Origin of the sequence: Shimia sp. NS0008-38b, from assembly GCF_040370365.1 — a bacterium.
Taxonomy (GTDB): domain Bacteria; phylum Pseudomonadota; class Alphaproteobacteria; order Rhodobacterales; family Rhodobacteraceae; genus Shimia.
The window spans coordinates 511,375-566,923 of the sequence record NZ_BAABWQ010000002.1 but is presented as its reverse complement, the minus strand read 5'-3'; the positions used below and the strand labels follow the sequence as shown (position 1 = coordinate 566,923).

The 55,549-nt window shown below is 55.8% G+C and carries 58 protein-coding genes (1 of these 58 cut by a window edge); 24 read left to right on the top strand and 34 right to left on the bottom strand.

Features of this window, described 5'->3' with window-relative positions; translation table 11 throughout:
* Positions 1-6 precede the first annotated feature (6 nt).
* Entirely contained in the window at positions 7-990 is a 984-nt protein-coding gene (locus ABWV47_RS08870; RefSeq protein WP_353310862.1) for an NAD(P)H-quinone oxidoreductase, read from the bottom strand.
* A 177-nt stretch (positions 991-1,167) separates the two neighbouring features.
* Positions 1,168-1,863: a COQ9 family protein gene (locus ABWV47_RS08865; RefSeq protein WP_353310858.1), complete on the bottom strand. Its 696-nt coding sequence runs from the start codon at positions 1,861-1,863 to the stop codon at positions 1,168-1,170.
* Positions 1,864-1,985: 122 nt separating this feature from the next.
* Between ABWV47_RS08865 and rpsU the strand changes: the two genes are divergently transcribed.
* Both rpsU and ABWV47_RS08855 read left to right on the top strand, forming a co-directional pair.
* Positions 1,986-2,192: a 30S ribosomal protein S21 gene (gene rpsU, locus ABWV47_RS08860; RefSeq protein WP_008207378.1), complete on the top strand. Its 207-nt coding sequence runs from the start codon at positions 1,986-1,988 to the stop codon at positions 2,190-2,192.
* A 153-nt stretch (positions 2,193-2,345) separates the two neighbouring features.
* Positions 2,346-3,413, top strand: a complete 1,068-nt coding sequence (locus tag ABWV47_RS08855) for an adenylate/guanylate cyclase domain-containing protein (RefSeq protein ID WP_353310856.1) — start codon at positions 2,346-2,348, stop codon at positions 3,411-3,413.
* Positions 3,414-3,472: 59 nt separating this feature from the next.
* On the opposite strand, the gene ABWV47_RS08850 is transcribed toward ABWV47_RS08855, so the two are convergent.
* Positions 3,473-5,566, bottom strand: coding sequence for a DEAD/DEAH box helicase (locus ABWV47_RS08850; RefSeq protein ID WP_353310854.1), 2,094 nt, complete (start codon positions 5,564-5,566; stop codon positions 3,473-3,475).
* 260 nt (positions 5,567-5,826) lie between these two features.
* Here ABWV47_RS08850 and yghU point away from each other — a divergent pair, with 260 nt between their 5' ends.
* Positions 5,827-6,696 (top strand): glutathione-dependent disulfide-bond oxidoreductase, encoded by an 870-nt coding sequence (gene yghU / locus ABWV47_RS08845; RefSeq protein ID WP_353310852.1) that lies wholly within the window; start codon positions 5,827-5,829, stop codon positions 6,694-6,696.
* 64 nt (positions 6,697-6,760) lie between these two features.
* Here yghU and ABWV47_RS08840 read toward each other — a convergent pair whose 3' ends face one another.
* Positions 6,761-7,960, bottom strand: a complete 1,200-nt coding sequence (locus tag ABWV47_RS08840) for an MFS transporter (protein ID WP_353310850.1) — start codon at positions 7,958-7,960, stop codon at positions 6,761-6,763.
* Between the two features lie 369 nt (positions 7,961-8,329).
* Between ABWV47_RS08840 and ABWV47_RS08835 the strand changes: the two genes are divergently transcribed.
* Complete coding sequence (locus tag ABWV47_RS08835; RefSeq protein ID WP_353310848.1) at positions 8,330-9,337, top strand: IS1595 family transposase; 1,008 nt, start codon at positions 8,330-8,332, stop codon at positions 9,335-9,337.
* A gap of 145 nt (positions 9,338-9,482) precedes the next feature.
* Here ABWV47_RS08835 and ABWV47_RS08830 read toward each other — a convergent pair whose 3' ends face one another.
* From ABWV47_RS08830 to ABWV47_RS08810, 5 genes are all read right to left on the bottom strand, one after another.
* Positions 9,483-10,112: a hypothetical protein gene (locus tag ABWV47_RS08830; RefSeq protein WP_353310846.1), complete on the bottom strand. Its 630-nt coding sequence runs from the start codon at positions 10,110-10,112 to the stop codon at positions 9,483-9,485.
* Positions 10,113-10,277: 165 nt separating this feature from the next.
* Positions 10,278-11,150, bottom strand: a complete 873-nt coding sequence (gene sigJ / locus ABWV47_RS08825; RefSeq protein ID WP_353310844.1) for an RNA polymerase sigma factor SigJ — start codon at positions 11,148-11,150, stop codon at positions 10,278-10,280.
* Position 11,151: 1 nt separating this feature from the next.
* Positions 11,152-11,688, bottom strand: a complete 537-nt coding sequence (locus tag ABWV47_RS08820) for a hypothetical protein (RefSeq protein ID WP_353310842.1) — start codon at positions 11,686-11,688, stop codon at positions 11,152-11,154.
* The gene (locus ABWV47_RS08815; RefSeq protein ID WP_353310840.1) at positions 11,685-12,074 is read right to left on the bottom strand and encodes a hypothetical protein; all 390 of its coding nucleotides are present in this window, start codon (positions 12,072-12,074) and stop codon (positions 11,685-11,687) included. Before ABWV47_RS08815 ends, ABWV47_RS08820 begins: the two co-directional genes overlap by 4 nt.
* 67 nt (positions 12,075-12,141) lie before the next feature.
* The gene (locus ABWV47_RS08810; RefSeq protein WP_353310838.1) at positions 12,142-12,600 is read right to left on the bottom strand and encodes an Lrp/AsnC family transcriptional regulator; all 459 of its coding nucleotides are present in this window, start codon (positions 12,598-12,600) and stop codon (positions 12,142-12,144) included.
* A 138-nt stretch (positions 12,601-12,738) separates the two neighbouring features.
* Here ABWV47_RS08810 and ald point away from each other — a divergent pair, with 138 nt between their 5' ends.
* Positions 12,739-13,857, top strand: coding sequence for an alanine dehydrogenase (ald, locus tag ABWV47_RS08805; protein ID WP_353310836.1), 1,119 nt, complete (start codon positions 12,739-12,741; stop codon positions 13,855-13,857).
* Here the strand turns inward: ald and ABWV47_RS08800 are convergent.
* Entirely contained in the window at positions 13,794-14,729 is a 936-nt protein-coding gene (locus ABWV47_RS08800; RefSeq protein WP_353310834.1) for a LysR family transcriptional regulator, read from the bottom strand. The genes ald and ABWV47_RS08800 overlap by 64 nt on opposite strands.
* Before the next feature lie 101 nt (positions 14,730-14,830).
* Here ABWV47_RS08800 and ABWV47_RS08795 point away from each other — a divergent pair, with 101 nt between their 5' ends.
* On the top strand, positions 14,831-15,112 hold the full coding sequence (locus tag ABWV47_RS08795) for a DUF1330 domain-containing protein (RefSeq protein WP_353310832.1): 282 nt from the start codon (positions 14,831-14,833) through the stop codon (positions 15,110-15,112).
* Positions 15,113-15,300: 188 nt separating this feature from the next.
* Here ABWV47_RS08795 and ABWV47_RS08790 read toward each other — a convergent pair whose 3' ends face one another.
* A complete protein-coding gene (locus tag ABWV47_RS08790; RefSeq protein ID WP_353310830.1) occupies positions 15,301-16,107 on the bottom strand; it encodes a mechanosensitive ion channel family protein in 807 nt (268 codons plus the stop codon).
* Positions 16,108-16,196: 89 nt separating this feature from the next.
* Positions 16,197-16,637: a large conductance mechanosensitive channel protein MscL gene (mscL, locus tag ABWV47_RS08785; protein WP_353310828.1), complete on the bottom strand. Its 441-nt coding sequence runs from the start codon at positions 16,635-16,637 to the stop codon at positions 16,197-16,199.
* A gap of 154 nt (positions 16,638-16,791) precedes the next feature.
* Here mscL and ABWV47_RS08780 point away from each other — a divergent pair, with 154 nt between their 5' ends.
* A complete protein-coding gene (locus tag ABWV47_RS08780; RefSeq protein ID WP_353310826.1) occupies positions 16,792-17,493 on the top strand; it encodes a glutathione S-transferase family protein in 702 nt (233 codons plus the stop codon).
* 36 nt (positions 17,494-17,529) lie between these two features.
* Here ABWV47_RS08780 and ABWV47_RS08775 read toward each other — a convergent pair whose 3' ends face one another.
* From ABWV47_RS08775 to ABWV47_RS08765, 3 genes are all read right to left on the bottom strand, one after another.
* Positions 17,530-19,134 (bottom strand): GMC family oxidoreductase, encoded by a 1,605-nt coding sequence (locus tag ABWV47_RS08775; protein ID WP_353310824.1) that lies wholly within the window; start codon positions 19,132-19,134, stop codon positions 17,530-17,532.
* A 98-nt stretch (positions 19,135-19,232) separates the two neighbouring features.
* The gene (locus ABWV47_RS08770; RefSeq protein WP_353310822.1) at positions 19,233-19,679 is read right to left on the bottom strand and encodes a YtoQ family protein; all 447 of its coding nucleotides are present in this window, start codon (positions 19,677-19,679) and stop codon (positions 19,233-19,235) included.
* 77 nt (positions 19,680-19,756) lie between these two features.
* Positions 19,757-20,389 carry a class I SAM-dependent methyltransferase gene (locus tag ABWV47_RS08765; protein ID WP_353310820.1) on the bottom strand — a complete coding sequence of 211 codons (633 nt, stop codon included), beginning with the start codon at positions 20,387-20,389 and terminating at the stop codon, positions 19,757-19,759.
* Positions 20,390-20,475: 86 nt separating this feature from the next.
* Here ABWV47_RS08765 and ABWV47_RS08760 point away from each other — a divergent pair, with 86 nt between their 5' ends.
* Positions 20,476-21,366 (top strand): LysR family transcriptional regulator, encoded by an 891-nt coding sequence (locus tag ABWV47_RS08760; RefSeq protein ID WP_353310818.1) that lies wholly within the window; start codon positions 20,476-20,478, stop codon positions 21,364-21,366.
* On the opposite strand, the gene ABWV47_RS08755 is transcribed toward ABWV47_RS08760, so the two are convergent.
* The 12 genes from ABWV47_RS08755 to pyk form a co-directional block, all read right to left on the bottom strand.
* Complete coding sequence (locus ABWV47_RS08755; protein WP_353310816.1) at positions 21,363-21,803, bottom strand: GNAT family N-acetyltransferase; 441 nt, start codon at positions 21,801-21,803, stop codon at positions 21,363-21,365. The genes ABWV47_RS08760 and ABWV47_RS08755 overlap by 4 nt on opposite strands.
* Positions 21,796-24,195 carry a phenylalanine--tRNA ligase subunit beta gene (gene pheT / locus ABWV47_RS08750; protein WP_353310814.1) on the bottom strand — a complete coding sequence of 800 codons (2,400 nt, stop codon included), beginning with the start codon at positions 24,193-24,195 and terminating at the stop codon, positions 21,796-21,798. The genes ABWV47_RS08755 and pheT overlap by 8 nt, the downstream gene beginning before the upstream one ends.
* A gap of 89 nt (positions 24,196-24,284) precedes the next feature.
* Positions 24,285-25,103, bottom strand: a complete 819-nt coding sequence (locus ABWV47_RS08745) for a CE1 family esterase (RefSeq protein WP_353310812.1) — start codon at positions 25,101-25,103, stop codon at positions 24,285-24,287.
* 193 nt (positions 25,104-25,296) lie between these two features.
* Positions 25,297-25,611 carry a hypothetical protein gene (locus tag ABWV47_RS08740; RefSeq protein WP_353310811.1) on the bottom strand — a complete coding sequence of 105 codons (315 nt, stop codon included), beginning with the start codon at positions 25,609-25,611 and terminating at the stop codon, positions 25,297-25,299.
* A gap of 60 nt (positions 25,612-25,671) precedes the next feature.
* Positions 25,672-26,742, bottom strand: a complete 1,071-nt coding sequence (gene pheS, locus ABWV47_RS08735) for a phenylalanine--tRNA ligase subunit alpha (RefSeq protein ID WP_353310809.1) — start codon at positions 26,740-26,742, stop codon at positions 25,672-25,674.
* 204 nt (positions 26,743-26,946) lie between these two features.
* Positions 26,947-28,047, bottom strand: a complete 1,101-nt coding sequence (locus ABWV47_RS08730; RefSeq protein ID WP_353310807.1) for a Hint domain-containing protein — start codon at positions 28,045-28,047, stop codon at positions 26,947-26,949.
* A gap of 239 nt (positions 28,048-28,286) precedes the next feature.
* Positions 28,287-29,354: a Hint domain-containing protein gene (locus ABWV47_RS08725; protein ID WP_353310805.1), complete on the bottom strand. Its 1,068-nt coding sequence runs from the start codon at positions 29,352-29,354 to the stop codon at positions 28,287-28,289.
* 184 nt (positions 29,355-29,538) lie between these two features.
* The gene (locus ABWV47_RS08720; protein WP_353310803.1) at positions 29,539-29,919 is read right to left on the bottom strand and encodes a hypothetical protein; all 381 of its coding nucleotides are present in this window, start codon (positions 29,917-29,919) and stop codon (positions 29,539-29,541) included.
* 151 nt (positions 29,920-30,070) lie between these two features.
* Positions 30,071-30,436: a 50S ribosomal protein L20 gene (rplT, locus tag ABWV47_RS08715; RefSeq protein WP_353310801.1), complete on the bottom strand. Its 366-nt coding sequence runs from the start codon at positions 30,434-30,436 to the stop codon at positions 30,071-30,073.
* Positions 30,437-30,450: 14 nt separating this feature from the next.
* On the bottom strand, positions 30,451-30,651 hold the full coding sequence (gene rpmI, locus ABWV47_RS08710; protein ID WP_010443552.1) for a 50S ribosomal protein L35: 201 nt from the start codon (positions 30,649-30,651) through the stop codon (positions 30,451-30,453).
* 136 nt (positions 30,652-30,787) lie between these two features.
* Positions 30,788-31,012: a hypothetical protein gene (locus tag ABWV47_RS08705; protein WP_353310798.1), complete on the bottom strand. Its 225-nt coding sequence runs from the start codon at positions 31,010-31,012 to the stop codon at positions 30,788-30,790.
* Between the two features lie 30 nt (positions 31,013-31,042).
* A complete protein-coding gene (gene pyk / locus ABWV47_RS08700; RefSeq protein ID WP_353310796.1) occupies positions 31,043-32,488 on the bottom strand; it encodes a pyruvate kinase in 1,446 nt (481 codons plus the stop codon).
* A 182-nt stretch (positions 32,489-32,670) separates the two neighbouring features.
* Between pyk and ABWV47_RS08695 the strand changes: the two genes are divergently transcribed.
* The 4 genes from ABWV47_RS08695 (at position 32,671) to ABWV47_RS08680 (ending at position 35,293) form a co-directional block, all read left to right on the top strand.
* Positions 32,671-33,414 (top strand): N-formylglutamate amidohydrolase, encoded by a 744-nt coding sequence (locus tag ABWV47_RS08695; protein WP_353310794.1) that lies wholly within the window; start codon positions 32,671-32,673, stop codon positions 33,412-33,414.
* 105 nt (positions 33,415-33,519) lie between these two features.
* Positions 33,520-33,759, top strand: coding sequence for a DUF6868 family protein (locus ABWV47_RS08690; RefSeq protein ID WP_353310792.1), 240 nt, complete (start codon positions 33,520-33,522; stop codon positions 33,757-33,759).
* A gap of 72 nt (positions 33,760-33,831) precedes the next feature.
* Positions 33,832-34,149 carry a DUF1244 domain-containing protein gene (locus ABWV47_RS08685; RefSeq protein WP_353310790.1) on the top strand — a complete coding sequence of 106 codons (318 nt, stop codon included), beginning with the start codon at positions 33,832-33,834 and terminating at the stop codon, positions 34,147-34,149.
* A gap of 151 nt (positions 34,150-34,300) precedes the next feature.
* Complete coding sequence (locus ABWV47_RS08680) at positions 34,301-35,293, top strand: calcium-binding protein (RefSeq protein WP_353310788.1); 993 nt, start codon at positions 34,301-34,303, stop codon at positions 35,291-35,293.
* An 11-nt stretch (positions 35,294-35,304) separates the two neighbouring features.
* Here the strand turns inward: ABWV47_RS08680 and ABWV47_RS08675 are convergent, their stop codons facing one another.
* Positions 35,305-36,072 (bottom strand): FadR/GntR family transcriptional regulator, encoded by a 768-nt coding sequence (locus tag ABWV47_RS08675; protein ID WP_353310786.1) that lies wholly within the window; start codon positions 36,070-36,072, stop codon positions 35,305-35,307.
* Between the two features lie 150 nt (positions 36,073-36,222).
* Between ABWV47_RS08675 and ABWV47_RS08670 the strand changes: the two genes are divergently transcribed.
* A complete protein-coding gene (locus ABWV47_RS08670) occupies positions 36,223-36,597 on the top strand; it encodes a hypothetical protein (RefSeq protein WP_353310784.1) in 375 nt (124 codons plus the stop codon).
* A gap of 6 nt (positions 36,598-36,603) precedes the next feature.
* On the opposite strand, the gene ABWV47_RS08665 is transcribed toward ABWV47_RS08670, so the two are convergent.
* Positions 36,604-37,074, bottom strand: coding sequence for a GNAT family N-acetyltransferase (locus ABWV47_RS08665; protein ID WP_353310782.1), 471 nt, complete (start codon positions 37,072-37,074; stop codon positions 36,604-36,606).
* Positions 37,075-37,413: 339 nt separating this feature from the next.
* Positions 37,414-37,767 (bottom strand): hypothetical protein, encoded by a 354-nt coding sequence (locus ABWV47_RS08660; protein ID WP_353310780.1) that lies wholly within the window; start codon positions 37,765-37,767, stop codon positions 37,414-37,416.
* A gap of 233 nt (positions 37,768-38,000) precedes the next feature.
* On the opposite strand from ABWV47_RS08660, the gene ABWV47_RS08655 reads away from it, so the two are divergent.
* The 5 genes from ABWV47_RS08655 (at position 38,001) to ABWV47_RS08635 (ending at position 42,580) form a co-directional block, all read left to right on the top strand.
* The gene (locus tag ABWV47_RS08655) at positions 38,001-38,990 is read left to right on the top strand and encodes a glutathione S-transferase family protein (RefSeq protein ID WP_353310778.1); all 990 of its coding nucleotides are present in this window, start codon (positions 38,001-38,003) and stop codon (positions 38,988-38,990) included.
* Positions 38,991-39,082: 92 nt separating this feature from the next.
* Entirely contained in the window at positions 39,083-40,042 is a 960-nt protein-coding gene (locus tag ABWV47_RS08650) for a threonine-phosphate decarboxylase (RefSeq protein ID WP_353310776.1), read from the top strand.
* Entirely contained in the window at positions 40,039-40,950 is a 912-nt protein-coding gene (cbiB, locus tag ABWV47_RS08645) for an adenosylcobinamide-phosphate synthase CbiB (protein WP_353310774.1), read from the top strand. The genes ABWV47_RS08650 and cbiB overlap by 4 nt, the downstream gene beginning before the upstream one ends.
* 65 nt (positions 40,951-41,015) lie before the next feature.
* Positions 41,016-42,188 (top strand): lytic murein transglycosylase, encoded by a 1,173-nt coding sequence (locus tag ABWV47_RS08640; protein WP_353310772.1) that lies wholly within the window; start codon positions 41,016-41,018, stop codon positions 42,186-42,188.
* Entirely contained in the window at positions 42,185-42,580 is a 396-nt protein-coding gene (locus tag ABWV47_RS08635; RefSeq protein ID WP_353310770.1) for a hypothetical protein, read from the top strand. Before ABWV47_RS08640 ends, ABWV47_RS08635 begins: the two co-directional genes overlap by 4 nt.
* Here ABWV47_RS08635 and ABWV47_RS08630 read toward each other — a convergent pair.
* Positions 42,571-42,939, bottom strand: coding sequence for a hypothetical protein (locus ABWV47_RS08630; RefSeq protein WP_353310768.1), 369 nt, complete (start codon positions 42,937-42,939; stop codon positions 42,571-42,573). The two genes, ABWV47_RS08635 and ABWV47_RS08630, sit on opposite strands and share 10 nt — an antisense overlap.
* A 135-nt stretch (positions 42,940-43,074) precedes the next feature.
* Complete coding sequence (smc, locus tag ABWV47_RS08625) at positions 43,075-46,530, bottom strand: chromosome segregation protein SMC (protein WP_353310766.1); 3,456 nt, start codon at positions 46,528-46,530, stop codon at positions 43,075-43,077.
* Between the two features lie 496 nt (positions 46,531-47,026).
* Here smc and ABWV47_RS08620 point away from each other — a divergent pair, with 496 nt between their 5' ends.
* Positions 47,027-47,443, top strand: a complete 417-nt coding sequence (locus tag ABWV47_RS08620; protein ID WP_353310764.1) for a VOC family protein — start codon at positions 47,027-47,029, stop codon at positions 47,441-47,443.
* Positions 47,444-47,781: 338 nt separating this feature from the next.
* Here the strand turns inward: ABWV47_RS08620 and ABWV47_RS08615 are convergent, their stop codons facing one another.
* Positions 47,782-48,720 (bottom strand): PDR/VanB family oxidoreductase, encoded by a 939-nt coding sequence (locus tag ABWV47_RS08615; protein WP_353310762.1) that lies wholly within the window; start codon positions 48,718-48,720, stop codon positions 47,782-47,784.
* A gap of 128 nt (positions 48,721-48,848) precedes the next feature.
* On the opposite strand from ABWV47_RS08615, the gene ABWV47_RS08610 reads away from it, so the two are divergent.
* From ABWV47_RS08610 to ABWV47_RS08590, 5 genes are all read left to right on the top strand, one after another.
* Positions 48,849-49,754 (top strand): LysR substrate-binding domain-containing protein, encoded by a 906-nt coding sequence (locus ABWV47_RS08610; RefSeq protein ID WP_353310760.1) that lies wholly within the window; start codon positions 48,849-48,851, stop codon positions 49,752-49,754.
* A gap of 97 nt (positions 49,755-49,851) precedes the next feature.
* Positions 49,852-51,000, top strand: a complete 1,149-nt coding sequence (locus tag ABWV47_RS08605) for an aromatic ring-hydroxylating oxygenase subunit alpha (RefSeq protein ID WP_353310758.1) — start codon at positions 49,852-49,854, stop codon at positions 50,998-51,000.
* On the top strand, positions 50,997-52,448 hold the full coding sequence (locus tag ABWV47_RS08600; protein WP_353310756.1) for an aldehyde dehydrogenase family protein: 1,452 nt from the start codon (positions 50,997-50,999) through the stop codon (positions 52,446-52,448). The genes ABWV47_RS08605 and ABWV47_RS08600 overlap by 4 nt, the downstream gene beginning before the upstream one ends.
* 2 nt (positions 52,449-52,450) lie before the next feature.
* On the top strand, positions 52,451-52,690 hold the full coding sequence (locus tag ABWV47_RS08595) for a hypothetical protein (RefSeq protein ID WP_353310754.1): 240 nt from the start codon (positions 52,451-52,453) through the stop codon (positions 52,688-52,690).
* 180 nt (positions 52,691-52,870) lie between these two features.
* On the top strand, positions 52,871-55,291 hold the full coding sequence (locus tag ABWV47_RS08590) for a GcvT family protein (RefSeq protein ID WP_353310752.1): 2,421 nt from the start codon (positions 52,871-52,873) through the stop codon (positions 55,289-55,291).
* A 252-nt stretch (positions 55,292-55,543) separates the two neighbouring features.
* Here ABWV47_RS08590 and ABWV47_RS08585 read toward each other — a convergent pair whose 3' ends face one another.
* On the bottom strand, positions 55,544-55,549 hold the 3' end of the coding sequence (locus ABWV47_RS08585) for a MalY/PatB family protein (RefSeq protein ID WP_353310750.1). It continues 1,167 nt past the right edge of the window; the window shows 6 of its 1,173 coding nt (coding positions 1,168-1,173); its start codon lies beyond the right edge, outside the window; the stop codon is at positions 55,544-55,546.

Below are 55,549 nucleotides of genomic sequence, written 5' to 3'. Positions count from 1 at the left end.
GTAGGTTTATGCGACTTTCATCACAATTTTCCCGATATGGCCGCTGCTTTCCATTCTGAGATGGGCGTTTGCTGCGTCATCCAGCGCAAATTCACTGTCCATCACGGGTGCAACACGGCCGCTTGCCAGCAGAGGCCATACGTTTAAGCACAGCGCCTCCGCGATCCGGGCTTTGGCCAAATCGCTTTGTGGGCGCAGGGTTGAGCCAGTGATGGTGAGACGACGCATCATGACCTGCGCAAAGTTGAGATCGACCTTTGAGCCTTGCAGAAAAGCGATCTGCACAAGACGTCCATCGTCGGCCAACGCTTTGACGTTACGAGGCAGGTAGTCACCGCCAACCATGTCGAGGATCAGATCAGCGCCTCCTTCGGCACGCAGCACATCAACAAAATCTTCTGAGCGATAGTTGATGGTGCGTTCGGCACCAAGCGTGCTGCAGGCCGCGCATTTTTCGTCTGATCCAGCTGTGGTGAACACCCGTGCCCCAAAGGCTGTGGCCAGCTGTATGGCGGTGGTGCCGATGCCAGAAGACCCACCATGAACCAAAAACACTTCGCCAGCTTTTAATGCGCCCCGTTGAAAGACATTTGAATAGACGGTGAAAAAGGTCTCCGGCAGGCAGGCAGCCTCTTTAAGGTCCATGCCATCCGGGATTGGCAGACAATGGGCGGCAGGCGTCAGGGCATATTCTGCGTAGCCGCCACCGGGTAGGAGCGCACAGACCGCGTCGCCTTCTTTCCATTGTGTCACCCCGGCACCAACGGCGGCGATGGTGCCGGAGGCCTCAAGGCCAGGCAGGTCAGACGCGTTGGGCGGTGGGTTGTACAGTCCAGCGCGTTGCAACACATCTGGCCGGTTTACGCCAGCGTAGGCGATTTTTAGCAAGACTTCGCCCGCGCCGGGCGTGGGGATTGGACGATGTACCAGCTGCAAGACATCGGCCGCGCCGGGTGTGCTAATTTGTACGGCCCGCATGCTTTGTGACATATTGTATTTCCCTGTAGCTGATTTGGGTCTTTGTAGCAGAGCAAACGGCCAGCGGAACAGGGGTTTGTCGCTCAATCGCGCCGGCGCCTGCTGCGCAGCCAAAAGGGGCGTTGCTGCGCCTGACAGGGGCACGTTTATGCCCATATTGAGACATTTCGGCCTGAAGCTGGCGATACGTCAGCTGCGCGGGGGCGGGGTCCAAGTGCCAGGCATACCTTTGGGGATGTCTGGCGCACGGAATTTTGAGAGGGCGTTTAGCGGACCGGACATCATCTTGCCCAGAGGGCTGTTGTTGAATTTTGCTTTGGACTTTTCAAACTGCATCACGTTTTCAATGCGACGGTCCAGAAAAGCCCAAGTGGCGGCGTGGCCCTCGCTGTCGTCTCCAAGCCAATAAAGCACAGTGGCCGAATAGACCGCTGAAAGCGTGGCGCGTTTGCTGTACCAATTGAAATCACGAGAGCTGTCGCCGATGGCAGTCCAGATGGCGTCTGATGTCCCCCAGATCAACTGCGCGCCAGTGGGGGCGTGCTGCGGGAGCGCGAACAGAGTGCTGCCGCGGCGGACAATTTCGCGATCCGGGCAAAGCTCTAACCGCGTGCGCACAGCAAAAGTTATCTTTTCCCGGATTTTTTTGTCTGCGAGCGCAGCGGGTGTCAAAGCCGCTTCCATCTGAGAATCACCACGCTTGTGATAAGCGACAGCAAGGTCGACCGCTCCGCGCGGACAAATCGCTTTTGCGACGGTTGGGTCAATTCCGCAATCGATGATCGCAGCGGAAAATGTGGCCTCTGACCAGCCATCAAAGGGCACATGAAACTCTGCGGCCTCCAAAAGGCGTGTTTTGATGTCTGTGTTAGGGGTCTCCGTCATGGGCTTTCTCCCTGTCGCGATGTGGCGTTGGAGCTATACTAGACAAAGCTGGGGCGAGTTGCTATATCGCGGCTTCCTGCAATTTCATTGCAACTCAAACTTAGAAAGGTGGTGAAAACCACATGCAGGTTAGTGTTCGTGACAACAATGTCGATCAGGCGCTCCGCGCTCTGAAGAAAAAGCTGCAGCGTGAAGGCGTATTCCGCGAAATGAAGCTCAAGCAACATTTCGAGAAGCCGTCTGAGAAAAAAGCGCGCGAGAAAGCTGAAGCGATCCGCCGTGCCCGTAAACTGGCACGTAAGAAAGCACAGCGCGAAGGTATGCTCTAAGCACATCTTCTCCAGCTTTGGACACAAGAATTGACGACCCCCGCGGCTTCGCTTCGGGGGTTTGTCTTTTTTGGAGGACGCCGGAAACGGTGCCCCAGAACGTGATAGCAGTGGGGATATTCCCACGGAAAAAGACGAAGGACGAGGACCGAAATGACGCGCACGTTTGGCTCATTTCTTTTTGTGCTGATCGCAGGAGCGGTGGTGGGCGCGCTGTACGGTCTGATGATGGACCAGATCCTGGACCGGGGCTGGGGAGCGCTGTCGCTTTTACGTGGGGCTGTGCGCGGTATGATTGTCGCCACAGTGGCCGTTGGTCTGGAAGTTTGGATCGGCAATAGCGCTGTTGGCCGTTGGCAGCGCAATCTGAAGTTTCGCCGTGGTGTGGCCCTGCGCTTGGTGATTACCAGCTTCATTCTGTTCGTAGCGCTGGCGGGATCTCACCTTGTTTTGATCTGGGATCGTGCAACGTACCTAAATTGGTTCCAACATGGGCTGTTTCCGGACTTCTTGTTTGCGCTTGGGGCTGGGGTGGTCATTCAGATCGTGCTGCAAACGCGTCGGCTGATCGGTGGTCGCACGCTCACATATTTCTTGTTGGGCCGCTATGCCCGCCCCACGGAGGAGCGGCGGATTTTTGTGCTGGCCGATTTAGAAGGGTCCACCACAATCACCGAAAAACTTGGAGACCAAAGGGCGCTGGAGCTGATCACCGGGTTCTTTTTGGACATCGATCCAACGATCAAAAAACACCGGGGCGTGATCCATAACTATGTTGGCGATGAGATCATCATGAGCTGGCTAGATCGTGGGCCGGATGGAAACATGCAGCTGCTCAAGTGCATTGACGAGATTTTCCAAGTCGTGGCGCTGCGCCACGCGCACTATATGAAGAAATACGGTGTGGCGCCGTCCTTGCGTATGGGAATCGCGGGTGGACCTGTGGCGGTCGGAGAATGCGGTTGGGAAAAACGGCAGGTTGTCTACATCGGCGACACAATCAACAAAGCCAAGCGCATGCAGGAAGCCTGCAAGGCGCATAAGCTGTCGGTGATTTTGGATGCAGATACCGCGTTGGGGATCACCCTGCCAATGGGCATCGGCCTCTTGTCGGTGGAAGAAACCACGTTGCGCGGGCGTACCAATGCCACGCAGATGCTGACATTGACGGGACCAGATGGCCGCGCGCTTCAGGCGCTGACATCAGAATCCATCGGGTAATAGATACAAAGTGCAGTAGATACAAAAATGGCCCATGTTTGACATGGGCCATTTTGGGGTTAACCGCGAGGTTTGCCTTTTTGCGGGGTCGTGGCCGCGCGCCGGGCCTTATTCTTTTTGCTGTTGGCTTTGCCCTTTGGGGGTGGGGGACCTTTTTGTCCGCGTGCAGGTTTGGCTTCGCTCAAGCCGCCTTCCGCCATCGCCCGGCGTTTGGGAGACGCCTCTCCACCTTTTCCAGCTGGCTTTGTGCCGGAACTCTTTGTGGTGGCCTTTGGTTTTTTGAACCGAGGGCTTGGCGAGTCATTCCAGTCTGTCGGCGGCGTGGACTTTGTCCGAGATTTGGCGTGGGGTTTCTTTCCGCCCCCGGTTTTGCCGTCAGTTTTAGCGCTATTTTCGCTAAATTTTCCACCTTTTGGCTTATCAAAATCACGCTTATCACCGGTGGGCTTATCCCGGTAAGGCCGATCGGAGTTGTCCTTTTCGAACCTGCCTTTGCCACGGTGCTCTTTGCGTGGGCCATTGCCCTTCTCGTAAGGCTTCTTTCCGCCGCCTTCGCGTGGTCCGCGAGACGGGGCGCGATCCAAGACAGGTGCCTGCGCCATTTGCGCCAGCTTCGCGCCCTCTTCCAGGGTCATGTCCGGGCCAACAGCTGCAAGGAATCCAGCAACGCTGGTTTCCAGTACTTGTATATAGCTTTCGTCTTGATTGATGCGGATCGCGCCAATGTCGTCTTTGGTCAGATCGCCGGCTTTACACACCATTGGCAGCAAACGGCGCGGTTCAGCACCCTTCGCACGGCCGCCGGAGATCGAGAACCAAACGCTTGCACCAAACTCTTTGCGCGGGGCTGGCTTTGCATCGGAGGCTGCGATCTCCTCAGGGGCGGAATGTTTGGAATTGTAAAGCCGCAGATAGGCCGCTGCGACCTGCTCGGGCGAAAATGTTCCAAGCAAAGATTCAATTAGAGGTGTTTCCGTCTCAGTTATGTCTGCTGACCAATCCGGATCGGCAAACATGCGGGCTTGGTCTTGTTGGCTGACTTCGGCGGCAGAGGGCGCGCCTGACCATTCCGCATCCAGTTTCGCAAACCGCAGCAATCGCTCAGCTTTGCTCCGCGTCTTACGGGTGACCACCAGTGCAGAGACACCTTTACGTCCCGCGCGCCCGGTACGACCAGAACGGTGCAACAAGGTTTCGTGGTTGTTCGGCAACTCGGCGTGCACGACCAAATCAAGATTGGGCAGGTCGATGCCGCGCGCCGCCACATCTGTGGCGACACACACGCGCGCGCGTCCGTCGCGCATTGCCTGCAAAGCATGTGTCCGTTCAGATTGGCTCAACTCGCCAGACAGAGACACCACTTGAAAACCGCGGTTGGAGAGGCGCGTTGTCAGCCGCGCGACCATGGCGCGGGTGTTGGCAAAAACAATCGCGTTGGGAGCTTCATAAAACCGCAGCGTGTTGATGACTGCATTTTCGCCATCACGGTCCTGCACAGTCATTGCACGATAGGTGATGTCGGCGTGTTGCTTTTGTTCGGACTTGGTTTCAACGCGGATTGCATCGCGCTGATAGTTCTTAGCAAGGTTTGCGATCAGTTTTGGAACTGTGGCGGAAAACAGCAGCGTCTGGCGCTCTTCTGGGACCTGCTCGAGAATGAACTCGAGCTCTTCGCGGAAGCCGAGATCAAGCATTTCATCAGCTTCATCCAGGACCACGGCGCGGATGTCCAAAAGGTCGATGGAGCCACGGTCGATGTGGTCGCGCAAGCGACCTGGTGTGGCCACCACAATGTGCGCGCCACGCGCCAAAGCACGGCGTTCGTCGCGCATGTCCATGCCGCCGACACAGGAGGCTACGCGTGCCCCAGCCTCGCCATAGAGCCAGCTGAGCTCGCGTTTTACCTGAAGTGCCAACTCGCGCGTTGGCGCAATCACCAGCGCCAAAGGCGCACCAGCGTTTTCGAATGCCTCAGCTTCGCCCAGCAATGTTGTAGAAATGGCCAGACCAAAGCCCAAGGTTTTCCCGGAGCCAGTTTGGGCCGATACCAGCAGGTCTTTTCCTACGAGCTCGGGGGCCATAACCGCCTCTTGAACGGGTGTCAGTTTGTCATAGCCTTTGGCGTCAAGCGCGGCTTGAAGTGCATTTTTCACGGTGATGTCTTCTTTTCATCTGAAGGACTGCCAGCTTGACGGCGTCGGCGGGCTCCCTCAAATCTGCACCGCTCTCATCATCGTGTGTGGCATGAAGCGCAGCGTGTAACGCAATTCATCCACCATGTATAGCCTTCTACGGTTTCATAGATCACATGGCTGTGTAGAAGTATTTTCTACCATTTTGTGCCATATCCCTTGAAACCGGTGCAGAAGGCTTAAGTTAACAAAAACACACTTTTATACGCAGGGTACACATCATGACCGACACTTATACTCCACCGAAAGTTTGGGCGTGGGAATCCAAAAGCGGCGGGCAGTTTGCCAACATAAACCGTCCAATTGCCGGGGCGACTCACGACAAGGATTTGGCGCGAGGAGAACATCCGTTTCAGTTGTACTCGCTGGCCACACCCAATGGCGTGAAGGTCACCGTGATGTTTGAAGAACTGCTCGCTGCTGGGCACACTGGGGCGGAGTATGACGCTTACCTGATCAATATTGGCGAAGGCGATCAATTTGGTTCCGGCTTTGTCGATGTGAACCCCAACTCCAAAATTCCGGCGCTGATGGATTCCAGTGGTGACAACGAGGTGCGCGTGTTCGAAAGCGGCGCGATCCTTTTGCATTTGGCGGAGAAGTTTGACGCCTTTTTGGGGCCAAAAGAAAATCGGGCGGAAATGCTCAGCTGGCTGTTTTGGCAGATGGGCAGTGCGCCCTACTTGGGCGGGGGTTTTGGCCACTTCTATGCCTATGCTCCGGAAAAATGGGAGTATCCCATCAACCGCTTTTCCATGGAAACCAAACGTCAGTTGGACGTTCTGGACCGACAGTTGGCAGAAAACACCTACATCTCAGGCGAAGAATACACGATCGCAGATATTGCGATTTGGTCTTGGTATGGCGCATTGGTGCTGGGCCGTCTGTATGATGCCGCAGAGTTTCTTGATGTGGAGAGCTACAAGAACGTTCTGCGTTGGGCCAAAGAGATTGATAGCCGTCCAGCCGTTGATCGCGGGCGCAAAGTGAACCGTGCGTGGGGGGAGCCTTCCGGGCAACTGCGCGAGCGTCACTCTGCTGAGGACTTTGACACAAAAACCCAAGACAAGCTTGAGCCTTCCGAAGGCTAAGCAGCCCTTCGTTTGGAGCCATCATATCATCCGAGGCTGGGAAACCCGCCTCGGATGTTTTTGTTTAACGCACAGGGGGGCGGTTTCGCTCCACCATAACAAGGAAAACCGCGGCCAGCAGCGACAGGATGGCTCCCATCACAGCAACGCCTGAGTATCCAAATGATTCAGCGCCAAGCGCAAACAAGCCAGAGGCAACCAAGGTGCCCCCGAAATGGGAGAGCGAGATGAGGGAGCTTCCTGCGCCGGGACGATGTTCGACCAGTCCTTGGATGTAGCCCACGGGCACCGAGAGGGTAATGCCTGCACCGATGCCAAACGGTAGGATCAACCACATGGCCGCCTCCACTGATGGCATAAATCCAATTGCACATAAGCTGGCGGCATAAATCAATGCGCCTGCGAAAATCACATGCACGCGGGAGAAGCGGCGCAGCAGAAAGGCGCTGCCCAACATTACGGGCAGTTCGACAAGTGCGATGCCGCCTGCAAACCACCCAATGTCAGCTTCCTGACCGCCAAGTGTGGTGACCACCAGAAGACCGAGCAAAATATTGTAGAGCCCATTGGCGGAGGTCACCGCAGTGATCAAGCCAAGGCGTAGCAAGACCGTGAGGCCGGTGACCTCCTGAAGGGCTTCGCGAAAGGTTAGACCGGAACCACCGTCCTCTGATGACAGAGCGTCCTTGGGCCACAACAAATACACCACGGCAAAAACCGCGCAATTCACAAGCGCCAGCACCCAATAGACCGTTAAGAGGTCGACGCCGCGGGCAAGGGCGATGCCCCAAAGCGGTGGGCTAAGTGCAAAAGTTCCCGCAAACCCCGCGCGCACAAGCGATAAGCCCACGTCTTTGTCCATTTCTGGATTGCGGTCCGCAGCCACGGCGGCCAGCGTAAAATACTGGGTGAAGGTTGTGGCCGCGACGGGGAACAGCAGCAGATGAACCAGAAGAAAGCTGGGCAGGCTGGGCCAGGCTCCCATGATCACTCCGGCGGCAATGCCGATGGTGATGCACACAAGCAGAATGCCGCGGTACCTTTGTGTCTGATCGATTACGATGCCAATCACAACGGATGCCACCACGCTGAACAAAGCGCCCAGCGTCACAACCACCGCATAAGCCGCATTGCTCATGCCCAGACGTTCGATCCCGATGACCGACTGAAATGGCCCAATTGAGGCCACGGCCGGACCCATCAAAAGGATGCAAAGAAAGGCAACCCTCAACAGGGGGTCTCTTAGAGCGATCAGAAACGGCACGGTGTGATCCTTGGGTGGCAGACCAAGGAAATCCTGGCCTCGTCACGTGGTGTGTGGTTGCATGTAGTTGCTTTGAGCAAGCAAACCACGACGCTCGGGTGCTCGCAAGGTCAATGGCGCGCAGAGGGCAAAGAGTGTCAACACGCACTCTTCGATTGAGGCCAAGTCACCAATACTGCGAGCCGCTGCCAGTCTCGATCTCACTGTGATTTCAATCGATATTGCGAACGCCGCTTAGGCTCAGGACAAAGGCTGGGGTGATGGGGTGCCTAAGCATAAATTTTCGAAATGTCTTCATAGCGTGTTGGTTGGATTCAGATTTTGAGAAAAGGGCCAATATGACCTCTGCAATTTGAATGCAGAGGTCATATGAAACAGAAATCCTTCGAAAACCTGCTGAAACGTCTCCATGGTCTCACACCCGATCAGGCGGAGTCTTTGATCCGGTCAGTGCAGGATATGACTGCGCAGAATGCCGCGCTTGGGGCAATCGACCAAAAGGCAAGACACGCCAGCTGTCCCCATTGCTGCTCCACAGACAAACAGAAATGGGGGCGCACGCGAACCGGAACGCAACGATATCGTTGCTCCCAATGCCGCAAGACCTACAATGAGAGAACAGACAGTTCGATCAGCCGTATTCAACGACTCGATCTGTTTTATCGCGTGCTCCGGGATATGTTTGTCTCGCCCACCCCAAGCTCCGTGCGTCAGCTGGCCAAAGAGTTGAGCATCAGTAAGGATACAGTCTGGCGTTGGCGGCAGATCATCCTCCGCTCTCTGTCTCAGAGCATCGAACCTCTCACCGGAATTGTAGAGGTGGATGAAACCTTCGTCCGCGAGAGCCGTAAAGGCAGCCGGGAATGGGTGCGTCATCAGCAAGATCCCGCTCAACACCCCAAGCCGCCTCGCCTGCGTTGGTATGAATACAAGCTGACCGGAGCGTTAATGAAACGCGGCCTCAGTAAGTGGAGACTGCCAGTCCTGACGGCCATGGACCGGTCCGGGAACCGCTTTGCCGAACGGCTTCCTGATCGCCGAGACCGGACGATCTATCAATGCCTGTCTCCCATCATTCGTCGGGATGCTGCTCTTTGCTCCGATGGTTTGGGGGCTTACGCCAAGTTCGCCCAGGCCTCCGGGATTTCCCATTTTGTCTTGGGCACCAAACCAGGCAGCCGCAAGATAGGTCAGAGCTTTCATATCCAGAATGTCAATGCATTGCATTCCCGAATGAAAAATTTCCTGCGCCCGTTCAAGGGGCCTGCGAAGAAGTATCTGGATGGTTATGTGGATTGGTATTTCGTGAGGTTCGGCATGGAGCCAGAACGAGCACTCAATGGCCTGTTGAAGCGGGCAGACGCCCCTCCGGCTTGATCACCGGTGTCTCCTCGTCAGGAGCCAATTTTGTAGCCGCGAATTCTGTTGTGCATGCATTCGACCTCATAATGATCCTTCACAAGGATGCGATGAAGGTTCGCCAATGGAAACGCGATACCATCTATTTCTTGCACGATGAGGATCAATTCCGGCTACATTCTAAACCATGTCGATACATTGCATGCGCCAGCGATGACATATCCCTCGCTTGCGCTGGAAATTGCATAGAGGTGTTTACGCTAACCGAAACTAAAAGCTCTTGGTTGCTGGCAAGGTATCGTGCCGTGTGATTTCTCAATGCAAAGATGCCATGACTCCCAGATCTGATCTCGGCAAGCCAAAACGTCAAAGCGTCTGATTTGCTTTGAATTTCGTCAGCAGAAAGAGTTCTTCGGTCAATCAATGAAACACGGAGAGCTCGAAGTTTGCCATTTAGCTCCTTTGTAGAGGAGTTCGACGCCACTTCCCTTGCAATCCAACCAACTTTGTATCGAGTCGAGAGCTGATTTCCGTAAGGCCAGTTGAGTCTCCCCGGATCTGTTTCGTAGTGCCTCACATCAAATCGGCTGATGGTCATAAACGACCCGGATGTTTCGGTCAGCGTGATGTTGCAACCGTCAATGTTTCCCTCAAAATGTCCGCTCAGCCTATCATCTTCATGCATCGGAAACGAAGGAAAGAACTGCGCAAGTTCGGTTTCGGCCATGGCTGGATTGTAGGTCAAGAACGCAAGCACGGCCGTGCAGACCAGTGGCTGATACGCCGCAAACATAGCCCTTCCAAAAGCCGGCATTCCAAACTTCTCCCTTTTCAACACTTAACTTAGTTCCGTAAAAGTAGAGCGTTTGTCAAAGTATATTCGGTTTAAGCTATAGAACTCTACTGCTCAGCGACCAGATCGTGGTTACCAGCACGCTTTGAAGACATTGCTTAAATTTTAGGCATTTGAGTTTGCGAGCTTATCGGGATTGCGCATGATGTATATCCAGTGCACCTGACCGGCCAAATTGGGGACCACCAGCGTCAATGTTTCCAATACCCCATCTTTGAAAAGCGCAATGGCGGGCGTGCCGTTGGCCTGTATCATTTCAAATGAAATGTTGGGGACGTTTCGCTCCTTTTGCATCACAGCGCTCAGTACCTGCATGATTTCAGCTGGGCCATACAATGGCCGTCGTGCCGCACGCACCTTGGCGCCACCGTCCGATATGGCGATGGCGTCCTCGGCCAACAAACGCAGCGCGGTGTCATGATCGTGGGCGGCGGCAAAGAAAAACCGTTCCAGAGCCGCTGCGGCCTCTGCACGGGGCACGTCAAAGCGCGGACCGCTTGATTGTAGACGTTTGTGTGCGCGGCTGACCATTTGGCGACATGCGGCCTCGGAGCGCCCCAGAGTCACTGCGATATCGGCATAGTCGGCATCAAAAGCTTCCCGAAGCACAAAGGCAGCGCGCTCCGTGGGGGCAAGGCGCTCCATAGCCCAAAGCAGCGCCAATTCGCACTCTTGTGCCAATTCGAAAGCATGGTCTGCGGATGCCTGAGTTTCTGAGATCAAAGGTTCTGGCAACCAAGGTCCGACGTAGCTTTCTCGCCGTGCGCGCGCCGAACGCAACGCGTCTATGGCGATGTTTGTGGTCACGCGGCGCAGCCAAGCGGCAGGGTTATCAAGTTCTGAGGTGTTGGCCGCGGAAAACCGCAGCCAAACTTCTTGCACCACATCTTCTGCCGCAGCCCGCTCTCCCAACATGCGGTAGGACAGGGCAAACAAGCGCGAGCGTTCTGTCTCAAACATTGTGATGTTTTCTGTCATCTCAGACTGCGACCTTTCCGATGCGGCCGTTGATGTTGATCGCCTGACACGCATGCCCTTCGCCCAATCCGCGTTTGAACACAGGATAAAACCGTCCTGAGGCAGCGGCGAAACTTGCGGCCACCAAGGCCTGCTCGCCAAAACGGCTGTGAATGATCTCCCCAAATGTGTTGGGTTCATAAGACGTTGATATGGCGTGACGGGCAAACTGGAAACCAAGGCCGACATCTTGGGCGTCGTCAAACCGGCCTTCGACCGCAGCCAATAGAAGATCTCCCTGCACACCAGCTTCCAGCGCAAATGTGATGATCAATTGGCCGCATGGACCGCAGTCGCCATCCAAAGTGGAGGCCAACAACGCCCCAGCCCACACATCGCGCGCTTCCGGCGGACCCTTGTAACCTGTAACCATGGGCAAGAAGGTCAGGGCCAACCCCGCGCGGGAGGACGCTTTTATGACTTCATGCATGTAGCCCACGTCATAGTTGTATTTTTTTCCAAAGGAGCGGGCACCTGCGTGTAGCCATTTACGGATCATGCCAAAGCCTCCTTTTGTGATAGGTGAAGTGCGGCGCTCAAGGCACCCCAAGCAGGCAGTTGAATGCCAATCAGATTGGTCAAGGCAATCGCGTCAAACGCTGTGTCTCGGTGAAAAATCCATATCCAGATGTGATAGAGCGCGTGCAGGCATGGCCATGCTGCACCGAAGGCTGCAAGGGGAACGTCGCGGTTGCGCGCGCCCACAAATAGCGCCGCCGCAGAAACAAGAAACACCAAAGCAATGTCGCGTATGAAGTGGGCATTAAATCCTCCTGTCCCCGCGACACCTGGTATGGTTTGAAACCAAAATTGCGGGTCTCCCCACATCAGCGCTGCATTCCCAAGAAAGACCCCGGCAAATCCGTATAAGATGGTCTGTGTCATGTTTGTCTCCAAGTTGTCTCTAGATAGAGACGGGACAGCCATGCGGTTTGTGACAGCGAGCCAGAACTTAGACAGGTAGGGCAGTGGTTTTGAAGACCGTGCGCAGCGCAAAAGAACTCTGCATTTGGGCCACGCCGGGCAGGCGTGCGAGATGCTGGCGGTGAATGCGGGCAAAATCTTCGGTGTCTTGGGCAACCACTTTTAGGATGTAGTCTGCGGTGCCCGCCATCAGGTGGCACTCCAAAACATCGGGAATGCGCGACACGGCTTTCTCGAAGGCTTCCAACACCTCATCAGCTTGTCCAGACAGTGTGATTTCCACGAATACAGTTGTTGGAACCTGCAATTTCCGCGAATCCAGCAGGGCCACGTAGTCCTTTATGTACCCATCGCTTTCCAGTCGGTGCACGCGCCTGTGACAGGCGGATGCAGACAGGTTTATCTTTTCTGCCAATTCCGCATTGGAGATGCGTCCTTGTTTTTGGAGGACGGTGAGAATGCGACGATCTGTCGAGTCTAAAGACATATGTGAGAAGCTCCTTGCTTGGTTTTTATCTTTAGGCAAAGAATCTTGCGGACGCCAGTTTTCAAACTGATTAAAAATCAAGCACATTCGTCTGAAAGCTTTCTAACCTGATCCTAGGTTCAGTCAGGAGAGACGGCTATGAAAATCGGATGCCCGAAAGAAATCAAACCTCAAGAGTTTCGCGTTGGTATGACGCCGGACGCGGCGCGCGAAGCGGTGGCGCACGGTCATGCGGTGATTGTACAGACCGGTGCTGGAGTTGGCGCTGGTTTCACGGATGAAGACTACGTCACAGCGGGTGCTGAGATCATTGACACGGCAGCGGAAGTCTTTGCCACAGCTGACATGATCGTGAAAGTGAAGGAGCCACAGGCTGCGGAACGCAAAATGCTGCGTGAAGGGCAGGTGTTGTTCACCTATTTGCACCTCGCTCCCGATCCAGAACAGACACAGGATCTTCTGGCGAGCGGTTGTACGGCGATTGCCTATGAAACCGTTACGGATGATCGCGGCGGGCTGCCGTTGTTGTCACCTATGTCGGAAGTTGCGGGACGGCTGGCGCCACAAATGGGCGCTTGGACCCTGCAAAAAGCCAACGGTGGGCGCGGGGTATTGATGGGGGGCGTGCCAGGTGTCGCCCCGGCAAAAGTGGTTGTCATCGGTGGTGGGGTTGTCGGCACCCACGCGGCAAAGATCGCTGCGGGCATGGGGGCTGATGTCACCGTTTTAGACCGCTCATTGCCGCGCCTCAAATACCTTGATGATGTGTTTGGCGGGATGTTTAAGAATCAATACTCCACGGCCGGTGCAACCGCTGATCTGGTGCGCGATGCGGATATGGTGATTGGTGCGGTGTTGATCCCCGGAGCAGCCGCACCCAAGTTGGTGACCCGTGCGCAATTGGCTGACATGAAGCCCGGCGCGGCCTTGGTAGATGTGGCGATTGATCAGGGGGGCTGTTTTGAGACCTCACGCGCCACAACCCATGCGGATCCGATCTATGAGGTCGACGGGATCATGCATTATTGTGTGGCCAACATGCCCGGTGCGGTTGCCCGCACTTCCACACAGGCGCTGGGCAATGCTACGTTGCCGTTTTTGCTGAATCTAGCGGACAAAGGGTGGCGGCAAGCCTGTGAAGACGATCCACACCTGTTAAACGGTTTGAACGTGCATGCCGGTCAACTGACCTACTACGCCGTCGGCAAAGCACTCGGGATCGATGTGATTTCCCCATCATTGGCCTTAAAATCCTGAAGACGCTGCCCTTCGAACAAGGGCTGTAACGCCTTGAGCCGGGCGGTCACAAAATCGGTGAACACGCGCACACGCGGTACCTCACGCAGGTCTGCGTGTGTGAGCACCCAAAGCGGTCTTTGATGAAACAGAGGCAGCCCCGGCACGCGTGCCAACAGCGGATCGGTGTCGCCAAGAAAACAAGCCATCCGTGTCGCGCCGATGCCTGCGCGCGCCGCCCCTATGGCTGCGGCCATGTCGTCCACGGTCAACCTTGGGCGCAGTTTGGGCCGTAAGGCTTTGATCGCTTCTGGGGGGCCGGGCCAATGCGCAAAGCGGATCCAATCAAGCGGCGCATCTGGGCCTTGATCCTGTGCAATCAGGTCACGATGCGCAAAGACCGCGCCCTTTTGCTCAAACAGCCGCCGTCCCACCAATGTGTCAGGTGGGGATTTTTCAAACCGTAGCGCCACGTCCGCATCACGCTGTGCAAGGTTCAGCGAGGTGTTTGTTGCCAACAACGACAGGTCGATGGCCGGGTGTGCGTGAATGAAGTCTGCGATGATGGGGCCCAAGATGCGTTGGATGAGCAATTCCGAGGCTGTCACCTTCAAGGGGCCCTGAATGACACGGTCGCGGGCTGCGATCTGCCGGTCTAGATCATGGTGCAATACGGCCATGGTTTCGGCCGCTGCTGCGGCCTGCAACCCAGCTTCGGTTGGTACGTAACCGCTGGGCAGGCGGTCAAATAGGCGTGCGCCAAGCGCCGCCTCCGCTGCCGTAATACGACGCGCGACTGTGGCATGGTTCACCCCGAGCGCTCTGGCTGCGCCGCTGATGCCGCCGTGTCGCGCCGTTTCCAATACGAATCTCAGATCATCCCAATTGTGCATAACCTGATAATATTCGCACAACCATGTTGCATCAATGATCGTTTTTAATCGGGGAAAAAGCCCTTACTTCACGAGAGAACAACACCCGATGGAGCCCAATTATGACCACCTATGCCCTTGTAACGCTGACAATCACAAATCCGGAGAGTTTTGAACTCTATCGTCAACAAGCCGGTGCCGCCTTGGCCAAACATGGCGGGGCTGCGATGGAAGTCTCTAAAACATCTGAGGTGATCGAGGGGGATGGCGTGGCACCCACTGTTACAGTGATCCTGACCTTCCCAGACCGCGATGCCGCCAAAGCTTGGATCAATGATCCTGAGTTCGCCGAGGCGCATGCTTTGCGGCGTGGCAGCGGGACGTCAAACATCATTTTGATGTAGACCAAGTGTGATCGGGCCCGGCGTTGATATCGTTTTGTCTGATCCTCTAAGGCGGCAGAATAAAAAGGGCGCTTCTAAAAGCGCCCTTTGCAGGTTGGCCCCACAGGGGCGAACCTGCCATGCCCAAGATTTTGTGGCGCAGCGTGCTGCGGCGCCAGAGCGCGGGAGCTCCTCGCGCCTGAGGTGGCTCACGCGTCGCGTTTGATTTCGACTGTGTGCGGGTAGGGGATCGAGATGCCATCTTTGTCAAAGGCTTCTTTGACCGCCTGCGTCAGGCCGAATTTCAGCTCCCAGTAGTCAGCCGCGTCACACCAAGCCCGCATGGTGATGTCCACCGAACTGTCTCCAAGGTTGGTCACCTGTGCCCAAGCTTCGGGGTCTTTGAGGACCCGCTCGTCCGCATTGGCGGTAGCCAGAATGATTTGCTTGGCCTTGTCCGCGTCATCTCCGTAGTCGATGCCAAACACCACGTCCACGCGACGTGTGTCATGCGCGGAGAAGTTGGTGATGATGCTGCCCCAAGCTTGACCGTTTGGGATAATGATCTGCACGTTGTCTGGTGTCACCAACTCCGTCACAAATAGGTTCAGATCCACCACCGTACCAGCGGTGCCCCCAACATCGACATATTGTCCAATTTTGTAGGGGCGGAACAGGATCAGCATAAAGCCAGCGGCAAGATCGCTGAGCGTGCCTTGTAACGCCAAACCAATGGCCAGTGTCGCCGCACCCATCATGGCCACTAGGGATGTCGCTTCGATGCCAAAGATTCCTAGGATAGCGACCAACACCATCAACAAGATGACCCAGCGCGTTATACTGGCGGCAAAATTGCCCAAAGTCTTGTCAATTTCAGGGGTGTTGTTCACCCGAGTGCGTACCATGCGGCTCACGGCACCGGCGACCATCCAGCCAATGATCAAAACCACAAGAGCTTTGGCTGCTGTAATCACCAAGGGTCCAAAGCCTTGCACTTGATCCACAACTGTTTCCATTGGTTCACTCCAAATTGTATTACCCATTTAAGGGCCTTAAACGCACAGAAGCGGCTCGACACAAGGCCGAGTCGCTCCTTTGGATTGGCCTAAGCCGATTTCTTCAACGAGTCCCGAATTTCAAGAAGCACTTCCAGTTCGGTTGGGCCTGCTGGGGCGTCCTCTACTGGTGTCTCTTCTTCTTGTTTGGCGGATGCTTCTTTCACTTTGTTGACGTAGCGCACCAACATGAACACCACCCATGCAATGATTAGAAAGTTCAGGATCGCCATCCCAAACGCGCCATAGGCGAAGATCGAGGCACCGGCTTCACGGGCGGCCTCAAGGCTGCTCCCCTCAGGGACCTCCCCGCCGAGAACCGCATAGTTGTTGGTGAAATCCACACCGCCCGTAAACAGGCCGATGATCGGGTTAATCAAGTCTGCAACCATAGATTTCACAATCGCAGTGAAAGCCGCGCCGACGATGATCCCGACGGCCATATCCATGACGTTGCCCTTGGCAATAAAATCTTTGAATTCTTGCAACATAGTGTCTTTTCCTTCCCTGTAGGTGCGCGTGCTATTTTTTGTTTTGGCTCTGCGCTGGCGCACAATAGCATGGTCTAATTCGCACGAATAGTGCGGTGGCGGGATGGGAAAATAGCCTTATCTATCCCCATAGGACTGCGACAGGAGAGACACCATGACCACTGTAACCGATCACCCCATCAACGCCCGCTGGGCCGCTGAGAACCCAGATGTTTTGCAGCTTTACGCCTTTCCGACACCCAATGGTGTGAAAGTGTCGATTATGCTCGAAGAGATTGGCCTGCCTTACGAGGCGCATCTGGTGATGCTGAGCGATGCGGACGTGAAGAGCCCTGAGTTTTTGGCTCTGAACCCAAACAACAAAATCCCGGCGATTATTGACCCGAATGGACCTGATGGTAAGCCTTTGAGTCTTTTTGAGAGCGGAGCCATTCTGATCTACTTGGCTGAAAAGTCTGGCAAGCTCATCGGAGAAACCCCCGCCGAGAAATACGAAGCCATTCAATGGGTGATGTTCCAAATGGCCGGTGTGGGCCCAATGTTTGGACAGTTGGGTTTCTTCACCAAATTTGCCGGTGCCGAGATCGAAGATCCACGTCCGCGTGAGCGATATCAGAACGAAGCCAAGCGTTTGCTATCGGTTTTGGAGAAACAACTGGAAGGCCGTGACTGGATCACCGGAACCTATTCAATTGCAGACATTGCCACTGCGCCGTGGCTCAAGGCGCTCGATTTTTATGGTGCCAAAGAGGCGGTTGGCTGGGGCAACTACCCCAATGTAAACGCCTACTTGGATCGCTTCTTGGCACGGCCTGCGGTTCAAGTTGGGCTGAACACACCACCACGCCCCGAGTAGGCCTCACCAAGGCTACCGTTGGCTTGAAAGAATAATCTAAGCGTCGGCGCGGATCGCGTCGGCGATTTTTTCCCCTATCACGATAGTAGGCGCATTCGTGTTGCCGCCAATCAGGGTTGGCATAATCGACGCATCTGCCACGCGCAGACCTTCAACGCCATGCACGCGGCCCTGCGGGTCAACAACAGCCATGTCATCAACGCCCATTTTGCAAGTGCCCACCGGGTGGTAGATCGTGTCTGCACGGGCGCGAATATCCGCTTCCCACGCTTCATCAGAGCCATCATGATCATAGTAGCGATCGCCGCGCCAAGAGGTAAACGCATCCTCCTCCATGATGCTATCGAGTTTTTTGATTGCGTCCTTGAGGGCCTTAAGATCACGCGAATCCTCTAGGAAACACGGGTCGATTTTTGGAGGTTTGGATGGGTCCGCAGACGCCAAAGAGACCGTTCCCCGGCTGTGTGGGCGCAGCACACAGGCATGGCAACTGAACCCATAGGGTAAGTGTATTTTGCGGTTGTGATCGTCTACAATTCCAACCACGAAGTGCAACTGAATGTCGGGGCGATCAAGACTGGGGTCGGTTTTGAAAAACGCGCCGCTTTCGGCAAAGGGAGAGGCAAACAAACCTGTGCCTGTCTTGCGCCAACGCAACGCGGCTTTGGTCATCTTTGCCAATCCAGAGGGCGTCAAACCCACGGTGTCCTTTTGTTTGTTGCGATAGCTCAGAATGTGGTCGAGGTGGTCCTGCAGGTTCTTGCCCACTCCCGGCAACTCGTGCTGCAGCGTGATCCCGTGTTTTTCGATCTCTTCGCGGGGGCCTATACCGGACAACAACAGCAATTGCGGGGAACCAAATGCACCGCTTGAGAGGATGACCTCTCTGCGTGCGGAGAGCGTTTCTACCCGACCGTTGCGTTTGATTTCCAGCCCCGTGGCGCGGCCACTGTCCATAACAACTTTGCGTGCCTGGGTCTTTGTGTAGATGGTCAAATTGGGGCGATCGAGTATGTCGCGCAGATAGGCCGCTGCGGCTGAGCACCGCTCTCCTTTGTGATCGCCTTCATAGAACTGCGTCACCTGATAGTGTCCTGCGCCTTCCTGTTCCGGACCGTTGAAATCCGTGTTGGTGCGGATTTGATGGGCATTGCAGGCGGCGATAAACGCTTGGTTTATCGCGCGTGGTTCGGCTTGGTCTCCTACCTTTAGAGGTCCGGTTGCGCCGTGCAGATCATCTGCGCCCCGCTGATTTCCTTCTGTCGCTTTGAAATAAGGCAACAGGCTGTCCCAATCCCATCCTTCACAACCAAGTTTGGCCCAATCGTCATAGTCTGATTTGTGTCCGCGCACATAAAGCATAGCGTTGATGGCAGAGCTTCCACCCAAGGCTTTGCCGCGCGGTTGGAAACCACGCCGATTGTTGAGTTGTTTCTGTGGCACGGTCTTGAGCGCCCAATTGTTGATTTTGGGACGACCAGAAATCATCGCTGCGATCAGTGCTGGGGCGCGGATGAATATGTCTTCGCCTTTGCCACCAGCCTCAACCAGGCAAACCTTGGCGTCTGGATCTTCGCTAAGACGTGCGGCAATCACGCAGCCTGCTGACCCACCCCCAACAACGATGTAATCAAATTCCATGGTGCCCTCCCGTGCTGAAGTCAGCCTAGGAGGGGCCAATTTGTTCAAGCAAGTCTAACGCCGCGTCAGCGCGCTACGTCAAACGGGTATTCACAGTCCTAAGGCAGCTTGCTTGTCAGAACATATCGCAAAATTTCGACGACTTGCTTTGGTTCTTCTGCAACGGCCAAAGCCGCGGCGTGTACTTCCTTTAGGGCGTGCTGTTGATCGGTCATTGAAAGCACAATGATGGATTTGCCAAGCGCAGCGGCGAAGCCCGCGTCAAAGGCGGCGTTCCATTGACGATACTTCTCACCAAAACGCACCACCACCACATCGGCATCCTCAATGCCCTTGCGGGTACGGATCGCATTGACCATCGCGCCTTTGTGGTCGTGCCAGTATTTGTTGTCTTCACCACCCAAAATGGCCACGCCACAGTCGTCGGATGCTGCATGATCAGTCACCGGGCTAGTGAAGGTGACGTCCAGATCTGCGGCGCCATCTTTGATCTGTTCACGCCAGTCGGTATGAATCTCGCCGGACAAGTAGACATTTAGGCTCATGGGATTTCCTTTCTTGCTTGCGCAAGGTCTAACCTGTCCGGCGCGCTGCTCCAATCCCTTGTTGGGAAGAAGCAGTTTCAGAGTTTGCGGGCCACCAGATAGCGGCTTGGCGGATCTGCAGGAAAATTGCCACTTTCAATGATTTTGAAGCCCGCTCTTATGACCGAGCGCTCCAGCTCAGCGATAGAGAAGAACCGGACAAACGGGGCTTTGCCAATAAGTTGCAAAAGAGGGATCGCGGTTTTCATCAACCGGAACTTGAAAGACTTCATGCTCTCGTTCAGGCAGGGCGTCTTGGAGATGAACAACCCGCCAGGTTTCACCCTTTCAGCAATCGCCGCCATCGCAAGGTCGCCATCCTCTAAAAGGTGGATCAGGTTGTGTGCCATGATGACGTCAAATGGGCCATCTGGCGCGCTTTCCGGAGTGGCTTGCACCAAGCGAATGTTTTTCGCCCCAGCCTCCGTGATCCGTTCACGACCCACCTCGAGCATTCCGGCTGACACATCTGTTGCCACCATTTCACTGACGGCATCAGCCAATCTGATCGCGGTTGTGGCAGTGCCACACCCCAATTCGAGCGCGGTGTCTGACGCCTTGAGGTAAGACCGTGTGCGGCCCAGCGTATACTCATACGCTTGCATGTCACCGATGGGAGATTTGGCGTATTTTTGCGCGATCCCATCCCAAAATTTTGCTGTTGCTTGCATGGTCGTTCTCCTTTCGACCCCATACATAACCATGCAAATATGCGATAGGAATTGCCGAAATTTGCAGCCATGTTATACGAAAATGCATGAGTGATACCGCATCTTCCTTTGACTGGAACCACATTCGCGCGTTTTTGACAACGGCTGATAAAGGGTCGTTGTCAGCTGCAGCGCGTGAACTTGGGCTGACACAACCAACACTCGGGCGCCAAGTGGCCGCGCTTGAAGAAGACTTAGGGGTCATGTTGTTTGAACGCGTTGGCCGCTCGTTGGAGCTGACAGCTGCGGGAGGTGAGTTGCTCGAACACGTTCGCGCTATGGGGCAGGCTGCTGATCGGGTTGCCCTTGCTGCGTCAGGTCAAAACCAAACCGTGGAAGGCCGCGTGGCCATAACCGCGTCAGACGTCTATTCGGTGCATCTTTTGCCCCCAGTCTTGCGGGAGCTAAGAACCAAAGCTCCCAAACTCATTATTGATGTCGTGGCGTCTGACGACGTTCAGGATTTGATGCGGCGAGAAGCTGATATTGCCATTCGTCATGTGCGGCCAGATCAACCTGATCTGATCGCGCGGTTGGTACGAGAGGCGAAAGGCTATTTTTATGCCTCTACTGAGTATCTGGACCATCGTGGACGCCCAAAGACGGTGGAAGATCTGGAATCGCATGACTTTGTGGGATCCGGGGACGTGCCACGCATGTTGGAATACCTCAAGCCGTTGGGGTTCCCAATTGGCTTGGACAACTTCCGCACGGGTTCAGACAGCGGTTTGGTGGCTTGGGAAATGTGCAAACAGGGTTTTGGCATTTCGCCGATGGCGGATGACGTGGCAGAGGCAACGTCTGGTATTGAACGTGTGCTTCCTGATCTTGCGCCGATCGTTTTTCCGATATGGCTGACCACCCATCGAGAGCTGCACACCAGCCGCCGCATTCGTTTGGTGTTTGACGCTTTGGCGGAACACCTGACTCGTGACTAAGGCAGTGCGCGCACCATCATCACGCGTCGATCATCACGCTCGGTCTCTCGCCATCCTAGATGAGCGTAGAGCGCAATATTTCCCGGCATCTCCACATGGGTTGCGAGCGAAATTTCCGAGCAGCCCGCGCTGGTAGATAGCTGAAGAGCCCATTGGATCAGCGCGCCGCCAAGACCCTGCCCACGCGTAGATTGGGCAACCGCAACATTCGTGAGGTGTGCTATTGGTGGCGCCGTTGATAACATGAGTACGCCTTGCAAAGACGTTTTCTCGATGACCCAAACCTGCCCGTCAGCAATCGCTTCATCCACGCCGCCAGATACATCCGGCAACGCGACACCTTGGTCGCGATAAGGTTGGTAGGCTGCATCAATCAACCGCGCAATAGCGGAGGCCTCACCGGCCTGCGCTAAGCGCGGTTGGGCTGCCTCAGCCACGCAGTGTGCCACCAGTGGCTTTGCTGACCTTCTCGATGATCTTGGCTGCAACGGCCTCGATGTCGGCCTCTTTCAAGGTCGTTTGAGTAGGCTGCAAGCGCACAGTGATCGCCAGAGACTTTTTATCGTCTCCCAAGGCGCCGCCGATGAACTCATCAAAAACACGCACGTCTTGTATCAACGCTTTGTCTGCGCCCGCCGCAGCATTGACCAGCGTCAATGCCTCAACACTGGTGTCCACAACAAAAGCAAAGTCACGTTCAACGGCCTGTAAATCGGCCATGAGTACTGCGCCTTTTGACGCCGATTTTTTACGTGGCATCGGAATTTCAGCAACATGGACAGCAAAGGCCACAACAGGGCCCTTCACGTTCAGTGCATCCAGCACTTTCGGATGGATTTCGCCGAATGCGCCCAAGACTTTTTTCGGTCCCAGCCCAACCTTTGCGCTGCGGCCCGGATGCCACCAACCGTTGGTGCCACGGTTAAATGTCAGCTTGGTTGGAGCGCCGAGAGACTCAAGCACCGCTTCCATGTCTGCCTTAGCGTCGTAAATGTCGACACCACGGCTTTCACCATGGATGTCTTTGGAAATTGTGCGACCAACCAGAATACCGGTCAGCAGGTTCTCCTGTTCCCCCGGTTCACCACCATGAAAGACGGCGCCGCATTCAAACAGTGCCATATCCATGAATCCACGGGCCTGATTGCGCGCCGCAGCCTGCAAGAGACCTGGCAACAGCGAGGGGCGCATGTGGCTCATTTCGCTGGAAATCGGATTTTCCAGCATGGTTGCATCACTGCCACCGCCAAAGAGCTCCGCGCCCGCTTTGTCAATGAAGCTGTAAGTCACACATTCATTGTAACCCAAGGATGCCGTGGTGCGGCGTGCGATCTGCTCGCGCTTCTGCATGGGCGACAGAATTTGCTCTGGCAGACCTGGTTCCGGACGCGCCATAGGCTTGCCTTGTAGCTTTGTGAGCGAGGCAATGCGCGCGACTTCTTCTACCAGGTCGGCAGAGCCACGCACGTCTGGTCGCCAGCTTGGGACATGAGCCATGTCACCTTCGATGACAAAACCCAAAGCTGCAAGCGTGGCGCGCTGTGTTTCGGCCGGAATTTCCATACCGACAAGCGATTGCACGCGGTCTGTGTCCAGCGGATAGGCCCGCGCAACATTTGGAACCTGACCTGCACTGACCAAGTTGGAGGGTTCACCACCGCAAAGTTCCATGATCATCTGGGTCGCGTCATCCAATGCCTGCATATTGTAAGCAGGATCTATGCCACGTTCATTGCGGTAGCGTGCGTCAGTGTTGATTTTCAGGCCGCGGCCCGTGTAGGCAATCTGAATGTGATCCCAAACAGCGGCTTCCAAGAACACATTTGTGGTCTCTTCGGTACAGCCGGTTGACATGCCGCCCATGATACCGCCGATCGACTCTACAGCAGTGTCATCAGAGATCACCACCATGCCAGGCGCAAAGGTGTACTCTTTCTCGTCGAGCCCCGCCAAGGTCTCGCCACCCGCAGTGCGGTGCACACGCAGGTTGCCCGTGACTTTGTCTGCGTCAAACACGTGAAGCGGACGATTGCGGTCAAAGGTGAAAAAGTTGGTGATGTCTACGAGCGCCGAAATTGGGCGCAAACCGATGGCCTTCAGACGGTCCTGCAACCACTGCGGGGACGGTCCGTTTTTCACGCCTTTTATCAGGCGACCGGCGAAGACCTCGCAGCCGTCCGTCGCAGTGTCATCATCAATGGTAACCGTGATTGGGCTGTCAAATGTGCCGTCGATCTTGGCCGTCTTGGCAGGCTTCATCGTGCCCAAGCCGCGGGCTGCCAGATCCAAGGCAATGCCGCGTACACCCAAAGCGTCGGGGCGGTTTGGAGTGATGGCGATTTCAATCACTGTGTCGACTTTGGACGGGTCATTTTCTGCCAGCCAGTCGATGAACTTGTCGCCTACCGCGCCAGAAGGCAGCTCGATGATGCCATCATGTTCGTCAGACAGCTCCAGCTCGCGCTCAGAGGCCATCATACCGTAGCTTTCCACGCCGCGAATTTTGCCAACGGAAATGGTGATATCAAGCCCCGGAATATACATGCCCGGTTTGCAGACCACCACGGTGATGCCTTCGCGCGCATTTGGCGCGCCACAGATGATTTGTAGCTCACCTTCGTCAGTCGCCACTGTGCACACACGCAGCTTGTCAGCATCTGGGTGTTGTTCGGCACGCACCACTTTGCCCAACGTAAAGTCCGCGAGACGCTGCGCTGGGTTGGTGACGTCTTCAACCTCAAGCCCAAGGTCTGTCAGCGTCTCGACGATCTCGTCAACGCTGGCGTTGGTCTCAAGGTGATCTTTCAGCCAGGAAAGAGTGAATTTCATCGGTCCGGTGTCCTATGGCAAGCCATGTTTGTTGCAGGAGGCAATGACAAAGATTGGCCTTATGTGCAAGCCTTGCCACCGGGTGTCACCTAAGGATAACTCGGTGTGAGGCCCAAAAGCTCGTCCAGCTGTCGGCCGATCCAGCCGTGAGGAATGAAATGTCCACCCGGATGCAGATCCAGAGTAACGGCGCCGTTGGCACAGGCCCAACTGGTACGCGTGAGCGTTAGAAAGCTGCGCACCTGCCAATCCCCTTGGGATTCACCGCCTTTCGGACAGTCCAATGCGCGTTTCCAAAGGGCAACGGGATAAGTTGTATCGCCGCCGGGGCCCAACGGGAAATCCATCACTGTGTCTGAAAGCCCATGGACATGGCGAACCTCGGTGGGGGCCTCCGGACAGGTTTCCGTTTGATCGATGCTGCCTGCGATGGCCAAGAGAGCGGAGACATCCTGACCACTTTGGCACGCGTATCGCCAAGCCATTGCAGAGCCAAAAGAATAGCCCGAAACGTAAATCTTCGATGTGTCCACAGGATAGCGCTGTGCCACATCGGCCAGCACCGTATCGGCAAAGGGCACATCCTCAGTGCCCGCGCGCCAAAAGCTCCAGGTGTTGTTGCGTCCGTTGGGTGTGACCAGCAACACGCCGCGACGTTTAGTCGATGCGCCAACCCGATCAGAGTTTTGCGCGTGGACGCCTGTGCGCGACCAGCCGTGAAAATGCAGCAACACGGGAAGGGGGGTGCCACCGTCCCATCCATCCGGCACCATCACATGGTAGGAACGATCCCCAAGTTCACATGCGATCTCGTTGCCACAGGGTGCCGCATTCCCTTTCCACGGCCCCATGGCAGCGGCAGACGTGGCGGTGAGAAGTGTGGCAAGGCTCAGGGCAAATCGTGTCATGCCGCTGACACTAGCCAAGGCCCGCGCTCTGTCACGTCACATGTTTGTGGGGTGTGTGGCGTTGTCGCTCCGCTTGCGGCGGTTTGACAGGCCTTCAGGACATTGGCCGCCGCAGATGGGTTTGAGGTCGCCGGTCTGTTTGAGGCTTTCAGCAAAAGTGTTGCACGTGACAGTAGCCGTTGTGGCGTTCTTTTTAACGCGACGACTTGTTCGATTTCTTGCCCTGCTGCATCAGCTTCTTTGTTTGCAGTGCCTTCGCGCGTTGATCGCTTTTTACCTGCTGGATGCGGCGTTGCTTTTTGTCCGCAATGAACAAACCAGGTAGCACGGTGATCCAGCCAATGGGGTAAAAAATGAGCGCCCAGACACCAAAGAGAAAAGGAAGAAAAGTGATGACAATTCCAGCTGCCGTAAAAGACACTTGCCATCGTTTTGGGTCATGATCAACCTTGCTGTCCAACCAATTCCAATAAGCGGCCAGCGCTATTTGAAATTGGTACATCAGCATGGTCCCTCAATGGAAAAAGGAAAACCTGCAAGCACATATGCGCACTTGCAGGCCGGATTGCTATCGGTTCAAACCGCCATGCAGCGTTGGCTGATCCAAGCTCGCAAAGCCGTAGTGGCGCAGCCAGCGCAGGTCGCTGTCAAAGAAAGCGCGCAGGTCTGGGATGCCGTATTTCAGCATGGCCAAACGGTCGATGCCGATGCCAAAGGCAAAGCCTTGGTATTCATTCGGGTCAATCCCGCCAGCCTCAAGCACCTTGGGGTGCACCATGCCAGAGCCCAGAACCTCAAGCCAATCGTCGCCTTCGCCAACCTTCACGGTGCCACCTTCCCAGCTACACTGAATGTCGACTTCAGCAGACGGCTCTGTGAAGGGGAAGTGAGACGCGCGGAAACGGGTTTTGACCTCGGTGCCAAAGAAAGCAGAAAAGAACTCTTCCAGCACCCACTTAAGGTTCGCCATGGAGATGTCTTTGCCAAGCGCAAGACCCTCGACCTGGTGGAACATCGGGGTGTGTGTCTGGTCGTAATCCGCGCGATATACGCGACCCGGACAGATGATGCGGATCGGGGCGCCGGTTTTTTCCATCGTACGGATCTGCACCGGGCTGGTGTGGGTGCGCAGCACATGTGGCGGGCGGTTATCACCTTCGGCACGGTGGGTGTAGAATGTGTCCATCTCGGCGCGTGCGGGGTGGTGACCCGGAATGTTGAGCGCGTCAAAGTTATACCAGTCGGTCTCGATCTGAGGCCCTTCAGCCACAGCAAATCCCATATCCGCAAAAATTGCGGTGACCTCTTCCGTGACTTGGCTGATCGGGTGGATCGTACCCACGCGACGGGTGCGGGCAGGCAGCGTGACGTCGAGCCATTCCGTGGCCAGCCGTGCATCTAGCGCAGAATCAGCCAGCGCAACTTTCTTTGCGGCCAAAGCCGAATTTATTTCGTTTTTAAGCGCGTTCAGGGCGGGGCCCGCAACCTGACGCTCCTCGGGGGTCATTTTGCCCAGTTCGCGCATTTTCAGGCTGACTTCGCCCTTTTTGCCCACCGCCTGCACCCGCAGCTCTTCCAGCGCGGTTTCATCCGCAGCAGCGGCAATAGCTTCGATGAATTTGGTGCGCAGATCGTCCATGGTAGGGCCGTCCCCAGTGAAGAAAATACCGCAGACCTCCTATCACACGGCCCATTGATTGCAAGCGCAGAGGCGGGTCCGTAGTCATACAGGCTGCGATCACGAGAGTTATGGCGCACTGGTGCGCTGGTCAGCACGGATTGCGGCGCTGCGCCGCAAAGGCAGTGTGCAGCGCCTAGATCGATTGCGCGGATGGCTCCAAACTCAATGTGGTCTTGTCAGTATTGGGCCAAGGCTTGTCGATGAGGTGGGACGTGAGGCGCGCCCGTAGACATGTGCTCCGGTCGCCAACTCTGGAAACATTGCGAACATCACACTTTGAGCAGAATGACCGCCATGGATGGATGAGGGGCTCTCTGGGTGGAAGCACTGGCTCAGCACACCGTCGCCGCTCACAATCTGGGGTGCGTCAAACGCGAGGTGGTAATAGGTGATGGTGGCACAAGCGCTGACTCGGACATCGCAGTCGTCTACAAGTGACTGCGCAGGGACCAGGACCTCCTCTTCACCATAGATCAGTTCTGCCCGCCATCCGGTGAGCAAGATCAAGTGATCCGGCGACACCAGATGAGGTTTTAACGCGCCAAAGGTCTCTGGTGCAATTTGGATGGGCGCGAAGGTGCCCGATCCCGGCAACGTGCGTTTGGCAATCCAACATATGCGCTGCAGCCCGTTTGCCTTTGTCCAAATTTGGTCTCCTTCGCGTAGGGTATCAATGAGCTGATGCCCGACGTTGGTGCGGATACGGGTGCCAGCGGCGAAGCAGGCCACACCGCTTCCTCTTTGGACATCCGCGATGGGCACAATCGGGGTGGGTGCCGGGCTTCGAGTATAAGTTTGCCCTTTGAGGGGCGCGGAACACTGCGCAGGAGCGGTTTTTGCGGCAACACGGTGGGCGCGCTTGTGCTTCTCTGAGACAGACCCTGCCGCTGCACCTTCCAAGGCAAGCACCGTCTTTTCGCCCGGGCAGACGTCTCGAAATTCTTCTACGACAGCTGTCTGCAGGTTGGTGAGCGCAAAGGCAGTATGGCCGCCAATCCCTGCGCCATTTGGATGGACTTGCAACACAGGAAATCGGGACGCGGTGATCACCAGTTTGCGCATGTTGCTGTCTGGGTCGACCGAAACAAGAACTTCTGGATGAGACAGGGGAATTTCGATGCCAACGGAACCATCCGTCTGATAAAATGAAACAATATAGTTGTCTGGGTTTTCGGTATGCGCGAGTGTCACCTCGAGAAATTCTTCGACGCCATTGGTCGCGGAAAACGTATTAGAAAAATGCAGCTCGTTGATACGGGCCATTGAAACCTCCAAAACTGGTACACATGCGGCCAAAACGACGCCACTTGAGTATGATGAGGCCTGAAAGATAAATAAATCGTAACTTGTTTCTAATTTGTTCTAATTTTGTTCTCGATGTTTCAATCTATGTTCTTGATTTGCTCTCGGCTGCAAAGGCCGATTTGCAGTGCTGATTGGGCTGCAAAAGGCCCCCTCAGCATGGCGATTTCGAAGAAGAGAGAACGCACTGGCCAGCGCGGTTACAATAGAGAGGCTATCACCATACCTTCTTTCATCGATGTCACCATCCGCGCAGCGGGCCATTCATGCCCTTCATGCTCAGAAAGCTCGGGAAACAGCATCAACACTTCGTCGCGCGCGGCTGTTTCCATTGCACTCAGACCCGTTGCGCCGGGGTAAAAGCTTTCACTGGCGACGCCGTCCACCGTTACGATTTCATGCTGGTCAAACATGAAATGAAAGTAAGTAACAAAGTCACATTTAAGCCGACGGGTCTGATCACTGTGTAACAAGGCCTTTGCTGGAACTAAGACTTCGCTCTCCCCAAACAAAATCTCGGCGTGTGCCCCGGTAAGAAGAATGCGGTGATTGGGGGAGACTGAATGTGGTTGAGTTGCGCCAAGAAAGCCTTGGTCAAACTGGATGGGTGCCAGATCGCCGGTGCCGGACACAGTGCGCTGACCAATCCATTGAATGGGTTTGGGGCCGTTATCCTGTGTTGTGACGAGATCACCGGGGCGCAAACTCTCAATCAGTTTAGGACCTTCTGGCGTGTTCACCATAGCGCCACGTACAAAGCAGATGACACCAGTGGCACCAGGATCGACGGTCTCATACGTGACATTGTCTGGATCGGGTTGGTTAAATTGAAGGGTTGTGGTGGTTGTGCCGGGACCGCTCAGAACCGGAATATTTTCGGATGTGGCGCCTGCGGCGGCGCCATCAAGCGCCAAGATCTCACTGGTGCCCCCGCCGATATCATAAAAGTCGACCACTTCGTTTGTATCGGTGTTTGTAAGCGCATAGGCCTCGTAGTTGTTGGCACCATTTCCGTTCGGGTCCGTCAGGCGAATTGGGTAAACATCTGCGGAAATGACATAGACCAGCTCGCCACCTGCGCCTGTCGAAACGGACACACCGGGGTCATCAAGCGAAACTTCGAAACCAACCGCGCCATTTGCGTTGTAAAACGAAGCAACAAAATCTGAAGGGTCTTCGCTGGGATCTAGAGCAATTTCTAAAAACTCGCTGACACCGCTGCTATTGGCATATGCGTTGGAGTAATGAAGTTCGCTAATTCGCGCCATAACACTGCCTTCTGCCGTCACCAGGCGGATTTTCCGCCCTGTTTGCTCGTAAACAACTCACTGGGATGCAAAACCCATTGGCATCGGCGCCAAGTGTTTGGAAATCCCTGTGGCATTGTTGTGCAGCAACGCGGCAAAAAGAGGACACGAAGCGGGCGCTTCGAGTCCTTTTTTGCGACAGGTGTTAGCGTGGGAACTTTACAGCAGTGCCAGAAAGGGTGCGACAGCCCCAGCTGAGCGCGCAAATGGTCACATCGCTGATTTTTGCGTTGATCACGCCATCGGCACCCAATTCAGCCGCTTCGATGCGCAATTTCTGCTCGGCCTGTGCCACGGTTGGTGTTGGGTGGAAGGCTGTGACTTTGCCGACGGTTCCCTTGACGGGACCAAGTATCTCAAACTGACCGTTGTTCAGGTTGTTTGAAGACGTCAGTTGGATCTGATCAACAGGCGTCGCGGCCGTTGCAGCAGCTTCTGTTTGTTTTTCAATGGCGGCGGGGTAAGTCATGGCATCGCCACAGGCGGAGAGGGCAACAGCAGCAACGGTAAGCATAATGTATTTCATGAGTGGTCCCTTAGGTGTCATGTGTTCGCTTTTGCATACCGTGCAAAATGTTAATATAGCTCTGCTTTTGCGAGTGACGGTGGGACATCCGTTCCAAACGCAAAAGCCCGGAGCGATGCCCCGGGCTTCTAAACTTTGAAAAGAGCTTGGCTTAGGCAGCCAGCGCTTCTTTCGCCTGATCCACAATCGCGGTGAACGCGGCTGGTTCATGCACTGCCAGATCGGCCAGAACCTTACGGTCCACTTCGATGCCGGCCAATGTCAGGCCGTTGATGAAGCGGCTGTATGTCAGAGCTTCGTCGTGCGCGCGCACAGCAGCGTTGATACGCTGAATCCAGAGTGCGCGGAAATTACGCTTACGATTCTTACGGTCGCGTGTTGCGTACTGGTTCGCCTTATCGACGGCCTGCGACGCTACCTTGAAGGTATTTTTGCGACGACCATAATAACCTTTTGCGGCTTTGATGATCTTCTTGTGACGGGCGTGGGTTACGGTACCACCTTTAACGCGGGACATATCTCAATCTCCTCTTAGCGGTCGTAAGGCATGTAGCCCTTGACGATCTTAGCGTCTGGGGCTGACAAGGTCGTGTTGCCACGGGCGTCACGAATGAATTTTTTGGTGCGTTTGATCATGCCGTGGCGTTTACCAGCTTGGCCAGCCAGTACTTTGCCTGTGGCAGTGACCTTAAAGCGCTTTTTGGCGCTCGACTTGGTCTTCATCTTAGGCATTTCCGTCTCCTTTAGTATTCGGTCGGTGACAAACGCGACTCGGCATGCCATATAGCCGGTCGCGCGAATAGAGGCGCCGTATAGATCGCAATGATCTTGCACGCAAGGCCTATTTGGTCAAAAACTGCATGCTGTCTTAGTGAATTATGTCTGCAATCACCCGAACCACAACATTGGGCAATTCCCCAACGCTATAGCGCGTCGGGTTAAGCATGATCGCCACGGAGATCACCGCCGCCGACAGCACAAAAGCAGCCATCGGCGCACGGGGGAAGCGGTTGTCTGCGTATGCAGCAAGCATGGCCGGGATCGAAAAGAGCCCAACAACGAGCCCGATCGTAATCAGATAGTCTGTGGTCATACTGCCTTCCGGATTGCCCCGGTGCTGACGCTACTCCGACTCGAGGTTGAAAATCAAACGCTCGTCACACGGGGACACTCGGAGAATGTTGGTCGTACCAGGCACGTTGAATGGCAAACCTGCTGTGACAACGATCTGATCGCTTTCTTCCGCATAGCCCAAATCGCGCGCTGCGCGCGCCGATGCCACAACGGCCATTTTGAATCGGGACACATTGGAAGTCATCACACAATTGGTGCCCCAGCTCAGCGCCAAGCGCCGCGCGGTGCCGCGCAAGCTGGTCATTGCAATGATCGGGACTCGCGGCCGTTCACGCGCAATCAACAACGCTGTGGTGCCGGACTGGCTAAAGCAACAGATGGCTGCAACCTGCGTAGTCTCCGCAATTTCACGGGCAGCAGCAACAATACCGTCTGCGATACCTGAGCGTGGTGCGCTGCGGCTGGCTTCGATGATTTCGCGATAAGTCGGATCGCTTTCCACCTCGATTGCCACATTGTTCATCGTGCTGACAGCTTCGATGGGGTAGCTGCCTGCCGCAGACTCTGCGGACAGCATGATTGCATCCGAGCCTTCATAAATCGCGGTGGCCACGTCGCTGACTTCGGCGCGGGTTGGCATTGGGCTTTCGATCATGCTTTCCAGCATCTGCGTCGCCACGATAACCGGTTTGGCCACGTTGCGACATTTGCGCACCAAGCGTTTCTGAATTGGCGGTACCGCACTAACAGGCAGTTCAACACCCAGATCGCCCCGTGCAACCATAATGCCATCAGACACGGCGAGAATGTCATCAAAGGCTTCAACCGCAGCCGGCTTTTCAATTTTAGAGATAAGCGCAGCGCGGCCCTGTGCCAGGTCGCGGGCTTCTTGAACATCTTCGGGGCGTTGTACAAAGGACAGCGCCAGCCAATCCACACCAAGTCCACAAACAAATTCAAGATCGTCGCGGTCTTTGTCTGACAGCGCGGCCAAAGGCAGCACCACATCGGGAACGTTCACGCCTTTACGATTGGAGATGGTGCCTCCAATGGTCACCACACAGTTGGCAAAGTCTTCGCCACAGTCTTCGACCTGCAAGCGGATTTTGCCGTCGTTCACCAGCAGGTTTGCACCTGCCTTTAGCGCCGCAAAAATCTCGGGGTGCGGGAGGCACACCCGGTTGATGTCGCCTTCGGTCGCATCCAGATCAAGGCGGAATTTCGCGCCTTCAACAAGCTCTTCTTCGCCATTGGCAAACACACCGACGCGCAGTTTGGGGCCTTGCAGGTCTGCGAGAATGGCGATCGGGCTTTGCAGGTCTTTTTCTACCTGACGAATGATCCGGTGCTTTTCACGGATTTCTTCGTGGCTTCCGTGGCTCATATTCAAACGAAACACGTCCGCACCGGCTTCGTGTAACGCCCGGATCATGTCGTAAGTTTCGGAAGCTGGTCCCAGCGTGGCTACGATTTTTACGTTTCTCAGTCGTCTCATGATCCGTCTTTCTTCGGCTTTGCCCATCTTGCCCAAGTGAAATGCCAGAATGGCTTTCCGTTAGGGCGCGTCTTGCCGTCTGCGCTACCTGTTAACGCTAACAAATGCAAGATGAACCTATCCTCTGAATTCCCTTTCTACCAGAGTTGCTCTAAGTCTGACCACAAAGCAATGACAGGTCCATGACATATATTCCCTTTTCCATCTATGGTGCCGACAGGCCCGCTCGTTGGCTGATCACATGTGATCATGCTTCAAACTTTGTACCCGAAGACATCGCGGGGGGCGATCTTGGTCTGCCAACCGAAGATATGCAGCGTCACATCGCTTATGACGTTGGCGCGCTCGGGACATCACTCAGGCTCGGTGAATTGCTAGATGCGCCGGTGATCTGCGCAAACTGGTCACGTTTGTGTATTGATCCGAACCGAGGATTAGATGATCCGACTTTGGTCATGCGTCTCTACGATGGTACGATCATCCCCGCAAACCGGTACGTTGACGAGATTGAAATTCAGCGCCGCGTGGAAACTCACTATCAACCTTACCATGACGCGTTGGAACGTTTGGCGGCCGCACGAAAAGACGTTGTTGTGATCGCGATGCACAGCTTTTCTCCGAAACTTAAGGGCCGCGCGCCACGCCCTTGGGAAATCGGTGTTTTGCATGCCCCCTCGGGGGATCGTTTTGGTCGAGCCCTGATCGCGCAATTGGAGCAGGAACCAGATCTTAATGTTGGCGACAATGAACCATACAACGGCGAGTTACACGGTGACAGCATCGACCAACACGCTTTGCGACCGGGGCGCTTGAATGCGTTGATTGAGTTGCGACATGACGAAATCGATACGCCGCAAAGCCAAATGGCATGGGCCGGGCGACTGGCTCCGATATTGGAAAAAACCTTGGCGGAAAGTGGCCTCTAAAACCCCATCTTTGGCAGCAATTCTTCCCCCCTTGTTCTTGCGGCTCGGGGGGCAAATACCCATATATCTCTTGAACAAAATGATCAGCTTGAAAGGAGGCTAATCATGACCCTAACAACCTTAACTGCCTTCTTTGGTTGGATGGCCGTCATCCACATCGGTGTGCTTCTGTTTGCGACGCTTATGATTTTTGGCCTGCGTGGTTGGATTACGAAGGTGCACGCCCGCATCACCGGCGTGGAACAGGCGGCTTTGGCCCCACTCTATTTTCAGTGGCTTGGCACGTACAAACTTTTGATCTTTGTCTTCGCGCTTGTGCCTTGGGTTGCGTTGACGCTGCTCTGATACGCTTGCCACTACGGGCGCGGATTGCTACGCCTAGGTTTACCTTAACAGTCGCGCCCGAAGGGATATGTCATGGACAAGCAAACCCAAATTGAACTGGAAGCTGCTGCATTTCGAACGTTGCGCGAACACCTGATGGGCAAGCGTACCGATGTACAGAACATCGACATGATGAACTTGGCTGGGTTTTGTCGAAACTGTCTTTCCAGATGGTATCAAGAGGCCGCAAATGAACGCGGCATCGAAATGAACAAAGATGAAGCACGCGAAATCTTTTACGGCATGCCCATGTCAGAGTGGAAAGCGAACCACCAAACTGACGCCAGCACAGAGACCAAAAAAGAGTTTGAAAAGGCATTTTCGGAAAACGTAGGTGGCGACAAAACCTAAGGCCGCGCCCTATCTTGCAAGGTTTGAAGAGGTCCGTACGGGCCTCTTTTTTATGCCCTATCGGCCAAAAACCGGCATGCAACCGCCCCATTCCCGCCCTGATTGTTCGATATTCGTTAACAAAGAGTTACTTCTTAAGTGAGGTCCAGTGATGCTGGCGATATTGGCTATTACCGCAGTTTTTGGAGTCGGCATGTTGGCTGACGTGATAAACAGCTATGACGATCCATCAGATGCCCACGACACCGGGGCTGATGAGGAGGACACCGTCACCGAAAGAGAATTTATGCCCAGCCAAGACGATTTCACGTCTGCTGATGGGCTCCTGGCACTGACCGATGGGGATGATGCTTTTGCTGGTGGTGACGCTTCGGACACGGTCTTAGGGGGCGCGGGACATGACGAACTGCGCGGTGGGAACGGCGCGGATTGGCTGGATGGCGGCGCTGGCAATGATACGATTTTGGGCGGCGCTAGTGGTGACGCCCTGAGCGGTGGCGCTGGCGCGGACTACATTCTCGGCGGTGCGGGTGAAGATGCCGTCACCGGCGGTGAAGGCAATGACACGATTGCATTGGGCGACAACAACGACATCTATGATGCCGTAGGCGCTGGCAACTTGGGATTTTCGGAAGGTGGAGATGACCTTGTGCGCGGCGGCGGTGCAAACGACTTCCTGCGGGACTACGACGGCAGTGACACGTTGCTAGGCGGTTTAGGCGATGACACGGTTATGGGCGTACACCCTGACATGCTCGATGAGTCCGCTGACGTTCTGCATGGTGGGTTTGGTGCCGATGTTCTTGTCGGCGACAACGGTGATACTATGGAAGGTGGCGAAGGTGTCGACAGTTTTGAGGCCGTCTTCGAATTTGGCGAAGACCGCTCCGCTGTTGTGATCACCGACCTGGATGCTGCCACCGAGGTCATTACGTTCTCCGCCAGTGATTTTGGTGACGATGCGGTGATGGAATGGGAAGCGTCTTTTGATGCCTCCACTGGTACGGCGACCATCCTCTTGTCCGGGTCACACACCGTGGACGGCAACGTGGTGACACTGGAGCAGGAACCTGCCGCAATTTTGCACAACATGACCGAAGCGGATGTGGCGCAATTGAATGTTCAACTGGATTACGCCGCCTAAGCTGACCCACATCAGCGGTTGAGCTCATGCTCATATCGCTGTTTTGCAATCGCTTCGTTCTGGGTCGATTTCTTGTAATTGGTCAGTGCAGTTTCGACGTAGTCCAAATGCGCAACCACAGCCATGCGCGCCGCCTCTGCATCGCGCGCTTGTAAGGCACTGTTGATGGCGCGATGCTGTTCGAGCAATTCGCCCCGTGTGGTGCGCTGTTTGAACATGATCATGCGGTTGTAAAACACGCCTTCGCGCAGGAGCTGATACATAGATCGCATCATATGCAGCATGATCACGTTGTGACTCGCTTCAATAATCGCCAGATGAAAATCTGCATCCAGCTGTGCCTCATCAGTTGGATTGCGCTTTGGATGCGCCGCTTCCATCTTTTCAAATACCGCCTGAATGACCTGCAAGTCCGTGTCTGAGGCCAAAGTGGCCGCCCGTTCCGCTGCCAAGCCCTCCATGTCTCTGCGAAATGCAATGTAGTCAAACACCGCTTCGTCATGCGCAGAAAAGAGTTGCACCAACGATTCTGAAAAAGCGCTTCCCAGCACATCTGCCACAAAAATCCCTGCGCCGGCTTTCGAAGTGAGAAGCCCTTTGTCTTGCAAGCTTGCAATGGCTTCGCGCAGACTGGGTCGTGACACGCCCAAGCGGTCGCTTAACTCGCGTTCCGCTGGCAGTCTTTCTCCGGGCCGTAAAATTCCACGCAAAATGAGAAGTTCGATCTGCCGCACCACCGAGGTTGAAAGCTTTTCCGGCTGAACCTTTTGAAACGGCATGTTTGTTGTTCCCTTCTAACTGGTCAGGTAATTTGACCACGTGCTTGGCATGAGGGCAAGGGCCGGGCTGCGTCGCAGTAAGGATTAACGGATCATTAACTCAGATCGGGCATACCTAAGCGTATGCGAGTGTTATGTTTTTTGTGTGTTATGCCCGTTTTTGCGCTGGGCTGCGCAGCGCCGTCGCCCTATTTTCAGGACGTCCCTGCAACCCGCGTTCAGGTGGAGGGCACAGTTTTTGCAGTGCGCCACAAAGGGCGCCTAGCGGAAGCCACACGTCTGAACACGCAATTTGCTCCAAATCTTATGAGCATTGCCCCACACGCAGAAACAGCATTGCGGGCGGTCACGGGATGTGACGTGATCGAACTGCGGGGTGATGCGGCACAGGTGCTGGGCATTCTGCATTGTGATCAAGCGCAACAGCCCCACGCCTTGGCCCTGCGGACACCTTCATGTGAAGTGGTTGATGTGTTTGTGCCCGCAGGTGCGGTTACCGGCTATTTAGAGGCGGAATGCGATTGAGAGGGACTAGGTGAGATCTTTGTACATAAACAACGAAGAGCTGTTGGCTTCATAGCTGCCAAAGGGGCCACAGTCGGCAAAGCCATGCGCGCGGTAGAGTGCATGTGCCTCTGACAATTTATCGCCAGTTTCCAGTTTGAGGGAGGTCAGGCCCGCGTTGCGTGCAGCGGCGTCGAGTTTCTGCATAAGTTTGTGTGCAACGCCTTTGCCTCGTGCTTCTGGGGCGACAAACATGGATTTGATCTCACCATAGCCTCCCTTGTCTGCCAGCGCGACACACCCGAGAGTTTGCCCGCCTTCGCGAGCGACAAAAAACTGAATGGCGGGTGTGCAAAGTTCGTCGATTGAGAGGAAGTGGTTTTCTTCCTTTGAGAACAGTGTTTGCATCAAGGCGTGACTGGCCTGCAGCAGCGCCGTGGCCTGTGGGTCGCGTGGGTCCCCGTCAACAACTTCCAATGTTCCTGCACTCTGTGTCATGTACCGCTTCCTCTGGCCCTATTTGGGCAGGTGTGGCACCGCTTGGCGATACTGTCCAGTTGGCGATCCCGACAGAGCGACAAAATGCGCCCGACACGCTTTGTTTGTGACACCTGTCGCCTAGAAAATGAGCCCTGAGACGCGGGTTCGTTTGCAGAGATGCTGAGCGTCTGCGGTTCCGCCCTTTAGGCCGCAGTCCGGCGCTTTGATCGCGCAGCGCAGTGCGCGCGGAACCAATCGGGACAGCGCAACTCCGGGAGAACATGGACGCTGGAGAACACGGACGCTTAAGAGAGCGCTGTCTCTCAGGACATCGGGCGCGCGTTGATGACGCTTGGTTTAGCTGGGGCGCTCCAACAGACCGGCTGGGGTCACGTCACCTCGAAAAAAGTCCACAGGTGGTTGATCGCTGGCAGGGGTGAACCGTTTAAACTCGTAGTGCATTTCACCATCTTCTGCGTCGGTAGCAATGACCAGACACTGATACAGATGTTTGCTTCCGTCATAGAGATCCACCAATCCCCGCAACTGCGGCGCGGTTTCAGCGTCGAGTGTGAAGCCATCGTCTAAAAACCGCACAACACGCACGCTTTGCCCATCCGCTTCGACTCGCAAGCGGTGACGTTGCTTTTGGGCTTTCTTGCGTGCAGCATCGATACCGGCCTGCACCTCAGCAGAAAAAAATGTGGTCATGGGATTCTCCGTCAGCCGTGTGATGATTTCCAACATGGTGACACGGGTCAAGCGAAGATTCGGTAAAGGCGGCGTTGGATGTGAGGCATTCACAGGTAAAGCAGCTAAAACAGCGGCTGGAGTTCTGTGCATCAACGCGCAATGACAGCGCGCATATGGCCGTTTTCGCAACACCAGTTGATGGGTAAGTTTCTGCCCAAGGCAGTACTTCTGCGCCATGAAAGGATGAGACTATGGGCTTACTTGTTGACGGAAAGTGGACCGACCAATGGTATGACACCAAATCGACAGGTGGCAAATTTGTGCGCTCTCAGTCTCAGTTTCGCAATTGGATCACCGCGGATGGTCTCCCGGGCGCAAGTGGAACAGGTGGGTTTGCCGCCGAAAGCGGACGCTATCATCTGTATGTGTCCTACGCCTGCCCTTGGGCCCACCGAACTCTGATATTTCGCGCGCTAAAAGGCCTGGAAGAGCACATCACAGTGTCTGCTGTGCATCCGGACATGCTGAGCGATGGGTGGACCTTTGAGACGGATGCGGACGGTGCAACCGGAGATACGCTCTACGGTCTGCCGTTCGCGCACAGCCTCTACACCAAAGCGGACGCGGACTATTCTGGCCGCGTGACGGTTCCAATTTTGTGGGACAAGAAAAGCGAAACCATTGTGAACAATGAAAGCTCTGAGATCATCCGCATGTTCAACAGCGCCTTTGATGGGATCACTGGCAATACGCTTGATTTTTGGCCTGAGGCGGAGCGTGACGCGATCGAAGAAGTCAATCAGCGCATCTACGATACCTTTAACAACGGTGTCTATAAATGTGGTTTTGCCACCTCACAGCAAGCCTACGATGCAGCAGTACATCCATTGTTTGAAACGCTTGATTGGCTAGAGGCGCGGTTGTCGCAAAATCGATATCTGATGGGCAACACCTTGACGGAGGCGGATTGGCGGCTGTTCACCACACTCATCAGATTTGATCCGGTTTATCATTTGCATTTCAAATGCAATCGCAACCGTATTGTCGATTTCCCCAACCTCTGGGCCTACACCCGTGAGCTCTATCAGGTGGCTGGTGTGGCAGGGACGGTGAATATGGCCCATATCGTCGGCCATTATCACCGCAGCCATGAGGGCATCAATCCGCATCGGATCGTCCCGGTAAATCCCGTGATTGACTACCTTGCACCTCACGGACGTGAGCGGCTTGCCGCAGCCTGATCTCGGCAAATTCTAACCTGCGCAGGTCAGAGACCTTGCGCAGGGCCAAGAAGATGCGCTAGGCGCGCTTTGCACGATGGGAGCAAGGCGCAATGAGTCAGCAAACACGCATATCCCCCCAAGCGCCGCGCGATCACGGCGGTGGCCTTGATGCGGCAATCGCCACCTGGGGTGGGACACGCGCTCACTGGTTGGACTTGTCGACCGGGATAAATCCGGTGCCGTACCCGCTCATAGATTTGCCCCCAGATGCCTGGACCGCACTGCCTGACAAAGGGGCGCAATCCGCATTGATCGCGGCGGCGCGCGCGTTTTGGCACGTGCCAGACGGCGCCGCTGTTTTGGCCGCCCCCGGCGCATCTGCGTTGATCGCGCGCATTCCCGCATTGGTCGCCCCGGGACGCGTCGAGATCCCGACGCCGACATATAATGAACATGCCGCCTCATTTGTTGCGCAGGGCTGGACCCTCACAAGTGAGGCCGCGGATGCGCGCGTGCTGGTACATCCCAACAATCCGACTGGCCAAATTTGGTCGGCTGCGGACCTAACAGCGCCGCTCACAGTGATCGACGAGAGTTTTTGTGACATCTGTCCAACACACAGCTTGATAGCGGAGGCCACAAAACAAGGTCGCATCGTGCTCAAGAGTTTTGGGAAGTTCTGGGGATTGGCTGGAGCTCGACTTGGGTTTGCGATTGGTGATCCGGAGATGATTGCGCGTTTGGCAGACTTCATAGGCCCTTGGGCGGTCTCAGGTCCCGCGCTGAGCCTCGGTACTGCCGCGTTGCAAGACCACGTTTGGGCCGATAGCACACGCCGACGGCTTGCCGACGACGCTGCACGCTTAGATGCCATGATGCGTGTCAAAGGAGCTGAAATTGCGGGGGGAACCGATCTGTTTCGACTCTATCATGTGGATGACGCCGCACAATGGCAGCAAAGATTGGCGCAAAACCATGTCTGGTCGCGTATTTTTCCATATTCTAAAACCTACCTAAGATTGGGATTGCCCGCGCCAGACCGCTGGGCGCAACTGGAGGCCGCATTATGAGCACTGCATGGATTTTGATCGGCGCGCTTTTGTTGGACGCCGCACTCGGCGAGCCACGTTGGCTTTGGCAGAAATTGCCACACCCCGCTGTGCTGATGGGGCGGGCAATAGATTGGGCTGACACGCAATACAACGAGGGCATCAATCGCAAAGCCAAAGGGATCATTGTGATCGTCGGGCTGGTGTTGGCCGCATGGATGCTTGGCAAAGTGATCAGCCTCTTCGGCTGGCTGCCACAGCTGCTGGTCGTTGCTGTCTTGTTGGCGCAACGCTCGTTGGTGGACCACGTGAAAGCCGTGGGCAATGCGTTGCGTCTGTCGGTTGGTGAAGGGCGGATCATGGTGGCGCGGATTGTCAGTCGAGACACGGCGGAAATGTCTCAAAGCGCTGTGGCCCGCTCTGCCATTGAATCCGGCGCTGAAAACCTCAGTGATGGCGTGGTGGCACCTGCCTTTTGGTTTCTGATTGCGGGGCTTCCGGGACTTTTGATTTACAAAATGGTGAACACCGCTGACAGCATGATCGGCTATCGTTCTGACCGACACAGAGAGTTCGGCTGGGCCGCCGCGCGGCTTGATGATGTCTTGAATTGGGTGCCGGCACGGATCACGGCAGCATTGATTGCGCTCACCCATCATGGGCTCCGTCACTGGAGTGCGGTTCGCAGCGATGCCAAATTACATCGTTCGCCGAATGCAGGTTGGCCAGAGGCCGCCATGGCACGGGCGCTCAATGTCGCGCTGGCCGGTCCACGGGCCTATGACGGGACGATGCAGGATTTTCCTTTTGTGCATGCTCAGGGCCAAAAACAGTTGTCGGCCAGCGACGTGGATGCCTGTTGTCGCGCGCTGTGGATGGCTTGGGGGGCCCTACTGGTGGTGTGCATCGCGTTTGCACTGATCTTCTAGACGCTTGCGGGGAGGGTCTGCGCTGGCTATGTCTGAGCGCAGATTTTGACCACGAGGGTATTTCGATGCGTTTATTGCCTACGCTTGCCGCGCTTGTTCTTTCAGCGGCCACTGCCACCAGCGCGGCTGCGCAATGCGGGGGGTCTTTTAACAGCTTCGTAAGTGGGTTGAAGAAAGAAGCCGCTGCCAAAGGCTACAACAAATCCACAACCGAGGCATTTTTTGCGAACGTGCGCCAAGACCCAAAGACCATAAAGGCAGATCGCTCACAAGGCGTGTTTCAAATGCCGTTTTTGGAGTTTTCGCAACGCTTGATCAGTCAGAACCGCATCGATGTAGGGCGCAAAAAGGCACAGCAATATGCGTCGACCTTTGACAAGATCGAGCGCCAATATGGGGTTTCGCGTGGCGTGCTTTTGGCTTTCTGGGCCTTTGAGACCGACTACGGCGCGTTTCAGGGCGATTTTAACACCCTGAATTCTTTGGTGACGCTTGCGCATGATTGCCGACGGCCAGAGCTGTTCCGTCCACAAGTCTTTGCGGCACTCGAACTTTATGACCGTGGCAATTTCAGCCCGACCAAAACCACCGGGGCTTGGGCGGGTGAAATCGGCATGGTGCAAATGTTGCCTGCCGACATAATCGAAAACGGCGTGGATGGTGATGGTGATGGCAAAGTCAGCCTCAAGACCTCCGCTCAAGACGCGCTGATGTCTGGCGGCAAGATGCTCAACCATCTTGGCTGGCGTGCAGGCGAGCCTTGGCTGCAAGAAGTCACGGTGCCGGCCAACCTTGATTGGTCCAAATCGGGACTGGACACCACCTTGCCCGCCCGCAAATGGGCGCAAATGGGCGTAAAGCCACGTGAGGGATCCATCGCCAATCTGCCAGCCTCTTTGCTGCTGCCGCAAGGGCGCAAAGGTCCGGCATTTCTCGCCTATCCAAACTATAGCGTCTACTTTGAGTGGAACAAAAGTTTCGTCTATGTCACCACCGCAGCCTACTTCGCCAACCGACTGGAAGGCGCGACACGTTACAATGCGGGTAAGCCGGACGCGGGACTGTCTGGTGCGCAGATGAAGCAGCTTCAAACCAAGCTCAAAGCGCGTGGACATGATGTCGGCAAAGTGGATGGGATCTTGGGCAAACTCACCCGCCGGGCGGTTCAGGCTGAACAGAAACGTCTGGGCCTGCCTGCAGATGCCTGGCCGACACCAAAGCTTCTCAACGCGCTGTGAGTTTAGATGACCTGCGCCCGCAGTACCACTTTCGCCAAGTGGGCGGGCGCATGCACATTTGGGATGTGCGCAAACTCTTAAAAAGCGCCGAGGCCCTTCCCGTGATCACGGTTGATGTGAGCGACATCCGTGAACTGGATGAAAGCTACTGGTTTGATGAAAGCCTGCAGCCTGCGACCTGCCGCGCGGTGGGCGATCACATAAAACTTGTTCATGCCGCCGATCTTGCCTATCCGATTCTGCTGTGCGCCGAGGGGCGTGTGATGGACGGGATGCACCGTGTTGTGAAAGCCTATGTTGCCGGCCACGCCACGATCGCGGCACGGCAACTGCACGTGACCCCGCCACCGGATCACATCGACGTGCCTGCGGACGATTTGCCTTACGAGTGAGCCTCGATTTCGCGCACCGGGAAGCGCATGCCATCGACCGTTTGCATCACCAGACGCCCACCATTTTCCACGATGCGGTCGCAGCGCTCTACCCCGGTGACAAAGGTCACACACACCACGCTGTCCTCCGCCACCTGCCAATGGCCGTACCATGTGCCGCCGCCGCCGTAGGTGTACTGATACTGTCCATTGCTTTCAAACACCGAGCGTCCGTCGTCAAAAAACACCAAGGTCTGGCCAGACAACCGCTCAGACAACGCAGACGCCTCAAACGGCATATCTCCGTTTTGTGTTTTCCAGTCCTGCGCGGCTGCGCCGGAGGCCAGACAGGCCAGTCCCAAAATCATCATTGTCCGCATTGCGTACCTCCTGACCCACCCTAGGCAGAGGTCGGCCCCCCTGCGCGTCACAATGCGGTGATGCTCGCTCGCTTTCCAACGCAGCTGTAGAAGAGACACCGAGTATGAGACAGAGAGGATGGCCTTTGACCTCGTTTAAGCGACGAGAGTCTCCGCCGCCTTCAGATCCACGGACACAAGCTGGCTCACGCCCTGTTCGACCATTGTCACCCCAAACAGGCGATCCATCCGGGCCATCGTCACCGCATGGTGGGTGATGATCAAAAACCGTGTGTTTGTGCGGCGGCACATTTCATCCAAAAGGTCGCAAAACCGCGTGACGTTGGCATCATCCAGCGGTGCGTCCACCTCGTCCAACACACAGATCGGGGCAGGGTTGGCCAAAAACACGGCAAAGATCAGTGCCATAGCTGTCAACGTCTGCTCACCCCCTGACAGCAGCGACAGCGTGGACAGCTTCTTGCCCGGCGGCTGACACATAATCTCAAGGCCTGCCTCCAAAGGATCATCGCTTTCCACAAGCACCAGATTGGCCTCACCGCCTCCAAACAGATGGGTGAACAACAGCGCAAAGTTGCTGTTCACCTGTTCAAAAGCGGTCAACAGACGTTCGCGGCCTTCTTTGTTCAGGCTGGCAATTCCATTTCTGAGCGTGCGAATGGCTTCTTCCAGATCGGTCTTTTCACTCACCAGCGCGTCGTGCTCTTCTTGCACTTCTTTGATGTCTTCCTCGGCACGAAGGTTTACCGCACCCAAGCTGTCTCGCTGGCGTTTCAACCGGTTTACATCCGCCTCAACGGCGGTGGCATCGGGCATCTTGTCCGGATCAACTTCGAGCCGCTCAAGCAACTCTGCGGGTGCAACCTCTTGCTCCTCGCGGATGCGCTCCGCAGCATAGGCCACGGTCTCCCGCGCCGCGTCGGCCCGCGCTTCTGAGCGTGCCCGCGCCTCGCGCGCTTCGCTGGCCAGACGCTCACAGTCTCGCTCAGTATGTTCCGCTTCGCGCAAGGCGGATTCTGCTTCTGCCAGCGCATCAGCCGCGGTGCGGCGGCGCTCCTCAGCGGCCTCGATCGCGTCGGTCAGTTCTTCGCGTTTCTCGGCAATCTCTTCTGGCGCGGCACCGGCTTCAATCAGCTCTTCCTCGGAGGCTTCTTTGCGCTCGGCAAGCTCATTCATCCGCTTCTCAGCCGTGTCCAATCGATGGCGCCAGCCGCTGATCTCTTTGGTGACTTCTTGGGAGCGCTTAAGGCGTGCTTCGCCCTCGCGCCGCACTTCGTCATGGGCAGAACGACGTGTCATCATCATGATGCGCGCGCCCTCGACGGTCATCTTGATGTCTTCGACCTGTTGGCGCGCCGCATCAAGATCGCCCAAATCAGACAGGGCGCGTTCTGCCTCTATGAGCTGCTGCCGCGCCGCCATGGCCTCTTCTTCGTGGCGTGTCACCGCCAACCCAAGACTTTCCAACCTGCCTTCGGCCAAGTTGCGATCTGCTTCGGCGCGGCTGAGCGCGCGGTTGGCATCTGCCACCGCACGATCCGCCGCGCGGCGCGCTTCTCGGGCGGCCTGATCTACGTTGGACAACTCGCGCAACCGCGCCTGCAGTGTTTCATGTGCGTCCACGGCGCCATCCGCCCGGGCCGTGGCCCGCGCCATGGCCTGCTTCAGCTCTTCAAGGCGGTTGAGCTGTTGGAGGCGCAGCGCGGCGGCGCTGGGCGCATCCTCAGCCCAAGCGCGATACCCGTCCCAACGCCAAAGGTCGCCCTCCATCGACACCAGCCGTTGACCCGGCTTTAGCAACGGCTGCAAACCCAAAGCGTCTTCGCTCGCGACCAATCCGATCTGGCTCATCCGGCGCTCTAGAACCTCAGGCACAGAAACGTGCTGCACCAGCGACGTGACCCCGTCGGGCAGGGGCTGCACCGCATCGTATTGTGCGAGCACATACCAGCCTGAGGGGCCGTCTTCATCGACTTCCGGGGCACGCAGGTCATCTGCCATAGCTGCCCCAAGCGCCTTTTCAAACCCTTGTTGCACCTGCAGGCGATCCAGAATTTGTCCACCTTCGGCAGTGTCGCGCTCAACCAGCTTTGCAAGGGCGGTGGTTTCCGCCCGCAGCGCGTTTAGTTCTCCCTCAGCTTCAGAGCGTTCCGCGCGGGCATCCGCTTCACGTGTTTGGGTTTCCGCCCGATCTTCTTCCACTTCGGCCAGACGTTCCTCAGCATCTTGCGCCGCCTCAAGCGCTTCTTCTTCGGCCTCGCGGGCCGCTTCCAAATCTTCGGCGGCGCGGTTCAATGCGCCTTGAGAGGCCGCCACTGCGGCGCGCGCCTTGTCAGCCTCCGCCTCGCTTTTGGCTTGGGTCTTATGACTGTCGTCCAAAAGGCGTTGCGCCGATTGGTGCCGCGCCGCAAGCCGCGCAACATCTTCGGTCATCTGCGACAACCCCGCCTCGTGCTCTTGCAGAACACTCGCAGCTTCCCGAGAGTCGTCGCTGGCGGCTTCAAGTTTCTCGGCATGGCCTTCGCCTGCCTTGATCAGTTCGCGCTGCTCCCACTCCAACCGCTCAACGGTGTCACCGGCGTCGCGGTTGAGCCCCGCCTCGCGCTCCATGTCACGGGCAAGCTGCAGGATGCGGTTCTTCAGCGTCTCGATGATCTGAAGCGCATGGGCCTCTTGATCGTTCAAACTGTCGCGCTGCACCTGAAGGCGCTGCAGTACGGCGGCGGCAATGGCCTCTTCTTCACGTTTGCCCGGCAGCACCTCATCGCGGGCCATGCGTTCTTTGGCCGCGGCACGCGCTGCAACTTCCGCTTGGGACGCCAATGTGGTGCGGTCGCGCAGCTCACTCTCTGTGGCGGCACGTGCATCATCCGCTTCACGCCAACGCCGGTACAGCAACATACCTTCGGCCTGCCGCAACTCATCGCCGATGGCGCGGTAACGTGCCGCCTGACGGGCCTGACGGGACAATTGGCTTAGCTGGCTGGCCAGCTGTTCAATGACATCATCCACCCGCGCCAGATTGGTCTCCGCACCCTTAAGCTTAAGCTCGGCCTCATGGCGGCGCTGATACAGTCCGGAAATACCTGCGGCCTCTTCCAAGATACGCCGCCGCGCCTTGGGTTTGGCGTTGATCAACTCGGCAATCTGACCCTGACGCACCAACGCAGGAGAATGCGCTCCAGTGGAGGCATCGGCAAACAGCATTTGCACATCGCGTGCGCGCACATCTTTGCTGTTGACCTTATAGGCGCTGCCTACGTCACGTGTGATGCGGCGCACGATTTCCAACGCGTCATCATCGTTGAAACCTGCCGGCGCAAGCCGTTCGGAGTTGTCCAGTTGAAGCGACACTTCTGCAAAATTGCGCGCTGGTCTGGTAGAAGCCCCGGCAAAGATCACATCCTCCATGCCACCACCACGCATGGCTTTTGGGCGGTTTTCCCCCATCACCCACCGCAGCGCTTCCAGGAGGTTTGACTTGCCACAACCATTTGGCCCCACAACCCCGGTCAGACCATCAGCGATGATCAGATCGGTAGGGTCCACAAAGCTCTTAAAGCCGGTCAGTCTGATTTTGGAGAAACGCAAATTCTAGGCGGTCCTGTGATTCCTTAGGGTGAAGGAAGTCTGCAAACAGGACTTGTGGTGAGTCAACGACAAACCACAGGATATAGGCTGATAGGCGAAGTTATCCACAAGATATCGGCTCTTTTTAAGGGGAATCGGTGTTCCAGCGCGCGGTTTGTGTCGTTTGTGGTGCCGGAAATGGCTGTGACCTATCGTGTATTTATGGGGATAACAGCATCGATATGGAGCGCCAAATCCAACAGAGATGGCCATCTGGAACTAGGATGGTGTCAATTGTCCGGTCTCAAGCACGCCCGCGACTGGGCGTTGTGAGCGTGCGTTGGACACCGCTGGCAACATAGACGGGGAAGGAAGGCACTGCGTCGACGCCCACAACATGAGACCGTCCATGTGACAAACGCAGATTGTGTTCATTGTGGCGACAGCCACACCGAGTTAGGTTCTTTGGAAAGAAAGGCGTCGCGGTGATCGCGGCCATTGAAAGGAAATGGGCAGCATGATTGCTTACGTCACTGTTGGGGCTGATGACATTGGGCGTGCAAAGCGGTTCTACAATGCATTTCTGCCGGATCTTGGCTACACTCTGAAAGAAGGGCCTGAGGGTCTAAGTTATGCGCTGCCAGTGGCGTCGGGGCAGGTGCCTGTTCTGCCAGATTTCTACGTTAAGCCTCCGTTTGATGGACGTGCGGCGTCGGTTGGAAATGGGGCGATGGTCGCATTTGAAGCTCGCGATCAACAGCAGGTTCGTGACCTGCACACTGCGGCACTCGGCGCAGGTGGGATCGGTGAAGGCAAGCCCGGCTTTCGTGCGTCCTATGGTCCTCACTTCTATGTTGGCTATCTGCGGGATCCCCAAGGCAACAAGATTGCTTTGTTCTCCAGTGATCCGACCGAACCTGGCCGAGACGATTGATCTAAATTTCAGCGGGTTTTGAGGGCGGCTGCGTTTCTTCACCTCTGCGCTTTCAGGCGCCCTCTGACCACGTCTGAACCGGAATACGTCGAAGTGCCTGCCTATCCGGCGTTGCATGCGAGGTCTGTCCAGGGGAGGCTCTGACTAAAAACTGACCATACCAAGGGCATTAATTTTCGCAGCCAGACTGCGCTCAAACACTCTTTTGTTTGTGCCGGTGGCTTCGAACGCAGGCTGGCGTCATGGAGATGGTCATGCACACTGCGCAAGAGGTGCTTTTGCTCTGTCACGCGCCATGTATCGCTCAGGACCAGAACGTGAGGCTTGGAACTCTGGTGCTAAAGATCCAGAACCAACCTCTTATTTTTGGCACGAGAAACACACGTGCACATGTAGCTGTTGGTCGCTTGTTCCTCCGGGGTAAGGATACCGTCGCGGTGGTCCACTTCGCCCTCCGCCACATCGACGATACAGGAGCCGCAAATCCCCTCAGAACAGCCAAAATCAATCGGCACACCATTGGTTCTAAGGACCTCCAAAATGGTGTCGTCTGCTCCGATCTGGTAGAGCGCCCCGGTTGACGTCAGCTCGACTTCAAAACTCTCCGCCTCCCTTTGGTCAACCTCAGATGCGGGCGAAAATCGCTCGAAGTGGATGGTGCCTCCACGCATAACCGTGCCCGCGTCTAGGACCGCCTTGAGCATGGGCTCAGGGCCGCAGGTGTAGACATCGCTGTCCACGGGCAGACTGTGCAAGACGTCAGAAAAATTGAGCTGCCCGTCTGTGTCATCGCAATGCAGGCGGTACCATTGATCCAATCCAAGAGCGCGAAATTTTGCATCCATTGCAGCCAGACCTCGTGTTCTGACAAGGTAGATGACCTGAAACGCGCGCCCAGAGATCAGCAACTCGCGGGCCATCGCCACCAAGGGCGTGGCCCCAATTCCGCCGGCAATCAATGTTACGTAGCGATCGCCTGATTGCAGTTTGAAGTGGTTGCGTGGTCCGCCAATCTCGACCGTCGCTCCGACTTCCAGTGCGTGCATCGCCACTGAGCCACCGCGCCCGGCGTCTTCCCGTTTCACGCCAACATTTAGGACGCGACCGTCTAAACTCCAACTCCACACCGAATATTGGCGGATAACATCGTTGCTCAGATGCACGTCGACATGTGCACCAGCTTCAAGGCCTGAAAAGCGACCCTCCAAGATTTCAAACGCGAAATCTGTCGTGTCGTCGCTCAGTTCGGATTTCCTGATAAGGCGGGCATTTTGCATCGACCGAAGCTCCTAGATTGGCCTAATGACCTCCTTCAAGAAAGCAATTGCCCTTTTCGCTCAATTGGGAAAATATTCAAATTCAGTTGAGTTAAATTCATCCTTGAAGCCCGGACCCTGCAAACGCCATGTCACGACGCCACTACGATTTACCGCCGTTTACGGCCCTTTCGGCGTTTGAAGCCGCTGCGCGCCATCTGAGTTTCAAAAGTGCTGCGCAAGAACTGTCTGTCACACCGGGGGCGGTGAGCCACCAGATCAAAGCGTTGGAGGGTGATCTGGGAACAGCCTTGTTTGAGCGCCAGCATCGTGGTGTCAAGTTGACGCCTGAAGGCGAAGCGCTTTATGGCACACTTGCTTCTGCTTTTGATCAGGTGTCGCGCCAGCTTTCCAACATTCGACGGATTGCTGATGACGACTCCGTCACCGTTGGTTCGACAACGGCTGTGGCCGCGCTGTGGCTATCACCCGCAATCATTCGCTTTTGGCGGGAATATCCAGAAATCAGCGTGCATCAGATCACCCAAGATCGGCCGATCCTCAACGCGCGCGAGTACGATTTCTTCATTAACTATGGGAAAGCCGCTGGCGTGACTTTGCCCCACACCCCGATTTTTCGAGATGAACTTGTCGCCGTTGCAGCCACAGATTTGGCCCGAGACCTTACGGGCAGCAGCCTGTCTCAATTGGCGCGGCAACGGTTGATCCATCTGGACGGCGCCAGTCCAACTTGGACAAAATGGTCGGATTGGTTTCAAAGCCTTGGCTATTCGGAAAGTCTCGCCATTGGCACCAAAGTGACCAGCTACTCGGTGGCGTTGCAGTTGGCGCGGAAGGGGGCAGGCGTCGCACTGGGGTGGCGGCGTTTGATTCAGCCGATGCTTGAGTCCAAGAAACTTTCCATCATCGAGCCCTATGCGCTTGCCGCCCCCAATCAGTTTCACTTGGTTGGTTTGCCGGACAGCGAGCAGTCCAAAGGGGCATTGGCGCTGAAACAATGGTTGTTGAAAGAGGCGGGCGCACATACGGTTTAGTTCAGATCAACTCTGGATGAACTTTTCAGATATTGAGCGTTTTCGCTGATCCAGTTCAACTGGCGCAGAGACTTACGAAAACGAAAGTTCGACGACCATGCAAAGCGCTCTTTCTTCCGTCTTAAACGACGTGAACTCGGCAAACGGTTTGCCGAATGAACACTATATTGATCCGACCATGTTTGAGGAAGAGAAGCGGTCTGTTCTGTATGCAAACTGGTCTGGTATTGGTTTTGGCAAGGACATTCCAGAAGCAGGCGATGCCAAACCGATCGATTTTTTGGGGATGCCAATCCTGCTTGTCCGCGATCGCAATGGTGACATTGGCGTGTTTCAAAACACATGCCGCCATCGTGGTATGATTCTGGTCGACAAACCGCGCAAAATCCGCGGTGCCATTCGCTGTCCGTATCACAGTTGGTGTTATGGGTTGGATGGCGCTCTGCGCGCCACACCCCACGTCGGCGGTCCCGGCCAAAACACGCATGAAGACATCAACATAGATGACCTTGGGCTCTTGAAAGTCCGTTCATTTGTTTGGCGGGACGTCATCTTCGTGAACCTTGACGGAAGCGCCGAAGATTTTCAGGTGGTGCATGCCGAGCTACTGAAACGTTGGGAAGAGTTTGAGCAGCCAATATTTCATGGGGGAGCTTCCTCCTCTTTCAAGCTCGAAGTCGCCACAAACTGGAAATTGGCCGTCGAAAACTATTGTGAAAGCTATCACCTCCCTTGGGTGCATCCGGGGCTGAACAGCTATTCGCGTCTTGAGGATCACTACAACATCCAACAGCGCGATCTTTACTCTGGGCAAGGCACGTTGGTGTACCGGCAATTTATTGGGGAAGGTGGTGAAAAATTCCCCGATTTCGAAGGCCTGAGCAACAAGTGGGACGAAGGTGCAGAGTACATCGCTGTCTATCCAAATGTGCTTTTGGGCGTTCAACGTGATCACAGTTTTGCCATTGTTTTGGAGCCTCAAGACTGCGGTCGCACGGTTGAACACATAGAGCTCTACTACGCACAACCGGCCTCTAATGCGCCGGAGCTTGAGGGGCTGCGCGATTCCAATGCGCAGCTTTGGAAGACAGTGTTTGAGGAAGACATCTTTGTAGTCGAAGGCATGCAGAAAGGCCGTCACGGGCATTTGTTTGATGGCGGTCGATTTTCACCTGAAATGGATGGTCCCACACATAATTTCCACCATTGGGTCGCGACCCAGATCGAAAATGGTCGCAATCCATGAACGCCCTTTTGCAAGATGGTCTGGCGCGCAACTACGTGGCCGGGTCATGGCGTGAGGGGGACGGTGGCGGCGTGATCGCTGTGGAGGATCCGGGGCTCGAAGAACACATGGCTGACAGTGCGCAGGCAGGTGAGGAAAGCCTTGCTCAGGCGCTTGAGGCGGCACGCACATCGTTTGATCGGGGCGACCTGGCGGATATGAATCCGGCGGCGCGCGGTCGCCTGATGGGCCGTATTGCGCAGGAAATTCGCGCACTTGCAGACGAAGGTGCGTATCTCCTGTGCCGCGAGAGTGGAAAGTCGCTGTCCGCCGCGCACGATGAATTCTCCGAGGCCGCAGAGTATTTTGAATACTATGGGGGCGTGGCTGACAAAATTGAAGGCAAATCGATCCCTCTTGGTCCGGGCTACACAGACTACACCGTGTTTGAGCCTTACGGCGTTTCGGCGCAAATCGTGCCTTGGAATTTCCCGGTTTCGATCGCAGCGCGCTCTCTGGCCCCATCGATGGCGGCTGGCAATTCCACAGTTATCAAAGCACCGGAACTGGACCCGATTGCACTCGCCATGTTGGGGCAGGCGCTCGAACGTGCAGAGGTTCCAGCCGGGTCGGTTTCCATCCTAAATGGCATCGGCGGCGATTTAGGTGCGCGGCTTGTTGCCAGTTCTGAGGTTGATCAGATTGTGTTTACGGGCTCTGTCTTCACCGGGCAGGCAATCCTGCACGCTGCGGCGGACACAGTGACACCGGCGCTGATGGAGCTGGGCGGGAAATCGGCAGCTGTTGTTTTTGAAGACGCAAACCTAGACGCGGTGATCTCCAGCTTACAAAGCGGCATCTTCTACAATGCTGGTCAGGTCTGCTCCGCTATGGCGCGGGTGCTGGTACATCGCTCCATCTATGAGGACGCGGTGGCGCGTGCCGCTGAGATGGCCAACGGTTTGAGTGTAGCCCACGGTCTGGAAAATCCCGAGCACACGCCGGTTGTGTCCGCTTTGCAATTGTCACGGGTCGAAGACCTGACCTCCACTGCGCAACAGGATGGCGCCCGCGTGGCCGCAGGTGGCGCACGGATTGATCGCAAAGGCTATTTCATGGCGCCAACGATCCTCGCTGACGTCAATCCTGCCAGTCGCGTCGCGCAAGAAGAGATCTTTGGTCCTGTCACCTGTTTTACCCCCTTTGACACCGAGGCTGAGGCCATCGCGATGGCAAACGGCACCGACTTCGGTTTGGTGGCAGGTATCTTCACACGGGACTTGGCACGCTCACACCGCGTTGCGCGCAAGTTGCGGGCCGGGCAGGTCTTTGTGAACGAATGGTTTGCAGGCGGCATCTCGACGCCCTTTGGCGGTGTCGGCAAGTCTGGTTTTGGCCGCGAGAAAGGTTTGGAGGCGCTCTACAATTACGTGCGCACCAAAAACATCGCGATATCTTTGAAAGTCTAACGATGGATCGTCACGCGCTCGATACGGCTTTGCGCGATGCGCACACCCACCATGATGTGGCGAAACTTGTGCGTCTCTACACGGTGGCCGGGGATGCGGCCGAAGCGCGCCAAGACATTGATGCGGCCTGTTTCTATCTCACACATGCCTTTGTGTTCGCGCTCGAAAGCGGGGCACCTGAGGCCGCAACCCTCAATCACCGATTGTCCGAATACGGCCGCGCCCAGCTGATCGAATTTTGAAATGACCACACACGCAACTGGTGGTGAGAACACCTACGACACTCTGCGAAACCACCCAAACACACGGCTTCTGTCTAAGCCCAAACGCTAACCATCCAAACGTGATGAGCCCTCATCACATGCTCCTAAACACAGTCGGCCATTTGTGCGCCGCGTTACGAAAAGAAGAGGACGTCCGACATGCGGACCGAAGCACAGGCTGTTGTCATTGGCGGTGGCGTCATTGGATGCTCTATCCTGTACCACTTGGCGAAACTTGGTTGGCGTGATGTTGTGTTGCTGGAACGCGATGAGCTGACCTCCGGGTCTACATGGCACGCAGCGGCAAACATCCATGGGCTACATGACAGCACCAACATCAGCCGCATTCAGCACTACACCATGAACCTCTACAACGCTCTGGAGGCGGAAACGGGTCAAAGCTGCGGCGTGTTCCAACCGGGATCGCTCTATCTGGCGCAGACCGAAGAGCGGGTGCATCAGCTGAAGCTGCAAGCGGCTAAAGCCAAACTCTACGACATGAACTTCTACGAGATCAGCATCGAAGAAGCCAAAGCGCTAAACCCGATGGTGAACTACGATGGCATTCGCTGTGTGATGTTTGAACCCGATGGCGGCAACGTGGACCCCTCTGGCGTCACAAATGCTTATGCCGTGGGCGCACGCCAGCGCGGCGCTGAGATTCATCGGTTTACCCCTGTCACCGCAACCCAACAGCAAGCAGATGGCACTTGGATCGTTAAGACACCTAAGGGCGACATTAGAACACCTTGGGTCGTGAACGCCGCGGGCCTGTGGGGGCGAGAGGTGGCGAAACTGGCAGGCATTGAATTGCCGCTTCAGCCAACAGAGCACCAATATTTCGTCACTGAAACCATGTCAGATGTCCAAGGCGCGGGGCGTCGCCTACCCTCAGTCAGTGACCGCGATGGGGAGTACTATCTGCGACAGGAAGGCAACGGCCTTCTGGTTGGCGCCTATGAGAAAGACATGAAATTTTGGGCGGAAGAGGGCACACCTCTCGATTTTGCGCACGATCTTTTTCCGGATGATCTGGACCGGATCGAAGAGAACATGATGAACGCCATTGAACGCGTGCCCGCGGTTGGTGAGGCCGGGATCAAACGTGTGATCAATGGCCCGATGATTTGGTCCCCAGATTCCAATGTGCTGATGGGGCCTGTTCCCGAAACAGAAGGCTACTTCTGTTGCAATGGCATCATTCCCGGGTTCTCTCAATCTGGCGGCATGGGGCTGATGGCCGCGCAGTGGATCATCGAGGGTGAAACAGAATACGACATGTTCGCATGGGATCTGGCGCGGTTTGACACCTGGGCGACGAAAGACTTCACCAAAGCGCGGGTTGAGGATCAGTACGCCCACCGCTTTGCCATTCACTTCCCCAACGAAGAACGCAGCGCAGGCCGCCCGGCCCGCACGCGTCCCATCTATGAAATGCAAATGGAGATGGGGGCTGTCTTTGGTCTGAACGCCGGGTGGGAACACCCACTTTGGTTTTCAGACACGCCCGGTGCGTCTGATACCAATGGCTTTACCCGGCAAAATTGGTGGGGGGCCGTCGGAAAAGAGTGCAAGATGCTGCGCGATCATGCTGGCATCATTGATATATCCAACTTCGCCAAGTACCGCTGCAAAGGCGCAGGTGCGGCCGACTGGTTGAATGCGGTGTTTGCAAACAACATGCCAAAAAATCTGGGCCGTTCTTGCCTGACACCCCTGATCTCTAAACGCGGTGGGATTGCGGGCGATTTTACCGTGACACGGGTGGCTGAAGATGAGTTTTGGGTCATTGGCTCTGGCCTTGCGGAACGGTATCACAAGCGCTTCTTCAAAGAGGTGCCTTTGCCCGCAGGGACCACCTTTGACAGCCAAACCGAAGCGATGTGTGGTTTTAACGTTGCTGGCCCTAAGTCCCGCGCTCTTTTGCAGCGCCTGACCAATACCTCACTTGCGACGGCAGATTTCCCCTTTATGCGCAGTCAATTGATTGAGCTTGCAGGGGTTCAGGTCTTGGCCCTGCGGGTGTCTTTCACCGGCGATTTGGGATGGGAGCTGCACTGCAAAACCGAAGATCAGGCCCGTCTGTATGGCGCGTTGATCGACGCCGGAAAGGCGTTTGGCGCTGGTCCGGTTGGCAGCCGTGCGTTGATGAGCCTGCGTGTCGAAAAAGGGTACGGGTCGTGGTCGCGCGAGTACAGCCCAGAATACTGGCCGCAAGAAGTGGAGCTGGATCGTCTGTGCAAATTTGAAAAGGACTTCTTGAACAAAGGCGCCGCCCAGAAAGTGATGGAAAACGCCGCACGAGAACACCTTTGCCTCCTGCATCTCCATGAGGCTGATGTGACAGCTTCAAATGCGGATGCCACCGGTGGAGAGCCCATCTTCAAAGACGGGAAAGGCATTGGGCGCGTCACATCAGGTGCATATGGCTATACTGTCGGCATGTCCCTTGCGCTCGGCTTTGTCAAAGACGCAAATCCGGGGGATGAGGTTGAGGTGATGGTCCTTGGACAGCCGCATAAGGCCACAATTTTGTCTGAACCGCCGTTTGATGCAGATGGCAAATCCCTGCGCCGTTGATGGCAATAGACACAGATTGAGCGTTGCGGAGAACGCCATCTTAGCTTCAGTCACCACGTCCGCTTGGGGCGCTGCTTCTCTTTGCCTCGCGTTCATTCACCCTGAGGTTTCTCATTCCGTTAGATCAGGTAAAGCCGCGTTTCTGACTGGTCACACGTCCTGACAGGCGCAACGCAGCTGAGCCCCATTCCGCGCGGGGTTGGTCACATCGATGATGTGACCTCCTCCGCAGCGGGAGCATGTTGGTTGGGGCTATTG

Excerpts from the sequence above, each read along its gene's own strand:
- ABWV47_RS08630 (WP_353310768.1), bottom strand. The coding sequence starts at position 42,939 with ATGCGGACAATGATGATTTTGGGACTGGCCTGTCTGGCCTCCGGCGCA.
- ABWV47_RS08650 (WP_353310776.1), top strand. The coding sequence starts at position 39,083 with ATGAGTCAGCAAACACGCATATCCCCCCAAGCGCCGCGCGATCACGGC.
- ABWV47_RS08595 (WP_353310754.1), top strand. The coding sequence starts at position 52,451 with ATGGATCGTCACGCGCTCGATACGGCTTTGCGCGATGCGCACACCCAC.
- ABWV47_RS08690 (WP_353310792.1), top strand. The coding sequence starts at position 33,520 with ATGACCCTAACAACCTTAACTGCCTTCTTTGGTTGGATGGCCGTCATC.
- rpmI (WP_010443552.1), bottom strand. The coding sequence starts at position 30,651 with ATGCCTAAGATGAAGACCAAGTCGAGCGCCAAAAAGCGCTTTAAGGTC.
- ABWV47_RS08820 (WP_353310842.1), bottom strand. The coding sequence starts at position 11,688 with ATGATCCGTAAATGGCTACACGCAGGTGCCCGCTCCTTTGGAAAAAAA.
- ABWV47_RS08740 (WP_353310811.1), bottom strand. The coding sequence starts at position 25,611 with ATGCTGATGTACCAATTTCAAATAGCGCTGGCCGCTTATTGGAATTGG.
- ABWV47_RS08775 (WP_353310824.1), bottom strand. The coding sequence starts at position 19,134 with ATGGAATTTGATTACATCGTTGTTGGGGGTGGGTCAGCAGGCTGCGTG.
- yghU (WP_353310852.1), top strand. The coding sequence starts at position 5,827 with ATGACCGACACTTATACTCCACCGAAAGTTTGGGCGTGGGAATCCAAA.
- ABWV47_RS08815 (WP_353310840.1), bottom strand. The coding sequence starts at position 12,074 with ATGACACAGACCATCTTATACGGATTTGCCGGGGTCTTTCTTGGGAAT.
- pheS (WP_353310809.1), bottom strand. The coding sequence starts at position 26,742 with ATGGACGATCTGCGCACCAAATTCATCGAAGCTATTGCCGCTGCTGCG.
- mscL (WP_353310828.1), bottom strand. The coding sequence starts at position 16,637 with ATGTTGCAAGAATTCAAAGATTTTATTGCCAAGGGCAACGTCATGGAT.
- ABWV47_RS08800 (WP_353310834.1), bottom strand. The coding sequence starts at position 14,729 with ATGCACAATTGGGATGATCTGAGATTCGTATTGGAAACGGCGCGACAC.
- ABWV47_RS08770 (WP_353310822.1), bottom strand. The coding sequence starts at position 19,679 with ATGAGCCTAAATGTCTACTTGTCCGGCGAGATTCATACCGACTGGCGT.
- ABWV47_RS08810 (WP_353310838.1), bottom strand. The coding sequence starts at position 12,600 with ATGTCTTTAGACTCGACAGATCGTCGCATTCTCACCGTCCTCCAAAAA.
- ABWV47_RS08780 (WP_353310826.1), top strand. The coding sequence starts at position 16,792 with ATGACCACTGTAACCGATCACCCCATCAACGCCCGCTGGGCCGCTGAG.
- ABWV47_RS08855 (WP_353310856.1), top strand. The coding sequence starts at position 2,346 with ATGACGCGCACGTTTGGCTCATTTCTTTTTGTGCTGATCGCAGGAGCG.
- ABWV47_RS08870 (WP_353310862.1), bottom strand. The coding sequence starts at position 990 with ATGTCACAAAGCATGCGGGCCGTACAAATTAGCACACCCGGCGCGGCC.
- rplT (WP_353310801.1), bottom strand. The coding sequence starts at position 30,436 with ATGTCCCGCGTTAAAGGTGGTACCGTAACCCACGCCCGTCACAAGAAG.
- sigJ (WP_353310844.1), bottom strand. The coding sequence starts at position 11,150 with ATGACAGAAAACATCACAATGTTTGAGACAGAACGCTCGCGCTTGTTT.
- ABWV47_RS08765 (WP_353310820.1), bottom strand. The coding sequence starts at position 20,389 with ATGCAAGCAACAGCAAAATTTTGGGATGGGATCGCGCAAAAATACGCC.
- ABWV47_RS08590 (WP_353310752.1), top strand. The coding sequence starts at position 52,871 with ATGCGGACCGAAGCACAGGCTGTTGTCATTGGCGGTGGCGTCATTGGA.
- ABWV47_RS08680 (WP_353310788.1), top strand. The coding sequence starts at position 34,301 with ATGCTGGCGATATTGGCTATTACCGCAGTTTTTGGAGTCGGCATGTTG.
- ABWV47_RS08640 (WP_353310772.1), top strand. The coding sequence starts at position 41,016 with ATGCGTTTATTGCCTACGCTTGCCGCGCTTGTTCTTTCAGCGGCCACT.
- ABWV47_RS08760 (WP_353310818.1), top strand. The coding sequence starts at position 20,476 with ATGAGTGATACCGCATCTTCCTTTGACTGGAACCACATTCGCGCGTTT.
- ABWV47_RS08830 (WP_353310846.1), bottom strand. The coding sequence starts at position 10,112 with ATGTTTGCGGCGTATCAGCCACTGGTCTGCACGGCCGTGCTTGCGTTC.
- ABWV47_RS08685 (WP_353310790.1), top strand. The coding sequence starts at position 33,832 with ATGGACAAGCAAACCCAAATTGAACTGGAAGCTGCTGCATTTCGAACG.
- ABWV47_RS08705 (WP_353310798.1), bottom strand. The coding sequence starts at position 31,012 with ATGACCACAGACTATCTGATTACGATCGGGCTCGTTGTTGGGCTCTTT.
- ABWV47_RS08665 (WP_353310782.1), bottom strand. The coding sequence starts at position 37,074 with ATGACACAGAGTGCAGGAACATTGGAAGTTGTTGACGGGGACCCACGC.
- ABWV47_RS08615 (WP_353310762.1), bottom strand. The coding sequence starts at position 48,720 with ATGCAAAATGCCCGCCTTATCAGGAAATCCGAACTGAGCGACGACACG.
- ABWV47_RS08720 (WP_353310803.1), bottom strand. The coding sequence starts at position 29,919 with ATGAAATACATTATGCTTACCGTTGCTGCTGTTGCCCTCTCCGCCTGT.
- ABWV47_RS08865 (WP_353310858.1), bottom strand. The coding sequence starts at position 1,863 with ATGACGGAGACCCCTAACACAGACATCAAAACACGCCTTTTGGAGGCC.
- ABWV47_RS08795 (WP_353310832.1), top strand. The coding sequence starts at position 14,831 with ATGACCACCTATGCCCTTGTAACGCTGACAATCACAAATCCGGAGAGT.
- cbiB (WP_353310774.1), top strand. The coding sequence starts at position 40,039 with ATGAGCACTGCATGGATTTTGATCGGCGCGCTTTTGTTGGACGCCGCA.
- ABWV47_RS08745 (WP_353310812.1), bottom strand. The coding sequence starts at position 25,103 with ATGACACGATTTGCCCTGAGCCTTGCCACACTTCTCACCGCCACGTCT.
- pyk (WP_353310796.1), bottom strand. The coding sequence starts at position 32,488 with ATGAGACGACTGAGAAACGTAAAAATCGTAGCCACGCTGGGACCAGCT.
- ald (WP_353310836.1), top strand. The coding sequence starts at position 12,739 with ATGAAAATCGGATGCCCGAAAGAAATCAAACCTCAAGAGTTTCGCGTT.
- ABWV47_RS08725 (WP_353310805.1), bottom strand. The coding sequence starts at position 29,354 with ATGGCGCGAATTAGCGAACTTCATTACTCCAACGCATATGCCAATAGC.
- ABWV47_RS08610 (WP_353310760.1), top strand. The coding sequence starts at position 48,849 with ATGTCACGACGCCACTACGATTTACCGCCGTTTACGGCCCTTTCGGCG.
- pheT (WP_353310814.1), bottom strand. The coding sequence starts at position 24,195 with ATGAAATTCACTCTTTCCTGGCTGAAAGATCACCTTGAGACCAACGCC.
- rpsU (WP_008207378.1), top strand. The coding sequence starts at position 1,986 with ATGCAGGTTAGTGTTCGTGACAACAATGTCGATCAGGCGCTCCGCGCT.
- ABWV47_RS08600 (WP_353310756.1), top strand. The coding sequence starts at position 50,997 with ATGAACGCCCTTTTGCAAGATGGTCTGGCGCGCAACTACGTGGCCGGG.
- ABWV47_RS08660 (WP_353310780.1), bottom strand. The coding sequence starts at position 37,767 with ATGACCACATTTTTTTCTGCTGAGGTGCAGGCCGGTATCGATGCTGCA.
- ABWV47_RS08605 (WP_353310758.1), top strand. The coding sequence starts at position 49,852 with ATGCAAAGCGCTCTTTCTTCCGTCTTAAACGACGTGAACTCGGCAAAC.
- ABWV47_RS08695 (WP_353310794.1), top strand. The coding sequence starts at position 32,671 with ATGACATATATTCCCTTTTCCATCTATGGTGCCGACAGGCCCGCTCGT.
- ABWV47_RS08620 (WP_353310764.1), top strand. The coding sequence starts at position 47,027 with ATGATTGCTTACGTCACTGTTGGGGCTGATGACATTGGGCGTGCAAAG.
- ABWV47_RS08670 (WP_353310784.1), top strand. The coding sequence starts at position 36,223 with ATGCCCGTTTTTGCGCTGGGCTGCGCAGCGCCGTCGCCCTATTTTCAG.
- ABWV47_RS08675 (WP_353310786.1), bottom strand. The coding sequence starts at position 36,072 with ATGCCGTTTCAAAAGGTTCAGCCGGAAAAGCTTTCAACCTCGGTGGTG.
- ABWV47_RS08790 (WP_353310830.1), bottom strand. The coding sequence starts at position 16,107 with ATGGAAACAGTTGTGGATCAAGTGCAAGGCTTTGGACCCTTGGTGATT.
- ABWV47_RS08730 (WP_353310807.1), bottom strand. The coding sequence starts at position 28,047 with ATGGCCCGTATCAACGAGCTGCATTTTTCTAATACGTTTTCCGCGACC.
- ABWV47_RS08835 (WP_353310848.1), top strand. The coding sequence starts at position 8,330 with ATGAAACAGAAATCCTTCGAAAACCTGCTGAAACGTCTCCATGGTCTC.
- ABWV47_RS08655 (WP_353310778.1), top strand. The coding sequence starts at position 38,001 with ATGGGCTTACTTGTTGACGGAAAGTGGACCGACCAATGGTATGACACC.